The sequence below is a fragment of the Halomonas ventosae genome, from assembly GCF_004363555.1.
Taxonomy (GTDB): Bacteria; Pseudomonadota; Gammaproteobacteria; order Pseudomonadales; family Halomonadaceae; genus Halomonas; species Halomonas ventosae.
The window spans coordinates 1-57,671 of sequence record NZ_SNZJ01000021.1; the positions used below are offsets into that span (position 1 = coordinate 1).

Annotated in this window: 48 protein-coding genes (1 of these 48 running past the window's edge); 15 read left to right on the forward strand and 33 right to left on the reverse strand. The window is 69.0% G+C overall.

The window, feature by feature from the left end; genetic code table 11:
* Positions 1-245: 245 nt before the first annotated feature.
* The 4 genes from pepN to DFP85_RS15670 form a co-directional block, all read right to left on the reverse strand.
* Positions 246-2,879, reverse strand: a complete 2,634-nt coding sequence (gene pepN / locus DFP85_RS15655; protein WP_133637369.1) for an aminopeptidase N — start codon at positions 2,877-2,879, stop codon at positions 246-248.
* 83 nt (positions 2,880-2,962) lie between these two features.
* On the reverse strand, positions 2,963-3,340 hold the full coding sequence (locus DFP85_RS15660; RefSeq protein ID WP_106229924.1) for a YbaN family protein: 378 nt from the start codon (positions 3,338-3,340) through the stop codon (positions 2,963-2,965).
* 122 nt (positions 3,341-3,462) lie between these two features.
* On the reverse strand, positions 3,463-3,948 hold the full coding sequence (locus DFP85_RS15665; RefSeq protein WP_133637370.1) for a YajQ family cyclic di-GMP-binding protein: 486 nt from the start codon (positions 3,946-3,948) through the stop codon (positions 3,463-3,465).
* A 55-nt stretch (positions 3,949-4,003) separates the two neighbouring features.
* The gene (locus DFP85_RS15670; RefSeq protein WP_133637371.1) at positions 4,004-4,504 is read right to left on the reverse strand and encodes a GNAT family N-acetyltransferase; all 501 of its coding nucleotides are present in this window, start codon (positions 4,502-4,504) and stop codon (positions 4,004-4,006) included.
* A 168-nt stretch (positions 4,505-4,672) separates the two neighbouring features.
* On the opposite strand from DFP85_RS15670, the gene DFP85_RS15675 reads away from it, so the two are divergent.
* The 8 genes from DFP85_RS15675 (at position 4,673) to DFP85_RS15710 (ending at position 16,912) form a co-directional block, all read left to right on the forward strand.
* Positions 4,673-6,169, forward strand: coding sequence for a RimK family protein (locus DFP85_RS15675; protein ID WP_133637372.1), 1,497 nt, complete (start codon positions 4,673-4,675; stop codon positions 6,167-6,169).
* 81 nt (positions 6,170-6,250) lie between these two features.
* A complete protein-coding gene (cobO, locus tag DFP85_RS15680) occupies positions 6,251-6,850 on the forward strand; it encodes a cob(I)yrinic acid a,c-diamide adenosyltransferase (protein WP_133637373.1) in 600 nt (199 codons plus the stop codon).
* A 306-nt stretch (positions 6,851-7,156) separates the two neighbouring features.
* Entirely contained in the window at positions 7,157-8,503 is a 1,347-nt protein-coding gene (locus DFP85_RS15685; RefSeq protein WP_133637374.1) for a UDP-glucose dehydrogenase family protein, read from the forward strand.
* An 11-nt stretch (positions 8,504-8,514) separates the two neighbouring features.
* Positions 8,515-10,476, forward strand: coding sequence for a glycosyltransferase (locus tag DFP85_RS15690; RefSeq protein WP_133637375.1), 1,962 nt, complete (start codon positions 8,515-8,517; stop codon positions 10,474-10,476).
* Positions 10,469-12,016 carry a PilZ domain-containing protein gene (locus DFP85_RS15695; RefSeq protein WP_133637376.1) on the forward strand — a complete coding sequence of 516 codons (1,548 nt, stop codon included), beginning with the start codon at positions 10,469-10,471 and terminating at the stop codon, positions 12,014-12,016. The genes DFP85_RS15690 and DFP85_RS15695 overlap by 8 nt, the downstream gene beginning before the upstream one ends.
* Positions 12,017-12,074: 58 nt before the next feature.
* The gene (locus DFP85_RS15700; protein ID WP_133637377.1) at positions 12,075-12,962 is read left to right on the forward strand and encodes a polysaccharide lyase; all 888 of its coding nucleotides are present in this window, start codon (positions 12,075-12,077) and stop codon (positions 12,960-12,962) included.
* Positions 12,963-12,999: 37 nt separating this feature from the next.
* Complete coding sequence (locus DFP85_RS15705) at positions 13,000-14,253, forward strand: alginate lyase family protein (RefSeq protein WP_133637378.1); 1,254 nt, start codon at positions 13,000-13,002, stop codon at positions 14,251-14,253.
* A gap of 49 nt (positions 14,254-14,302) precedes the next feature.
* Positions 14,303-16,912: a tetratricopeptide repeat protein gene (locus tag DFP85_RS15710; RefSeq protein ID WP_133637379.1), complete on the forward strand. Its 2,610-nt coding sequence runs from the start codon at positions 14,303-14,305 to the stop codon at positions 16,910-16,912.
* An 81-nt stretch (positions 16,913-16,993) separates the two neighbouring features.
* Here DFP85_RS15710 and DFP85_RS15715 read toward each other — a convergent pair whose 3' ends face one another.
* The 11 genes from DFP85_RS15715 to DFP85_RS15765 form a co-directional block, all read right to left on the reverse strand.
* Complete coding sequence (locus tag DFP85_RS15715) at positions 16,994-18,289, reverse strand: adenylosuccinate synthase (protein ID WP_133637380.1); 1,296 nt, start codon at positions 18,287-18,289, stop codon at positions 16,994-16,996.
* Positions 18,290-18,361: 72 nt separating this feature from the next.
* Positions 18,362-19,558, reverse strand: coding sequence for an ATP phosphoribosyltransferase regulatory subunit (locus DFP85_RS15720; RefSeq protein WP_133637381.1), 1,197 nt, complete (start codon positions 19,556-19,558; stop codon positions 18,362-18,364).
* A 188-nt stretch (positions 19,559-19,746) separates the two neighbouring features.
* Positions 19,747-20,628 carry a protease modulator HflC gene (hflC, locus tag DFP85_RS15725; protein ID WP_133637382.1) on the reverse strand — a complete coding sequence of 294 codons (882 nt, stop codon included), beginning with the start codon at positions 20,626-20,628 and terminating at the stop codon, positions 19,747-19,749.
* Positions 20,629-21,849: an FtsH protease activity modulator HflK gene (gene hflK / locus DFP85_RS15730; RefSeq protein ID WP_133637383.1), complete on the reverse strand. Its 1,221-nt coding sequence runs from the start codon at positions 21,847-21,849 to the stop codon at positions 20,629-20,631. It lies immediately after the preceding gene.
* Positions 21,850-22,005: 156 nt separating this feature from the next.
* Entirely contained in the window at positions 22,006-23,322 is a 1,317-nt protein-coding gene (gene hflX / locus DFP85_RS15735; RefSeq protein ID WP_133637384.1) for a ribosome rescue GTPase HflX, read from the reverse strand.
* Positions 23,323-23,330: 8 nt separating this feature from the next.
* Positions 23,331-23,576, reverse strand: coding sequence for an RNA chaperone Hfq (gene hfq, locus DFP85_RS15740; protein WP_106229908.1), 246 nt, complete (start codon positions 23,574-23,576; stop codon positions 23,331-23,333).
* A 123-nt stretch (positions 23,577-23,699) separates the two neighbouring features.
* Positions 23,700-24,638, reverse strand: coding sequence for a tRNA (adenosine(37)-N6)-dimethylallyltransferase MiaA (miaA, locus tag DFP85_RS15745; RefSeq protein WP_133637385.1), 939 nt, complete (start codon positions 24,636-24,638; stop codon positions 23,700-23,702).
* A 4-nt stretch (positions 24,639-24,642) separates the two neighbouring features.
* Positions 24,643-26,577, reverse strand: a complete 1,935-nt coding sequence (mutL, locus tag DFP85_RS15750; protein ID WP_133637386.1) for a DNA mismatch repair endonuclease MutL — start codon at positions 26,575-26,577, stop codon at positions 24,643-24,645.
* 41 nt (positions 26,578-26,618) lie between these two features.
* A complete protein-coding gene (locus tag DFP85_RS15755; RefSeq protein ID WP_243737324.1) occupies positions 26,619-28,049 on the reverse strand; it encodes an N-acetylmuramoyl-L-alanine amidase in 1,431 nt (476 codons plus the stop codon).
* 26 nt (positions 28,050-28,075) lie between these two features.
* Complete coding sequence (gene tsaE, locus DFP85_RS15760; protein WP_133637388.1) at positions 28,076-28,579, reverse strand: tRNA (adenosine(37)-N6)-threonylcarbamoyltransferase complex ATPase subunit type 1 TsaE; 504 nt, start codon at positions 28,577-28,579, stop codon at positions 28,076-28,078.
* Positions 28,560-30,098, reverse strand: coding sequence for an NAD(P)H-hydrate dehydratase (locus tag DFP85_RS15765; RefSeq protein ID WP_133637389.1), 1,539 nt, complete (start codon positions 30,096-30,098; stop codon positions 28,560-28,562). Before DFP85_RS15765 ends, tsaE begins: the two co-directional genes overlap by 20 nt.
* A 135-nt stretch (positions 30,099-30,233) precedes the next feature.
* Between DFP85_RS15765 and queG the strand changes: the two genes are divergently transcribed.
* Complete coding sequence (gene queG, locus DFP85_RS15770) at positions 30,234-31,340, forward strand: tRNA epoxyqueuosine(34) reductase QueG (RefSeq protein WP_133637390.1); 1,107 nt, start codon at positions 30,234-30,236, stop codon at positions 31,338-31,340.
* A 148-nt stretch (positions 31,341-31,488) separates the two neighbouring features.
* Here queG and orn read toward each other — a convergent pair whose 3' ends face one another.
* Entirely contained in the window at positions 31,489-32,109 is a 621-nt protein-coding gene (orn, locus tag DFP85_RS15775) for an oligoribonuclease (protein WP_133637391.1), read from the reverse strand.
* Positions 32,110-32,194: 85 nt separating this feature from the next.
* Here orn and rsgA point away from each other — a divergent pair, with 85 nt between their 5' ends.
* The 3 genes from rsgA to asd all read left to right on the forward strand — a co-directional run bounded on the left by rsgA (position 32,195) and on the right by asd (position 35,005).
* Complete coding sequence (rsgA, locus tag DFP85_RS15780; RefSeq protein ID WP_133637392.1) at positions 32,195-33,232, forward strand: small ribosomal subunit biogenesis GTPase RsgA; 1,038 nt, start codon at positions 32,195-32,197, stop codon at positions 33,230-33,232.
* Between the two features lie 75 nt (positions 33,233-33,307).
* Positions 33,308-34,150: a sulfurtransferase gene (locus tag DFP85_RS15785; RefSeq protein WP_133637393.1), complete on the forward strand. Its 843-nt coding sequence runs from the start codon at positions 33,308-33,310 to the stop codon at positions 34,148-34,150.
* A 9-nt stretch (positions 34,151-34,159) separates the two neighbouring features.
* Complete coding sequence (gene asd / locus DFP85_RS15790; RefSeq protein WP_133637394.1) at positions 34,160-35,005, forward strand: archaetidylserine decarboxylase; 846 nt, start codon at positions 34,160-34,162, stop codon at positions 35,003-35,005.
* 165 nt (positions 35,006-35,170) lie between these two features.
* Here the strand turns inward: asd and epmA are convergent, their stop codons facing one another.
* Together epmA and efp are read right to left on the reverse strand one after the other, a co-directional pair.
* Entirely contained in the window at positions 35,171-36,157 is a 987-nt protein-coding gene (gene epmA, locus DFP85_RS15795; RefSeq protein WP_133637395.1) for an EF-P lysine aminoacylase EpmA, read from the reverse strand.
* Positions 36,158-36,351: 194 nt separating this feature from the next.
* A complete protein-coding gene (gene efp / locus DFP85_RS15800; RefSeq protein ID WP_133637396.1) occupies positions 36,352-36,918 on the reverse strand; it encodes an elongation factor P in 567 nt (188 codons plus the stop codon).
* Positions 36,919-37,026: 108 nt separating this feature from the next.
* On the opposite strand from efp, the gene epmB reads away from it, so the two are divergent.
* Positions 37,027-38,064, forward strand: a complete 1,038-nt coding sequence (gene epmB, locus DFP85_RS15805; RefSeq protein WP_133637397.1) for an EF-P beta-lysylation protein EpmB — start codon at positions 37,027-37,029, stop codon at positions 38,062-38,064.
* A 154-nt stretch (positions 38,065-38,218) separates the two neighbouring features.
* Here epmB and leuA read toward each other — a convergent pair whose 3' ends face one another.
* From leuA to pgi, 7 genes are all read right to left on the reverse strand, one after another.
* Complete coding sequence (gene leuA, locus DFP85_RS15810) at positions 38,219-39,925, reverse strand: 2-isopropylmalate synthase (protein ID WP_133637398.1); 1,707 nt, start codon at positions 39,923-39,925, stop codon at positions 38,219-38,221.
* 354 nt (positions 39,926-40,279) lie between these two features.
* The gene (locus DFP85_RS15815; protein WP_133637399.1) at positions 40,280-41,104 is read right to left on the reverse strand and encodes an ion transporter; all 825 of its coding nucleotides are present in this window, start codon (positions 41,102-41,104) and stop codon (positions 40,280-40,282) included.
* On the reverse strand, positions 41,101-42,315 hold the full coding sequence (gene serB / locus DFP85_RS15820) for a phosphoserine phosphatase SerB (RefSeq protein WP_133637400.1): 1,215 nt from the start codon (positions 42,313-42,315) through the stop codon (positions 41,101-41,103). The genes DFP85_RS15815 and serB overlap by 4 nt, the downstream gene beginning before the upstream one ends.
* Positions 42,312-44,564: a DNA topoisomerase IV subunit A gene (gene parC, locus DFP85_RS15825; RefSeq protein ID WP_133637401.1), complete on the reverse strand. Its 2,253-nt coding sequence runs from the start codon at positions 44,562-44,564 to the stop codon at positions 42,312-42,314. Before parC ends, serB begins: the two co-directional genes overlap by 4 nt.
* 221 nt (positions 44,565-44,785) lie before the next feature.
* Positions 44,786-46,666, reverse strand: coding sequence for a DNA topoisomerase IV subunit B (parE, locus tag DFP85_RS15830; protein WP_133637402.1), 1,881 nt, complete (start codon positions 46,664-46,666; stop codon positions 44,786-44,788).
* 3 nt (positions 46,667-46,669) lie between these two features.
* Entirely contained in the window at positions 46,670-47,353 is a 684-nt protein-coding gene (locus DFP85_RS15835; protein ID WP_133637403.1) for a YqiA/YcfP family alpha/beta fold hydrolase, read from the reverse strand.
* A gap of 28 nt (positions 47,354-47,381) precedes the next feature.
* A complete protein-coding gene (pgi, locus tag DFP85_RS15840) occupies positions 47,382-49,064 on the reverse strand; it encodes a glucose-6-phosphate isomerase (protein ID WP_133637404.1) in 1,683 nt (560 codons plus the stop codon).
* Positions 49,065-49,149: 85 nt separating this feature from the next.
* Between pgi and cmoA the strand changes: the two genes are divergently transcribed.
* Both cmoA and cmoB read left to right on the forward strand, forming a co-directional pair.
* Positions 49,150-49,893, forward strand: coding sequence for a carboxy-S-adenosyl-L-methionine synthase CmoA (gene cmoA, locus DFP85_RS15845; protein ID WP_133637405.1), 744 nt, complete (start codon positions 49,150-49,152; stop codon positions 49,891-49,893).
* Position 49,894: 1 nt separating this feature from the next.
* Positions 49,895-50,887, forward strand: a complete 993-nt coding sequence (gene cmoB / locus DFP85_RS15850) for a tRNA 5-methoxyuridine(34)/uridine 5-oxyacetic acid(34) synthase CmoB (protein ID WP_133637406.1) — start codon at positions 49,895-49,897, stop codon at positions 50,885-50,887.
* Between the two features lie 14 nt (positions 50,888-50,901).
* Here cmoB and DFP85_RS15855 read toward each other — a convergent pair whose 3' ends face one another.
* From DFP85_RS15855 to DFP85_RS15890, 8 genes are all read right to left on the reverse strand, one after another.
* Positions 50,902-51,957: an App1 family protein gene (locus DFP85_RS15855; protein ID WP_133637430.1), complete on the reverse strand. Its 1,056-nt coding sequence runs from the start codon at positions 51,955-51,957 to the stop codon at positions 50,902-50,904.
* 240 nt (positions 51,958-52,197) lie between these two features.
* Entirely contained in the window at positions 52,198-52,872 is a 675-nt protein-coding gene (locus DFP85_RS15860) for a zinc metallopeptidase (RefSeq protein WP_133637431.1), read from the reverse strand.
* 145 nt (positions 52,873-53,017) lie between these two features.
* Entirely contained in the window at positions 53,018-54,457 is a 1,440-nt protein-coding gene (gene cysN, locus DFP85_RS15865; RefSeq protein WP_133637407.1) for a sulfate adenylyltransferase subunit CysN, read from the reverse strand.
* Entirely contained in the window at positions 54,457-55,425 is a 969-nt protein-coding gene (gene cysD, locus DFP85_RS15870; RefSeq protein ID WP_133637408.1) for a sulfate adenylyltransferase subunit CysD, read from the reverse strand. The genes cysN and cysD overlap by 1 nt, the downstream gene beginning before the upstream one ends.
* Before the next feature lie 122 nt (positions 55,426-55,547).
* Entirely contained in the window at positions 55,548-56,282 is a 735-nt protein-coding gene (locus DFP85_RS15875) for a phosphodiesterase (protein ID WP_133637409.1), read from the reverse strand.
* 16 nt (positions 56,283-56,298) lie between these two features.
* The gene (locus DFP85_RS15880; RefSeq protein WP_133637410.1) at positions 56,299-56,745 is read right to left on the reverse strand and encodes a DUF1249 domain-containing protein; all 447 of its coding nucleotides are present in this window, start codon (positions 56,743-56,745) and stop codon (positions 56,299-56,301) included.
* 1 nt (position 56,746) lies between these two features.
* Positions 56,747-57,397 (reverse strand): NUDIX domain-containing protein, encoded by a 651-nt coding sequence (locus DFP85_RS15885; protein ID WP_243737323.1) that lies wholly within the window; start codon positions 57,395-57,397, stop codon positions 56,747-56,749.
* A 79-nt stretch (positions 57,398-57,476) separates the two neighbouring features.
* A protein-coding gene (locus DFP85_RS15890) for a TRAP transporter TatT component family protein (RefSeq protein WP_133637412.1) crosses the window boundary here: on the reverse strand, positions 57,477-57,671 show its 3' portion. It continues 453 nt past the right edge of the window; 195 of the gene's 648 nt are visible here — the last part of the coding sequence; its start codon lies off the right edge, out of view; it ends in the stop codon at positions 57,477-57,479.

Here is a 57,671-nt window from a genome sequence, read left to right on the forward strand (position 1 = left end):
ATGGGTGTTCATCCGGGCCTCCTGGAGAGGTTGGTTGGTTCGCATCTCCAGTCTTCCGGGTAGGCTCCGGATGAACAACCTACCGAGAGATCACACCTAGCCATCTTGGCCGCCGGCGGTGCCGGCGCGCCGGTCCGATCGGAATCCTCATGTAGCAAGCTACACTCCGGTTCCTGCGCTCCGGCGGCGACCAGCCTCTCATCGCTCGCGACGCAAATCACTCTCGCCCAAAAGCCTAAAAGACCCTAGGCCAGGGCCTTCTCCACCACCTCATAGACGTTCGGCGAGAGCTCCTCGGCGCGGATACGCTCGAGCTCGCCCTTCATCAGCTCCTGGCGGGCCTCGTCGAAGCGCGCCCAGCGCGTCAGGGGGGTGACCAGGCGGGCGGCGATCTCCGGATTGAGACGGTTGAGCGCGATCACGGTGTCGGCCAGCAGCCGGTAGCCTGCCCCGTCGGCGCGGTGGAAGTTCACCGGGTTCTGGTTGGCGAAGGTGCCGATCAGCGCCCGCACCTTGTTGGGGTTCTTCAGCGAGAAGGCCGGGTGCTCCATCAGGAAGGTGACGCGGTCGAGCACGTCCGGCTGCGGGCGGGTCACCTGGATGGCGAACCACTGGTCCATCACCAGGGGGTCGTGGGCCCAGGCCTCGCCGAAGGCCTTGAGGGCCGGGTCGGCGATGTCGCCGCGGGAGCTGTGCACCAGCAGGGTCAGGGCATGGCGCACGTCGGTCATGTTGTGGTCCGCCTCGAACTGCTCGCGGGCGAGTTCCAGTCCCGTCTCGTCCTCGATGGCCATGAGGTAGGAGAGCGCCACGTTCTTCAGGCTGCGCGCGGCGATCTGCTCGGGCTCCGGCGCATAGGGGGCGTCGTCCTGGTTCTCGCGATAGACGCGCAGGAAGTCGTCACGCAGCGCCAGGGCAAGGCTCTGCTTGACGAAGGTGCGGGCGGCATGGATGGCATCCACGTCGACCAGCGGCTGCTGCTCGGCGATGTAGGCCTCGCTGGGCAGGGTCAGCATCTGGGCCAGCACCGCCTTGTCGTCGCTCTCCGCTGCCAGCAGCACGCGGAAGGCCTCGGTGACCCGCGGGTCCATCACCTTCTCGACGCCATTGCGATGGGCTGCAATCAGGTCGTCCAGGGCCAGCAGGGCCAGGCGCTGGCCGGCATCCCAGCGGTTGAAGCCGTCGGAGTCGTGGGCCTGCAGGAACGCCAGGTCCTCGCGACCGTAGGGGAAGTGCAGCTTCACCGGCGCCGAGAAGCCGCGCAGCAGCGAGGGCACCGGGGCCTCGCTGACATCGGTGAAGAGGAACTCCTGCTCCTCCTCGCGCAGGTGGATCACCGTATCGGTGCCAAGCGTTTCGCCCTCCAGGGTCAGCGGCAGGTCGCGGCCGGACTTGGTGCCCACCAGGCCCAGGCGGACCGGGATATGCAGGGCCTGCTTGTCCGGCTGGCCCGGGGTCGCCGGGGTGCGCTGGCGCAGGATGAGGCGGTACTCGGCGTTGGCGTAGTCGTACTCGCCGTGGGCATCGATCTCGGGGGTCCCCGCCTGGGAGTACCAGAGCATGAACTGGTCGAGGTCCTGGCCCGAGGCCTCGGCCATGCAATCCACGAAGTCCTCGATGGTCACGGCCTGGCCGTCGAAGCGTTCGAAGTAGAGGTCGCTGCCGCGGCGGAAGGCCTCCTTCCCTACCAGGTTCGAGAGCATGCGCACGATCTCCGCGCCCTTCTCGTAGATGGTCAGGGTGTAGAAGTTGCCGATCTCGATGTAGTGGTCGGGGCGCACCGGGTGAGCGGTGGGACCGGCGTCTTCGGCGAACTGGGCGGTGCGGAAGAAGCAGACGTCCTCGATGCGCTTGACCGGCGCCGAGTTGGTATCCGCCGAGAAGCACTGGTCACGGAAGACCGTGAAGCCCTCCTTCAGGGAGAGCTGGAACCAGTCGCGACAGGTGACCCGGTTGCCGGACCAGTTGTGGAAGTACTCGTGAGCGACGATGCCCTCGACGCGCTGGAAGGCCGCATCGGTGGCGGTGTGGGGATGGGTCAGCACCGCGGCCGAGTTGAAGATGTTGAGCCCCTTGTTCTCCATGGCGCCCATGTTGAAGTCGTTGACCGCCACGATCATGAAGAGGTCCAGGTCGTACTCGCGCCCGTAGGCCTCCTCGTCCCAGCGCATGGCGCGCTTCAGCGAGGCCATGGCGTGGTCGGTCTTGTCGAGGTTCTCCTCCTCGACCCAGATCTGCAGGGTGACGTCACGCCCGCTCATCGTGGTGAAGGTATCCTCGACCTTGCGAAGGTCGCCGGCCACCAGGGCGAACAGGTAGCTGGGCTTGGGGTGCGGGTCTTCCCAGGTGACGAAGTGGCGACCGCCGGGCAGCGTGCCGCGCTCCACCGGGTTGCCGTTGGAGAGCAGCACCGGCTCGCGCTCGGCGTCACCGATCACCGTGGTGGAGAAGGTCGCCATGACGTCGGGGCGGTCCGGGTAGAAGGTGATGCGGCGAAAGCCCTCGGCCTCGCACTGGGTGCAGAACATGCCGCTCGAGCGATAGAGCCCGGACAGCGCCGTGTTGCCGTCGGGGGCGATCTCGACCTCGGTGTAAAGCAGGAAGGCCTCCGGCACCCGGTGCACGACCAGCCCCGCCTCGCCGACCTCATACTCGTCCTGCTCCAGGGGCTGACCGTCGATGGCGATGGCCTTGAGCGCCAGCTGCTCGCCGTCAAGCACCAGAGGGGCTCCGGACTCGCGCTCCGGATGGCGCTCGAGGTGCAGGCGCGCCTTGACCCGGGTGGCATCCGGGTCAAGGTCGAAGGTCAGTTCGGTACGGGTCACACGGTAGGCAGGCGGACGGTAGTCACTCAGGTGGATCGGTTGCGGTTCTGACATCGAGGATGGCTCCTGTCGGTGATTGCCATCCATTGTACGGCGCCCCGCACCCGGAGCTCAAAGCAATGCGACGCCCGTCGCGATCATCGCACGGCGACCGGCTCCGGGCGCGACAGGACCCAGGCGCCCACCAGGCAAAGCCCGGCGATCAGCGACAGCTTGAGCCACCAGAGGCTCACGGTGAGGGCCAGCACCAGCATCGAGATGCCCAGCATGGCGGTGGCGAGCCGCTTGGCATGGCGGGGAATCGCCCGCTCGCACTCCCAGGCCACCACGGCGGGGCCGAAGCGCGGATGCTCGCGGATCCAGGCGGCAAAGCGCGGTGAGCCCTTCGAGGCCGCCCAGACCGCCAGCAGCATGAAGCAGGTGGTCGGCAGCAGCGGCAGGAAGGCCCCCACCACGCCCAGCCCGAAACTGACCCAGGCCAGGGCCATGAAGGCGACACGACGAACGACGGGCATCGAACGCTCACTCCCGATAGTCAGGTATCTCCCCCATTGAAGAGCATTCTGCCCTTCCGTGCCAATCGCCAGCGCCTATGGCCGCCATCGGCGTGACCTGGGTCAAGGCGCCAAGGCGGCCGTCAGTCGCGGAAGTTGTCGAACTGCAGCGGCAGGTCCGGGCCGCCCTCCCCACGCAGCAGGGCCATGACGGCCTGGAGATCATCGCGCTTCTTGCCGGTGACCCGGACCTTCTCGCCCTGGATCTGGGCCTGGACCTTAAGCTTGCTCTCCTTGATGCGCTTGACGACATCCTTGGCCTCCTTCTGGTCGAGCCCCTGCTTGAGGGTCACCTCCTGACGGGCGCGGACCCCGGAGAGCACCGGCTCCTGGACGTCCATGCAGCGGGCGTCGATGCCGCGCGCGATGAGCCTGTTGCGCAGCACGTCGAGCATCTGCTTGAGCTGGAAGTCGACCTCGGCCTCCAGTGCGACCGTCTCGCCGCTGAGCTCGAAACTCGCGGTGACCCCCTTGAAGTCGAAGCGGGCCTGGATCTCACGGTTGGCCTGATCCACGGCGTTGCTGGCTTCGTGCTTGTCGAACTCGGAAACGATGTCGAAGGAGGGCATGGGCATGTCCTGGTGGATGGGTGGTCGGTGGTGAAGGGGGGATGGCGAGATTCTATCAGCCCTCGCGAACCCGCGCGGCCCCCGGTTCGGCCTGCAGCGGCTTCGCCATCTGCCAGCCCGCACAGCCGTCCTCGTAGTAGTCACCGAGCCAGCGCTCCGGGCGGAAGCCCATGCGCCGGTAGAGGCCCAGCGCCACCTGGTTGTCCGCGCGCACCTCGAGCCCCAGCACCTCGGCCTCACGCGCCAGCGCCTCGGCCTCCAGCGCCTCCAGCAGCCGCCGGCCCAGGCCACTCCCGCGCACATCGGGATGCACGCAGAAGGAGTAGAGCCGGGCACGGCGGGTGCCACGACGAAACAGCAGGGTGCCATAGCCCAGCAGCCTCGGGGGCCCGCCCTCGGGAGAGCGCTGCTCGGCGACCAGCGTCAGGGCATGCGCGCGGTTGAGCAGGTGCCAGAGCTGGCGGCGACTGAAGCGGTCGCCGGTGAAGGCCACCTGCTCCAGGCGGTAGAGGGCAGCCAGGTCGCGCCCCAGGGCCGGGCGCAGGGTGACGGTCATCTCGGTTCTCCGGAAATCTCGGGACGATTGTGATCATGGCCAATATCGCTGTCACCGGCGTTGACCATGAAATCTTTTCACTCGAAAGCCGTCTTGTCGGGGAGCGGGCTCAGGAGCATGCTGGCCGCATTCCGGCGGCACCCCGCCGCCCAGCCCGGAAGCCCCACCATGTGTCCGCTTCGCATCGTCGTCGACCGACTGGAAGACTGGCGGCCCTACTATCCCTCCGAGGACCTGATCACCGCCGACGACTTCCTCGCCCAGGACCGGCAACACCGCATCGGCGACGACCAGGACCGCACCACCCACGTGATCAACCTGTGCAGCGAGCTCGACTACCTGGGCACGGGCTACTATGTCTCGCTGCTGGCCCAGGCGCGGGGACAGCGGGTACTGCCCGCGGTCGAGACCCTCAACGCCCTCGGCCGCAAGGCGCTGGTCGACCTCCAGCTCGACGGCCTGGCGCCGCTGCTCGGTGACCTGGCCCGCCAGGGGTCGCTGCCGGGTGACCAGCTGACCCTGCGAGTGCTGTTCGGCGAATGCCGGGAGCCCGGCCTGGCGCGGCTGGCGCGCCGGCTCTTCGAACGGCTGCCCTGCCCGCTGCTCGAGGCGCGCCTGGTGCGTCGCCACGACGCCTGGCACCTGTCGCGCCTGAGGCCGCTGCGCCTGCGCGACCTGGCGCCCGAGGAGCAGGACCTGTTCGCCACGGCCCTCAACCGCCACTCCCGCAAGGTCTGGCGCACGCCCAAGGCGCGGCGCCGCTACCGCTTCGACCTGGCGATCCTGGTCGACCCGCAGGAGGCCCTGCCCCCCAGCAACCGCGGCGCGCTGAAGGCCTTCATCCGCGCCGGACGCCGCCTGGGCATCGATGTCTCGCTGGTCACCCGCAAGGATGCCGGCCGGCTCGCCGAGTTCGACGGCCTCTTCATCCGCGAGACGACCGCCCTCGACCACCACACCTATCGCATGGCCCGGCGGGCGGAGCACGAGGGGCTGGTGGTGATCGATGCCCCCCGCGACATCCTGCGCTGCACCAACAAGGTCTACCTGCACGCCCTGCTGCGGGCCCGGGGCGTTCCGGCCCCGGAGGGCATCCTGCTCAAGCGTGGCGACCGCCGAGCGCTGGAGCAACGGGTCGCCGGTCTCGGCTTCCCGATGGTGCTCAAGATTCCCGACGGCGCCTTCTCCCGGGGCATCGTCAAGGTCGAGTCGCTGCAGCAGCTCGAGCGCGAGGCCAGCCGACTGTTCGCCACCTCGGCCCTGCTGCTGCTCCAGGAGTGGCTGCCCACCGAGTACGACTGGCGAATCGGCGTGCTCGATGGCCAGGTGCTGTTCGCCAGCCGCTACTACATGGCCCGCGGCCACTGGCAGATCTACGACCATTCCGGCGCCCGGGTGAAGAGCGGCGGCTTCACCACCCATGACCCCGCCGAGGTCCCGGCGGCGGTGATCCGGGCGGCGCTCAAGGCCACCCGGCTCATCGGTGACGGCTTCTATGGCGTGGATCTCAAGCAGACCGGCGACCGGGTGGTGGTGATCGAGGTCAACGACAACCCCAACGTGGACGCCGGCATCGAGGATGCCGTGCTCGGCCGCGCGCTCTACGAGCGCATCATGGGGGTCTTCCTGGCCCGCATGGAGGCCCGGGTGCGCGAGCGGGCGTGACCTCGAGTGGCTGACGCCGCCCCGGTTGTGGCGTATGCTGTCGCTTTCCTGGACAAGCCTTGTACAACCTACGGAGCCCCGATGAACGATCGCGATACCCGCCACCAGCAGGCCATGCAGAGACTCAAGTCCCGCGTCGACGAGAAGGTCGCCGAGGCCACCGAGCAGCGCGGCCTGCTGCTGGTCTTCACCGGCAACGGCAAGGGCAAGACCACCGCCGCCTGGGGCACTGTGACCCGCGCCCTGGGCTACGGCTACCGGGTCGGCGTGGTGCAGTTCATCAAGGGACTCTGGGAGTGCGGCGAGCGCGAGCGGCTGGTGGAGGACTCCAACCTGGAAGTGGCCATCATGGCCACCGGCTTCACCTGGGACACCCAGAACCGCGAGGCCGACACCCGGGCGTGCCGCGAGGTATGGGCAAAGGCCGAGCGGATGCTCGCCGACCCGGACGTCTACCTGGTGGTACTCGACGAGATCACCTACATGCTCAAGTTCGGCTACCTGGATATCGAGACGGTGAAGCGCGCGCTGGAGAACCGTCCCGCCGAACAGACGGTGATCATCACCGGCCGAAACGCCCACCGGGAACTCACCGCCATGGCCGATACCGTCACCGAGATGCAGGAGGTGCGCCACGCCTTCAACAGCGGTGTCCAGGCCCGCCGCGGCATCGACTATTGACCCCATGATTTTCAATCACTTGACGATACATGACGCCCGCGCGTCGTCGTCAGGCAACACTTAACTGTTTGATTTTAAAGACTTGCCTTCACCTCCCCGATAACCGTCTCTTCATGGCGACGGTTATCTCCTTCCCTGATGTGTCCAGCCCCCGCCAACTGGCTTCCCCCTTCCCCAACCAATTGATAATGCCGTCTTTTATGAAGATGGCATGCGCCTTGCTTACTGACTGGATCGAAAAGCAGAGGATGCGTGACCGCCCGCAGAGGGCGGCCATCCCGGTCATCGAGCAAGGAGACAGCGATCATGAGAATCACCATCTTCGGTTCCGGCTATGTGGGCCTGGTCACCGGCGCCTGCCTGGCCGATGTCGGCCATGACGTGATGTGCGTCGACGTGGATGCGGACAAGGTGGCCCGGCTCGAGGCCGGCGAAGTGCCGATCTACGAGCCCGGGCTGGAGAGCCTGATCCGCCAGAACCGGGCGGCCGGTCGCCTGCAGTTCACCACCGATGCCGAGCAGGCGGTGGCCTTCGGCCTGCTGCAGTTCATCGCCGTGGGGACCCCCTCGGACGAGGATGGCAGCGCCGACCTTCGCCATGTGCTCAAGGTCGCCGAGACCATCGGCCGTCACATGGATGACTACCGCATCATCGTCGACAAGTCGACGGTGCCGGTCGGCACCGCCAGCCGGGTAGAGCGCGCCATCGCCGCCGAACTCGACCGCCGCGGGGTCGCGCTGGACTTCGATGTCTGCTCCAACCCCGAATTCCTCAAGGAGGGCGCGGCCATCGAGGACTTCTCCAAGGGTGCGCGGATCGTGGTCGGCACCGACTCGGAGCGGGTCAGGAGCGCCATGCGCGAATGCTATGCCCCCTATAGCCGCCAGAAGGACAAGCTGATGTTCATGGGGGTGCGCAGCGCCGAGCTGACCAAGTACGCCGCCAACGCCATGCTCGCCACCAAGATCAGCTTCATCAACGAGATCGCCAACCTCTCCGAGCGGCTGGGTGCCGATATCGAGGAGGTGCGCCACGGCATCGGCAGCGACCCGCGCATCGGCTACCACTTCATCTACCCCGGCTGCGGCTACGGTGGCTCCTGCTTCCCCAAGGACGTCAAGGCGCTGGCGCATACCGCCGAGGAGGTCGGCCACCCCGCCGAGATGATCGCCGCCGTGGAGCGCGTCAACGCGCGTCAGAAGAGCCGCCTGTTCGAGATGCTCTGCCAGGCCTTCAACGGTCAGCTGGCCGGCAAGACCATCGCGCTGTGGGGCCTGGCCTTCAAGCCCAACACCGACGACATGCGCGAGGCCCCCAGCCGGGCCCTGATGGAGGCCCTGTGGGAGGCCGGCGCCCGGGTCCAGGCGTTTGACCCCGAGGCCGCCGGGGAGTGTCGCCGGATCTATGGCGAGCGCGACGACCTGAGGCTCGCCAGCCAGCGCAACGAGGCCCTGGAAGGTGCCGATGCCCTGGTGATCTGCACCGAGTGGAAGGCCTTTCGCACCGTGGATTTCGCCGAGCTGCGCGAGTCGCTCGCCTCGCCGGTGCTGGTCGACGGCCGCAACCTCTTCCAGCCCGAGACCGTCAAGGCCGCGGGCCTCGCCTACTACGCCATCGGCCGGGGTGACTCCGTACGTCCCGTGCTCGCCTGAGGGGAGTCGAGATGTCGAACAGACCTGACGATCGCTCCGTCGCCAGCAAGGCGACGGAGGTCGCGACCTTCATCCTCGGGATCGCCCTGCTGATCGTGGTGATCGACGGGCTGCCGCTGGATGTCTTCTCCCCCGAGTCGAAGAGCTTCTTCTTCGCCGTCGGGGCCGTGGGCATCTGGCGCTACAGCTGGTGGCTGATCCAGGCGCTGCGCTCGGTATGGTACAACCGCCGGATCTTCCCGCGCCTGCGGGCCGAGGCCGATGCCGCGGGGGAGCAGGCGCTCCCCCCTGAGCTCTATGTGCTCTGCACCTCCTTTCGCATCGAGCCCGAGGTCAGTTTCCAGGTCTACGATGCCCTGGTGCGCGAGGTCGCCGACTACGGCGTGCCCACCACCATCTTCGCCTCGCTGTCGGACCGCACCGACGTGGACGTCATCACCCACGTCATGGAGGACAACGGCTGGCCCGAGAACATCGAGCTGCGCTACATGTTCCAGAAGGGCGACGGCAAGCGCTCGGCCATGGCCGAGGTGCTGCGCGCCATCTCGCGGCGCATGCCGGCACCGGGCGCCCTGCTGGTCTCCATGGACGGGGACATCCGGCTGGAACCGGGCACCCTGTCGCGCTCGCTGTCGTTCTTCAGCGTCCAGGAGGACCTGGGCGCCCTGACCACCAACAACAGCGCCATCGTCACCGGCGGGGATGCCACCAAGGAGTGGTACGACATCCGCTATGCCCAGCGCCACCTGGTGATGAGCTCGATGTCGGTCTCCCGGCGCCTGCTGGTGCTGACCGGGCGCTACAGTGCCTTCCGGGCCGACCTGGCGACCCAGCCCGACTTCATCGAGCTGGTGGAGAACGACCACGTCGACCACTGGCGCTTCGGCACCTTCAAGTTCCTCTCCGGCGACGACAAGTCGACCTGGTACTGGCTGCTGAAGAACGGCTGGCGGATGCTCTACATCCCGGACGTGCACGTCTCGGGCTTCGAGGAGCTGCCCGATCGCAAGCGCTTCTTCAAGTCGACCACCGACCTGATGCGTCGCTGGTACGGCAACATGCTGCGCACCAGCAACCGGGCCATCGCCCTCGGGCCGCGGCCCATGGGCCTTTTCACCTGGTGGAGCCTGGTCGACCAGCGGCTCTCCATGTGGACCACCCTGATCGGCCCCACGGTGGCCATCCTGGTGACGCTGTTCATCCGCCCCTCGTTCATCTTCGCCTATGCCCTGTGGATCCTCTTCACCCGCGGCATCGTGACGCTGATCCTGGCCTGGCAGCACGGCCGCTACAGCCTGCTGTGGGTGCCCCTGATCTACTACAACCAGGTATGGGGTGCCCTGCTCAAGACCTATGTCAGCTTCCGCTTCAACCGCCAGAAGTGGTCGCGCCAGGGCATCTCCGCCGGGGAACCCAACGACCCGGTCGCCGTGACGCGCCAGCGGCGCATGGGCCATGTGCTGCACGGCTTCGCCTACGGGGTACTGCTCTACGTGCTGATAATCGCCACCGGCGTCCTGCAGCCCCCGGACCGAACCTCGCTGTCCATCCTGACCGGCGGCGGCAGCACGGAGGCGCAGTCACGGGTGGATGACCGCTGGCTGTCGCTGGCCATCGCCGATGCCCCGGAGGGGGGCAGCGTTCAGCTGCCGGCCGGTGACTTCCACCTCGACGACGACCTGCTGGACGCACTCGAGGGGCTCGACCGTCCCCGGGCCGGCCACCTGCTGGGCGCCGCCGAGGAGACAACACGCCTGATCGTCACGCCCGAGCTGGCCCGTCACCTGAGCGATCCCAGCGGGCGCCCCATCGCCGAGACCGCGGCCTGCCCGCAGCCCGACGGCTGCACCCTGGAGCTGGAGCACCACTCGATGCGCTTCAAGGACCTGCAGATCCGCGTGGAAGCCGGCCGTTCCGGCGACGCCGTGGCGTCGGCCCAACAACAGATCAAGGAGAACGCAAAGGATGTCTGACCATCATTCCGACATGAACGGCATCGAGCGCAACGAGCCGACCCTCGGCCCGGGCGCCCCCCGCGGCGAGGGTCCTGCCGGCAGCCCGTCGGGCCGCCACGAGGCGCCGGGTGAGCGGATCCACCACGAGCGGCGCGACGAGCGCCGGTTCATCCGCGTCTCGCCCCCCTTCCGGGTCCGCTTCGAGGATGGCCAGGAACTCCCCGGCGCCGATGTCTCGGTGGGCGGCTTCGCCGTTCGCACCTCGCGTCCGCTGCGCCCGGGCGAGCGCCTCTCGGCCTCGCTGCTGCTGACCGTCGGGGCGACGGAGCTGATCGTGCCCGTGCGGGCCGAGTGCCGCCATGCCACCGCCGACGCCGACGGGCGCCATCACGTCAACGGCTTCGAGATCACGGATATCGACCCGCCCCACCGCGAGCTGCTGCGCCAGGTGGTCCGCAGCTGCCTGACCGGACGCCAGGCCAGCATCGAGTCGCTGATGGAGGGCGAGGACCCGCAGACCCCGCGCAAGCGCAAGGCGGCCCCGTCCACGCCGCAGTCACCCTCGCGCCCGCCCAAGCCGCGGGGACGCTATGTGCTGCTGTTCAGCGCCATCGCGATCCTCGCCCTCGCGGCCGCGGCCACGGCCTATCGCAACTTCATGCTGATCGAGCCGAGCTTCGCCGCGGTCACCGCGCCACGGATCGACATCCGTGCCCCCGGCCCGGGCATCCTCGAGGCCCACGACCTGCAGGCCGGCGACCGGGTCGAGCGTGACCAGGAGCTGACCAGCATCACCAACAGTGACCTGGAGTCGGAACTGATCCTCTCCGAGGCCTCGCTGAAGTATAACGAGCAGCTGATCGCGAACCTGCAGGAGCATCTCCAGTCGGCCGGCGGCGGCCAGGTCAGCATCGCCAGCTCCGCCCGCCCCGAGAGCGGCGATGCCATGAACTTCGAGACGGTATCGCCCGAAATTGCCCAGGCGCGCATCGAGCAGTTCGAGACGGCACGCGACCTGGAGAGCTCGCGCATCACCGCCCTGGAGGCCCGCCAGGCCAGCAACGACATCTACAGCCCGTGTGACTGCCTGGTGGCCTGGGCCCTGAGCAGCGCCGACGGCACCTACATCAACGAGAGCGAGCGGATCATGACCCTGATCCGCACCGGCGAGAACGATGTCATGGTCGAGGCACTGGTCCACATGGACGACATCGATCGCATCGAGCCCAACCAGACGGCCTACGTCTCGTTGCCCAACGCCTCGACCCCGATCCGCGCCCGGGTGCGCAACGTGGCACTCGACATCGAGCGTCAGCCGCGTGCCGGCTTCCCGAGCTGGGTCCGTCAGCAGCAGAACGTGGCCAGCGTGCTGCTGGTACCCGAGAAGACCCTGCCGGCCGAGAGCGTCGGCAAGCCGGCGGACGTGCGCTTCACCGAGGCTCCGGTGCTGGGCGCCACCGCCGAGTGGATCTGGCAGGGCATGCGTGCCGTCGGCCAGTTCGGTGAGCGCGTCTATCGTGCCGTCACCCAGGAGGACGAGCAACGCGAGGCGGGGTAATCCTCGCCCGCCTTCGCCGCGACGCCTCGGCGCCGCGGCCCTTCGTCAAGGAGACACCATGAGCATGGAACACCCCCGTAACCACCGCCACGCCCTTGCCCTCACGGCCCTGATGACGGGCCTCGCCTCGACGAGTGCCCCGGCGCAGGAGGGCAAGGAGCCGACCCTCTCCTATCCGCGGGTCGAGCCCTGCTCGGAGCGCTACCCGCCGGTGGCAACGCCGCAGCCGGACCTCGCCGCCAAGGATGCCCAGGCGGGGGTCCGCCAGGGCTTCGGCACCACCCGTGACTGGGGCGTCGACGACAATGTCGAACTGCTCGACGCCGGCGCCACGGGCCTCGAGGAGCCCGGCCTGCGTGTCCACTACCCCGAGGGCACCTCCTCCCCCGGAGACACGAAGGAGGGAGGTGCCGGCTTCTACGCCGACCCGGCAGGCCTGGCCGGCGCCGAGCGGGCCTGCCTGACCTACCAGGTGCGCTTCGAACCGGGGTTCGACTTCGTCAAGGGCGGCAAGCTGCCGGGCCTCTACGGCGGCGAGGCTCCCAGCGGCGGCGACGAGGTCGACGGCGAGAGCGGCTTCTCGATGCGCTTCATGTGGCGCGAGGCCGGCCAGGGCGAGCTCTACGAGTACGTGGCCAGCCAGGACGAGAAGTTCGGCGCCTCCGTGGGCCGGGGGCTGTGGAGCTTCCCCACCGGCGAGTGGGTCACCATCGAACAGGAAGTGGTGCTCAACACGCCGGGGGAGGCCGACGGCCTGGCCCGGGTGTGGATCAACGGTGTCCCGGTGCTCGAGCAGAGCGAGATCGTCTACCGCACCACCGAGGAGGTGACCATCGACGGCCTGATGTTCTCGACCTTCTTCGGCGGCAACGGCAAGGAGTGGCGCACCCCCGTCGACCAGCATGCCGATTTCGCCGCCTTTCGCTTCTACGCCCCCTCGAGCTGAGCGGGGCGCGTCCCGTATCACAAGGAGTCACCCTGCCATGCCCCATGCCCGTCCCAGACTGCCCCATCGGCCGCTCACGGCTGCCCTGGCCCTGCTGCTCGCCGGGCTGTCGAGCAGCGCAGGCGCCCAGGAGATGGACATCCTCACCATCGAGGAGCGCGAGGCACTGGACCTCTCGGACTATCGCGTCACCGCCCCCGATGCCGGTTACTTCGACGTGGCGGCACGCATGGAGGAACTTGCCGACACCGACAACGCCATCCTGCTCCAGGAGATCGACGACCTCTCCCGGGGGCCAAGCTGCCAGCAACTCATGGAGTATGAGCCCATCACCACCCACCTGCGGGTTCCCGGCTACTATCCCAGCCCCGAGGCGTGGGAACTCGCGTCGGAGCCGCTGTTCCAGTTCGAGGACAACGTCTCGATGCTGGCCGGCAGCTTCGTCGCCAGCGGCGACGACTACTATGCCGAGTGCCTGGTGCGCTTCCTGGATCACTGGGCGCAGCAGGAGGCCCTGACCGACTTCTACTACGACTCCCTCGAGCCCCAGGCCTGGTTCGCCACCGAATCGATGATCTTCGCCGCGGCCATGGCCTATGCCAACGTGCGCCCCTTCGTCGAGGGCATGGAGGAGGAGCGTGAGCGCGTCGAGGCGTGGCTCAACGGCCTGGCCCACCAGCATGCCGACATCCCCGGCGGCGAGGGCAACAGCTGCTGCAACAACCACTTCTACCGCCGGGCGCTCTACGCCAGCATGGTCGGCGTGCTGACCGAGGACAACGAGCTTTTCCGCTTCGGGGTCAGCGCCATCCATGCCGCCCTGCATGACATGACCGAGGAAGGCGCCTTCCCGCTGGAGGTCTCCCGGGGACGTCGCGCCACCCACTACCAGAACTATGGCCTGCTCTACCTGATCACCAACATGCAGGTCATCGCCCGGCAGGGCTACGACATCTTCGAACTCGAGGTCGACGGCCACACCATTCATGACGCCATCGACTTCCTGTTCGCGATCCTCGACGACCCGGCCGCCCTGGGCGACTACGCCCCCCTCGAGCAGTACACCGGCTTTCTCAAGGATCCCCAGTACTTCACCTGGATGGAGATCTATCTCGAGCGCTTCGACGACCCCCGCGTCGAGGACTTCATCCGCCGGATACGCCCCCTCTACAACCGCAGTGCCGGCGGCTACATGACCCTCTATTTCATGGATCCCGAGGCACAGCAGCATGTCGTCCTCGACGAGGAGAAGCAGGAGACCACCGCCTTCAAGGGGCTGGGTCAGGAGTGATGCCCCGCTGTCAGCCGTCATCCACCGATCACCGCGAGGACCGAACACCATGAATACGACCCCTACCGACATCACCGTCCTCCCGCATGCCCGGGGCCTGCGCCTGATGGCCTCGGCCAGCCTGCTGGTGCTGCTCGCGGGATGCGCCGTCACCGACAGCGCCCCCCAGGCCACCGCCCCCCTGCCCGAGCGCTACCAGGCCTGGTTCGAGGATGGCCAGCCGCACAACCTCGAGTGGATGCACAAGCAGACCGTCAATAAGGCCGACGAGGCGGCCGCCGCCGGCAACCCGCGTGAGGCGATCCGGCTGCTCACCTCGCTGGCCGACCAGGGCTTTCCCCAGGCGCACTACGAGCTGGGCAAGCTCTACGACCAGGGCGAGGCCATGCCACGCGACCCTGCCCGGGCGGCCGAGCACTATGCCCGGGCGGTGCGCACCCCCTCCTACGTTCGCGGCCATGCCGCCCTCAACCTGGCGAAGCTCTATCGCGAGGGCGATGGGGTCGAGCGCAACGACCTGCTCGCCTACCACCTGTTGCGCCTGGCCGTGGAAGAGGAGGTGGGCCGCGACGAGCGGGTGATGCTGGCAGAACTGCTGCGGGAAGGCGGCGACGGGGTATCGGCAAACCCCGAACGGGCGGCCAGGCTCTATGCCATCGAGGCCGAGCAGGGCCAGGAGGAGGCGCTCAGGGCACTGGCCGAGGCCCATGCCCCCGGCGGCTGGCTCGACGAGAAGCCCGAACGCGCCATGGACTACGCCCAGCGTTACGCCGAGGCGCTGCAGAAGCGCGCCACTGCCGGCGAGACCGATGCCATGCAACGCCTGGCGGGCCTGCATGCCCCCGACGGCCTGCTCGGCGACCAGCCCGAACAGCGCCTGCACTGGCTGCGCCAGGCGGCCGAGGCCGGTGACGAGGATGCGCTGGGCAATGCCGGGAGCGCCATGCTGGACGCCGGGGAGACCCGGCAGGGCATCGCCATGCTCGAGGAGGCGGCCAGCAACGGCGATGTCGATGCCATGACCAAGCTCGGCGGGTTCCTGGTCGACCGCCGCCCCGGCGAGGCGCGCCAGTGGCTGACCCGTGCCGCGGAGCAGGGCTCCACGGATGCCCGGGTGCACCTGGGGCGCCTGCTGATCGAGGGCGAGGATCCCCGCCGCGGCGTGGCCCAGCTCGAGGAAGCGGCGGCACAGGATCATCCCCTGGCCCTTGCCGCGCTGGGCGACTTCTACATGAACGACGAGCTCTCCCCCAGCCAGCCCTTCATCGCCGTCGACTACCTGGAACGCGCCCATGAACTGGGCCATCCCTGGGCCACCCAGCAGCTGGGCGATGCGTACCTCAATGGCCGCGGCGTGACCGCCGATCCCCAGCAGGCCGAGGCGCTGCTGCGCCAGGCGGCCGACCAGGGACAGAGCGGTGCCCTGGCGCTGCTCGGCCAGGCCTACCTGGAAGGCGAGACACTGCCCCTCCATCCCAGCCGTGGCGAGCAGCTGCTGCAGGCGGCGGCTGACGCCGGCGAGACCTCCGCCATGACCGCGCTCGGCGAGGCCTACCTGGAGGGCCCGCTGGAGCCCCGGCCGGAGCGCGGCCTGCAACTGCTGCAGCAGGCCGCACAGCAGGGCGACGGCTACGCCATGGTGGTGCTGGGCCGCGCCTACCGCAAGGGCGAGGGCGGCCTCCCCCGGGACCTGGACAAGGCCACCCAATGGCTGACCCGCGCCCGGGAGGCAGGCCACGCCTCCGCCGACGACGCGATGACCCGCGTCAACCGCGACCTTGGCGCCCAGGGCGACATCCGGGCCCTGATCGAGGCCGCCGAGGATGGCCACCCCGGCGCCATGGCCGACCTGGGGCGCGCCTTCCTCGAGGGCCAGGGCGTGCAGCAGAACCGCGAGCACGCCCGGACCTGGCTCACCCGCGCCGCCAATGCCGGCCACAACGGGGCGCGGGCGGAGCTCGGCGAGATGCTCCTCGACAGCGACCCCGAGCGGGCCATGACGCTGCTGCGCACCGCCGCCGACGCCGGCAACCAGGGGGCCCGGCTGACCCTGGGGCGCGCCTACCTGGAGGGCGAGCACGTCGCCGCCGACCCCGAGCAGGGCATCGCCTACCTGCGCCCCTCGGCCGAGGCCGGCAATCCCTATGCGGCCCAGCTGCTGGGCCAGGCCTACCTGGCCGGCAATGGCGTGGAGGCCGACCCGCAGAAGGCGGAGGAGTGGCTGAACCGCGCCGTGGAGAGCGGCGACCTCTCCGCCCGCGCCAACCTCGGCCGTGTGCTGCTGCGCGGCGAGAACGGCGTCCCCCGCGACGGTGAACGCGGCCGGCGCCTGCTCGAGGAGGCCGCCGACCAGGGTCACCCCGGTGCCATGGCCACCCTGGGACGGGAGTACATCCGCGGCGAGAACCTCGAGCAGGACGTTCGCCAGGGGGCCGACTACCTGCTGAAGGCGGCCGAGCAGGGCCACCCCAGCGCCCGCCTGGCGCTGGCCAAGGCCTACCTGGCGGCCAACGGGCTGGAGAATGCCAGCCGCGAGCAGGCCCTGGTGTGGCTCGATGGCGTCATGGAGGGCGACAGCGGCATGGCGCTGCAGACCCTCCACGAGCTGCTCTCCGACGAGAGTGCCGCCGAGGCCCTGAAGGTGGCCACGGCGGAGTGACCCGCTGTCGCCCCCGCAACGCGAAGGCCGGCCCCCGAGGGGGCCGGCCTTCGCGTTTCAGCAGGGCTTTCGAGGCGGCGCTCAGCCCTCGAAGGGATTGCGCAGCACGATGGTTTCGTTGCGATCCGGCCCGGTGGAGATGATGTCGATGGAGGTCCCCACCTTCTCTTCCAGGAAGCTGATGTAGGAGCGCGCATTGGTCGGCAGGTCCTCGACGCGACGCGCCCCCAGGGTGGACTCGCTCCAGCCCGGCAGGTCCTCGTAGAGCGGCTCGATGGCTTCATAGCCCTCGGAGTCCACCGGGGTGTCGAGCACCTCGCCGTCCTTGCTGCGATAGCCCACGCAGACGCGGATGTTCTCCAGGCCGTCCAGCACGTCGAGCTTGGTCAGGCAGATACCCGAGACGGAGTTGATCTGCACGGCGTGACGCAGGGCCACGGCGTCGAACCAGCCGCAGCGGCGCGCGCGACCGGTGGTGGCCCCGAACTCGTGGCCCTTCTCGGCCAGGTGGCGGCCGTGGTCGTCGAACAGCTCGGTGGGGAAGGGCCCGGAGCCGACCCGGGTGGTGTAGGCCTTGGTGATGCCCAGCACGTAGTCCAGGTAGAGGGGCCCGACGCCGGAGCCGGTGGCGGTGCCGCCGGCCGTGGTGTTGGAGCTGGTCACGAAGGGGTAGGTGCCGTGGTCGATGTCCAGCAGCGAGCCCTGGGCCCCCTCGAAGAGGATGTTCTCGCCGGCGCGACGCATCTCGTGGACCAGGCTCACGGTATCGCAGACCATGGGCCGCAGCTCCTCGGCCATGCCCATCGCCTGGTCGAGCACCTGCTGGAAGTCCACCGGCTTCTCGCCGTGGTACTGGGTCAGCACGAAGTTGTGGTAATCCAGCACCTCGCCGAGCTTGGAGGCGAAACGCTCGCGGTGGAGCAGGTCGCCCAGGCGCAGGCCACGGCGCGCCACCTTGTCCTCGTAGGCCGGGCCGATGCCGCGGCCGGTGGTGCCGATCTTGGCGATGCCGCGGGCCTTCTCGCGGGCCTGGTCCAGGCGCACGTGGTACGGCAGGATCAGCGGGCAGGCCGGCGACAGGCGCAGGCGCTCGCGCACCGGCACGCCCTTGCTCTCCAGCTCGCGGATCTCCTCCATCAACGCCTCGGGCGACAGCACCACGCCGTTGCCGATCACGCAGATCTTGTCGTTGCGCAGGATGCCCGAGGGGATCAGGTGCAGGACGGTCTTCTCGCCGTCGATGACCAGGGTATGGCCGGCGTTGTGCCCGCCCTGGAAGCGCACCACCGCCGACGCGGATTCGGTGAGCAGGTCGACGACCTTGCCCTTGCCTTCGTCACCCCACTGGGTGCCCAGTACGACTACATTCTTGCCCATTGTGCTCTCGTCTCTCGTTGCGGCACCGCGCCCGTGGAAAGGCCCAGGGCCGAGGTCATTGACCGCGGGCCCTCAGGCCCGGTCCTGTGAAGTCTCCAGGAGGCGCGGCTCCCAGCGACCGTCGATACGTTCCAGCCGGCGATCGCAGCGGTGCTCCGCCGGCCCGGTGCGCTGCCCGGGCAGCGCCTGGACGACCCGCTCGCCCTGCTGGCGAAGCGCCTGCAGGGCCTCCGCCAGCCCCTCGCCCTCGGCCGGCGCCCAGATGCCGTCCGGCTCCGGCTCCTCGGGTGCCAGGGTGGCCAGCAGCTTGAGGTCCATGGAGAAGCCGGTGGCGGGCCGAGCACGGCCGAAGGCGCGGCCGGTGTCGTCGTAGCGCCCCCCCTTGGCCAGCGCCTGGCCGTAGTGCGGCACGTAGGCGGCGAACATCATGCCGGTGTGGTACTGATAGCCCCGCAGCTCGGCCAGGTCGAAGTAGGGTTCGACCCCGGGGTACTCGGCGAGTACGCCGTCGACCAGGGCACGCAGCTGGTCCAGCGCCGCGCCCACGGCCTGGGGCGCCTCCTCGAAGGCCTCGCGGGCCGCCTCCAGCACCTCGAGCCCACCGTGCAGGTCGCCCAGGGCGCGGAACATCGCCGCCAGCCCCGGATCTCGGACGCTCTCCTCCACGCGTGACGCCAGCTCGCCCGGCGACTTGAGGGCCAGGGCGTCGAACAGGGCACGCTCCTGGTCGGCATCCAGCCCCGCGGCCTGCACCAGGCTACGGTAGATGCCGATATGACCCAGCGCCAGGTGGATCTCCGTCGCCCCGGCGGTCTCGAGGCTGGCCAGCGCCAGGCGCAGGATCTCCAGGTCGGCCTCCAGGCCGGCATGGCCGAACAGCTCCACGCCGACCTGCACCGGACTGCGACCGCCCTGGTGCTGGTCGGCCTTGGCACGCAGCACGTTGGTGCAGTAGCAGAGCCGCACCGGCCCCTGGCGGCGCAGGGAGTGGGCATCCATGCGCGCCACCTGGGGGGTGACATCGGCGCTCACGCCCATCATGCGGCCGGTCATCTGGTCGGTCAGCTTGAAGGTCTGCAGATCGAGGTCGGTACCGGTGCCGGTGAGCAGGGAGTCCAGGAACTCCACCGGCGGGGGCATCACCTGGTCATAGCCCCAGCGGTGATAGAGGTCGAGCAGCGCGCGGCGCAGCTCCTCCATGCGACTGGCCTGAGGCGGCAGTACCTCGTCCATGCCGTCGGGGAGCAGCCAGCGGTCAGCGATGGTCATGTCGTTCATCCTGCGAGACGATGGTTGGCCTGCGACGAGCCCGAGTCGCGCGAGGCGTGCTGGCGAACGGGAGCGCCGGGAGTGGAGAGGCCACAAAAAAACCGGGCCACGCCCGGTTCAAGGATTCTACCACGTTTGCGGGCCGGTTGAACCCCGGCCGGCGGGCGGCGCACCGCCCGCCGGGTCCGTCACTCGGCCCCGCCCTGGGGGCTCTTGAGGTACTGGAAGAAGTCGCTGGAGGGGTCCAGCACCAGCATGTTGTCGTCACCGGCGAAGCTGTCGCGGTAGGCGTTGAGGCTGCGCCAGAAGCTGAAGAACTCCTCGTCCTTGCCGTAGGCATCGGCGAAGATGGCCGCCGCCTCGGCGTCGCCCTCACCACGCAGGGTCTCGGCACGCTCGTTGGCCTGGGCCAGCAGCACCTGACGGCGGCGGTCGGCATTGGCGCGGATCCGCTCGGCCTCCTCCTGGCCCTGGGCCCGCCACTCGCGGGCCTCGCGCTCACGCTCGGAGCGCATGCGCTCATAGACCGCCGAGGAGACATCCTCGGGCAGGTCGATGCGCTTGACGCGGATGTCGCGGATCGCCACGCCCAGCTCGTCGCGCATGAGCTCGTCGAGGTCCTCGGTAGGCCCGGTCATCAGGTCATCGCGACGCTCGGCGATGATCTGCTGCAGGTCGAGGCGGCCGAACTCGTTACGCAGGCTCTCGTCGACCCGCGGCTGGATCAGCCGGCTGGCCATCAGCTCGTCGCCGGCCGTGGCCTCGTAGTACTGGGTCGGGTCGACCACCTGCCACTTGACGTAGGAGTCGACGATCACCGCCTTCTGCTCCAGGGTCAGGTAGCGACTGGGGTCGGTATCCAGCGTCAGCAGCCGGGTGTCGAAGGTGCGCACCGTCTGGGTGATCGGCACCTTGAAGTGCAGGCCGGGCTGGATGTTCTCCTCGATGATCTCGCCGAAGCGCAGCTTCACGGCACGCTCGGTCTCGTCGACCACGTAGAGACTGTTGCTGGCCAGCCACGCCACGGCGGCCAGGCCACCGACGATGAGCAGGGATCGATTGTTGATCATTTAGCGGCCCTCCCTGCGGATTCCACTGTTGCTGCTGTTGCTGCTGTTGCTGCTCGACGACTGGCCGGAGCGCATGCGCTCCAGCACGCGGGGGTCCAGTTCGCCCTGCTCGCCCTGGCTGGCATTGCTGCCGGCACTGCCGCCGCCGGGGCGCTGGTCCAGGGGCAGGTACATCAGCGGGCTGTCCTCGGCCACGTCGACCATCACCTTCGAGGTATTGGAGAACACCTCGCTGAGGGCATCGAGGTAGAGGCGCTCACGCATGATCGACGGCGCGTTCTCGTACTGGCCGAGCAGCGCATTGAAGCGGCTGGCCTGACCACGCGCCTCGGCGACCACGGATTCGCGGTAGCCCTGGCCCTGCTCGACGATGCGCTGCGCCTGGCCCTGGGCCTCGGGGATGATGGCATTGGCGTAGGCCATGCCCTGGTTGATGGTGCGCTGACGATCCTCGCGGGCCCGGATGACGTCGTCGAAGGCATCGATGACCTGGTCAGGCGCCGAGGTGGACTCGATGTTGATGGTCTGCAGGCGGATCCCGGTGCCGTAGTTGTCCTGGTAGGACTGCAGGCGACTGGCCACCGAGCTGCCGAGGATCTCGCGCCCGGAGGTCAGGATATCGATCATGTCGGTACCGCCGACCACGTGGCGCAGCGCACTGTCCAGGGCGTTCTCGATGGAGAGCTGCGGGTTGCGCACGTTGAGCACGAAGTCGCGCGGGTCGGCGACCTGGTACTGGGCCGAGATCTCGACCTCGACGATGTTCTCGTCGCGGGTCAGCATCGACTGGGTCTGGGTCAGCGAGCGCACGCGGGTCACGTTGACCATGCGCACGTCGTCGATCAGCGGCGGGTTCCACTGCAGGCCGGGCGTGACGACCTCCTGGAACTTGCCGAAGCGCAGCACCACACCGCGCTCGGACTGGTCGACCAGATAGAAGCCGGAGGCCGCCCAGATGGCCAGGGCGACCACGATCAGCAGGCCCGGCAGGGTGAAGGCATTGCGCGGCTTGCCACCGCCGCCCTTGCCGCCGGAACCGCCCTTCTTGCCCCCGCGGCCGCCCAGCATGCTGTTGAGCTTGTCCTGAAACTTCTTCAGGGCCTCGTCGAGGTCGGGCGGCCCCTGATTGCCGCCGCCCTTGCCCCCGCCGCCACTGCCACCGCGGCCACCCCCGCTCCAGGGGTCGTGCTGGTTGCCACCACCAGGCTCATTCCAGGCCATACGTCGTCTCCACTATGCGTTGCATTCCGCCACCGGCAGTGCCGGCGACGGACGTCGGTTGCGAACCTGCGGGTATCGCCCGGCGCAGCCCGGCGTCCCTGTCGTCGTGTTGTGGCTGCTGGCCTGCCCGCCAGCGGACCGACCGGCCCCGTCGCGTCACGCCTCCCACACCGGCGGCGCCTGCAGCGCGGCCGGCAGGTAGTCGTCGGCACGCTCGCCCAGTCGCGCCATCAGCTGCAGGAAGTCACGCCGTGGCAGGCGCACTTCCAGCAGGGTGTGACCCGCGTCATCGAAGCGCTCCCCGCGCACCGCGCCGAGGTCGTGCAGCCCGGCCCGCAGCCTGCCCTGCTCCGGGGCCAGGCTAAGCTCGAAGTCGATGATGTCATCGGCCAGGCACTCCGAGAGCGCCTGCTCCAGCAGCTCGAGCCCCTTGCCCTCGCGGGCCGAGAGCCAGACCACCTCGGGCCGGCCCTCGCCGTCGCGCTCGATGCGCGGTGCGCTGTCGAGCAGGTCGATCTTGTTCATCACCTTGAGGGTCGGCACCTCCAGGGCGCCGATCTCGTCGAGCACCGCCTCGACCTGGGCGACGTTGAGTTCGCGGTCAGGGTCGGCGGCGTCGATCACGTGCACCAGCAGCGAGGCCTCGGCGGCCTCCTGCAGGGTGGCGCGGAAGGCCTCGACCAGCTTGTGGGGCAGGTGACGGATGAAGCCCACGGTATCGGCGAGCACCACCGGCCCCACGTCCTCGATCTCCAGGCGACGCAGCGTAGGGTCGAGGGTAGCGAAGAGCTTGTCGGCCGCATAGACCCGGGCGGACGTCAGGGCGTTGAAGAGCGTGGACTTGCCGGCGTTGGTGTAGCCCACCAGCGAGACGCTGGGGATCTCCGCCCGGGAACGGGCCCGACGATTCTGGCTGCGCTGGCTGCGCACCTTGTCGAGCCGCTTGTGGATCGCCTTGATGCGCGCCCGCAGCAGGCGACGGTCGGTCTCGAGCTGGGTCTCGCCCGGCCCCCGCAGGCCGATACCGCCCTTCTGGCGCTCCAGGTGGGTCCAGCCGCGCACCAGGCGGGTCGACATGTACTCGAGCTGGGCGAGCTCCACCTGCAGCTTGCCCTCATGGGTCCGGGCACGCTGGGCGAAGATGTCGAGGATCAGGCCGGTGCGGTCGATCACCCGGCACTTGAGCTCGCGCTCCAGGTTACGCTCCTGGGAGGGGCTCAGGCCATGGTTGAAGATCACCAGCTCGGCGTGATGCACCGCCTTCGCCTCGCGCAGCTCCTCGAGCTTGCCCGAGCCCACGAAGGTGCGGGAATCGGGGCGCTTGCGACTGCCGGTGATCAGGGTGGCCGGCTCCGCGCCGGCCGAGCGCACGAGCTCGAGGAACTCGCCCGCATCCTCGCGCTCCTGCTCGTCCTGGAAATCCACATGGACAAGGATCGCCGTCTCGCCGGCGTCGGGACGTTCAAAAAACAATCAATACCTCACGCATCAGGGTCCGGCTGCGCGTCCGGGGCCGGCAAGCGCACGTTGCGCGACGGCACCACGGTGGAGATGGCGTGCTTGTAGACCATCTGGCTGACGGTGTTGCGCAGCAGGATGACGAACTGGTCGAAGGACTCGATCTGGCCCTGCAGCTTGATGCCGTTGACCAGGAAAATCGAAACCGGAATGCGCTCCTTGCGCAGGATGTTCAGGTACGGGTCTTGAAGGGACTGCCCTTTGGACATGTTGCTCTCCCTGAAGTGTCTCTGGGGGTTGATGTTATGTCGGTCGTCGTCGCTCCCGCCAGGGGGCAACGCTGGATACCCGGAGGGGCCTGTTCACCCGGCCACCGAAAGGCCCATCTTACGCTAAGTGCCGAATTCGCGCACGAGTTTCAATACCTCGCCCAGGGGATCGGGGCCCAGGCTGTCGACCCAGTGGAGCCCCGGCCAGCTGCGCATCCAGGTCAGCTGGCGCTTGGCCAGCTGGCGGGTCGCGATGATCCCGCGCCGCTCGAGCTCGTCACGCTCGAACTCGCCCTCCAGGCAGGCCCATGCCTGACGGTAGCCCACGCTCTTCATGGCGGGCAGTGAGGCAGCGAGGTCGCCGCGCGCCTTCAGGGCCGCCACCTCGTCGATGAACCCGGCGTCGAGCATCGCCCTGAAGCGCTGGGCAATGCGCGCATGGAGCACGCCACGGTCGGCCGGCGCAAGGCCTATCGACAGCGTGCGCCAGGGAAAGGTTTCACGGCGCTGCTCGGCCCACAGCTCGGTGAGCGTGCGGCCACTGACGCGCTGGACTTCCAGCGCCCGCATCAGCCGCTGGGGATCATTGGGATGGATGCGCGCCGCCGAGACCGGATCGACCCGGGCCAGCTCCGCATGCAGCGCCGCCAGGCCGAGACGCGCCACCCTGCCCTCCAGCTCGGCGCGCACCGCCGGGTCCGAGGCAGGCAGGTTGGCCACCCCCTCGAGCAGGCGCTTGAAGTACATCATGGTGCCGCCTACCAGCAGCGGGACCCGGCCGGCGTCGCCGATCGCGCGCATCTCGCGAAGGGCGTCCTGGCGGAATTCGGCGGCGGAATAGGGCTCGGCCGGGTCGCGGATATCGATCAGCCGGTGCGGCGCCCGGGCCAGCTCCTCGGGCGAGGGCTTGGCACTGCCGATGTCCATGTCGCGGTAGACCATGGCGGAGTCGACGCTGATCAGCTCGCAGCCCAGCCGCTCGTGGAGCGCAATGGCCAGGTCGGTCTTGCCGGCCGCGGTGGGCCCCATCAGCAGGATGGCGGGGGGGCGCGAATCGCTCATGGGTCTACTGCCCGCGCAGGAAGAGGCGGTCCAGCTCCTTCATGCTCATCTCGGTCCAGGTGGGACGGCCGTGGTTGCACTGGCCGCTGCGCTCGGTGCGCTCCATGTCGCGCAGCAGGGCATTCATCTCCTCGAGCCCCAGCTGGCGGTTGGCCCGCACGCTGCCGTGGCAGGCCATGGTCGCCAGCAGCTCGTTGATGCGCGCCTCGAGACGGTCGGAGCGACCGTAGCGCTCCAGGTCGGCGAGCATGTCCCGCACCAGCGGCTCCACGTCGGCCTCGGCGAGCAGCACCGGAACCTGGCGCACCAGCAGGGTCTCGGGGCCGGCCACGTCGAGCTCCACGCCGAGGCGCGCGAAGGCGTCATGCTCGGCTTCGGCGGTGGCCACCTCGGCGGGGCTCGCCGCCAGCGACACCGGCACCAGCAGCGGCTGGGCCTGGAGGGCCCCCCCGTGGACCTGGGTCTTCATGCGCTCGTAGACGATGCGCTCGTGGGCGGCATGCATGTCCACCACCACCAGGCCGCGCTCGGTCTGGGCGAGGATATAGACCCCGTGCAACTGGGCCACGGCATAGCCCAGCGGCGGCGCGCGGGTCGCGTCCTCCTCGGGCATCGCCGGCCGCGGGGCACGGGCCGCCTGCGCGGCGCGACGCTCCTCGAGGGCCACGCCCGCGGCGCTGCCGCCGGGGGCCGGGGCGGCCGGCTGGGGCGTCAGCAGGCGCTCCTCATGGTCGGGGTGCAGCGCCCGGTAGCCCTCCATAAAGGCCCGCACCCGGTCGGGCGTCACGCTATCACGGGCCCCCTCACGCTCCGCGTGCCCCGGCAGCGCCATCGGCTGCTGCTGCCAGGCCGGCGCCGCCTCGCGCACGCCGTCCGCCGCCTCCGGCGTTTCGCGCGCCTCGTCGCGTTCGCCTCCCTCGCCGGGCCGGGCCTCGCCCAGGGCGCGGTGCAGGCTCGAGAACAGGAAGTCGTGGACCATTCGCCCGTCGCGGAAGCGCACCTCGTGCTTGGTGGGATGGACGTTGACGTCCACCACCCTGGGGTCGACCTCGAGGTAGAGCACGAACACCGGGTGGCGGCCGTGGAAGAGCACGTCGCGGTAGGCCTGGCGGATGGCATGGGCGACCAGGCGGTCGCGCACCACGCGGCCGTTGACGAAGAAGTACTGCTGGTCGGCCTGGGCGCGGGAGTGGGTCGGCAGCCCGACCCAGCCCCACAGTCGCAGCCCCCCAACCTCCAGGTCCAGGTGCAGGGCGTTCTCCAGGAAGGCCTTGCCGAGCAGGGACTGGAGGCGACGCTCCCGGGCCACCGGGTCATCGCCTGCCGGCAGCTGGTGGAGGGTCTTGTGGTTATGGCGCAGCACCCAGCCGATGTCGAAGCGCGACAGCGCCTGGCGCCGGAAGGCCTCCTCGACGTGGCCGAACTCGGTCTTCTCGGTGCGCAGGAACTTGCGCCGCGCCGGGGTGTTGAAGAAGAGGTCACGCACCGTCACCGAGGTGCCGCGAGGATGCGGGGCCGGGGTCACGCGCGGCTCCATGCGCCGACCCTCGGCCACCACGCGCCAGCCGCTGCGCGGGTCCTCGTCGGTATTGGAGGTCAGCTCGAGGCGCGCCACCGAGCTGATCGAGGCCAGGGCCTCGCCGCGAAAGCCCAGGCTGGCCACGCCCTCGAGCTCCTCCAGGGAGACGATCTTGCTGGTGGCGTGGCGCGACAGCGCCAGCGGCAGGTCGGTCTCGCCGATGCCGCTGCCGTCGTCCCGCACGCGGATCAGCCGGGCCCCGCCGTTCTCCAGCTCGACCTCGATGCGCCCGCTGCCGGCATCGATGGCGTTCTCCACCAGCTCCTTGACCACCGACGCCGGCCGCTCGACCACCTCGCCGGCGGCGATCTGGTTGGCCAGGCGGGGATCGAGGATCTGGATGTGTCGCTTCTCTGACATGTCGCTCCGAGGGGTCCGGGTCTGAAGAGGGGGCACCGGCCTCACGTCCGGGGGATGCGCAGCACCTGGCCGACCCTGATCACGTCGCCGTTGAGCTCGTTGGCCTGCTTGAGCTGGGCCACCGGCACGCCGTGACGGGCCGCGATCTCCGAGAGGGTGTCGCCGGGCTGGATGCGATACTCGTTGCCCTCGGCGCTGCGATTACGGTCACGCTGCCAGGCCAGCAGGCTCGCCGGTGGCGGGTTGCGCTGGAAGTGGCCGCGGATGCCGCCGAACAGCGCCTCGACCATCTTCTGCTGGTAGCCGCCGTCGCGCAGCCGACGCTCCTCCTCGGGATTGGAGATGAAGCCGGTCTCGACCAGCAGCGAGGGGATGTCCGGCGACTTCAGCACCATGAAGCCGGCCTGCTCGACCCGCGACTTGTGCAGCCGGTTGACCCGCCCGAGCTGGTCGAGCACCTGGCCGCCGATGGTCAGGGAGTCGTTGAGGGTTGCCGTCATGGTCAGGTCAAGCAGCACGCCACGCAGCACCTCATCCTTGTCGTCCAGCGACAGGCTGCCGTCGACCCCGCCGATCAGGTCGGCCTGATTCTCGTTGGCGGCCAGCCACTGGGCGGTCTCCGAGGTGGCCCCCCGCTGGGACAGCGCATAGACCGAGCTGCCGTTGGGTCTGGGGCTGTTGAAGGCATCGGCATGGATCGACACGAAGAAGTCGGCCTTCTGCTCCCGGGCGATGCGGGTCCGCTGGCGCAGCCCGATGTAGTAGTCGCCGTCGCGGATCATCACCGCCCGGAACCCCTCCGCGGCGTTGACCAGCTTCGCCATGCGCTGGGCCATCTCCAGCACGACATCCTTCTCGCGGGTGCCGGCGGGGCCGATCGCCCCCGGGTCCTCGCCGCCATGGCCGGCATCGATGGCGATGATGATGTCGCGCCTGGGGTGTGGCTTGGCCGGCTCCAGTACCTGGGCGGCGGCGATATCGGCGGGGTTACGCCCCTCAGCCACCGCCTCGCTGCGGGCACGGTCGGCGGCGATCTCCTGCTCGCGGATCATCGCCTCGATGGGATCGATGGGGTCCTCCACGGCGCTCTCGCCGGGGTACTCCAGGTCCACCACCAGGCGATGGCCGTACTGGTCGTTGGGGGCAAGGGTGAAGTGGCGGGGCTCGATCTCACGCTCGAGTTCCAGCACCACCCGCAGGCCATTGCCGTCGCGCACCCCGGTGCGCAGGGTGCTGATCGCACTCCCCTCCAGGTCCAGCCGGTCGACGTCGGCATTGAGCTGGCTGTCGTCGAGATCGATCACCAGGCGGCGCGGGTTGTCGAGGCTGAAGACATTGGCCCGCGCCGGGGAGGAGAGGTCGAAGACCAGGCGCGCATGGTCCGGCGCCGCCCAGAGGCGCAGGTTGTCGACACTGGCGGCATCGGCCAGGCCGCTGGCGAGCAACAGCAGCAGCCCTCCCAGCCCGGCCATCAGGCGCCCTAGCGGTCTGATGCGTGTCATCGCGCTGCTTCACCTTCCCTGTCCAGGATCCAGCCGGCCAGCGCCGGCATCGCCGCCAGGCGCGCCAGCACCGCCCGGCCAAGCTCGCTTCCGGCCACCAGGGTCGCCTCGCGCCCGCTGTCGGCCAGCCGCAGGATGACCTCCAGGTCCGGGGCCGGCAGCCAGCCCTCGCCCCGCTCCGGCCACTCGATAACGCAGAGCGCCTCCTCGGCGAGCAGGTCGCGGCCGCCGATGAACTCCAGCTCCTCGGGGTCGCCCAGGCGATAGAGGTCGAAGTGGTACACCCGGACCCCGTCCAGCTCGTAGGGCTCCACCAGGGTGTAAGTGGGGCTCTTGACCGCCCCCCGGTGGCCGCAGGCCCGCAGGATGCCCCGTGTCAGGGTGGTCTTGCCGGCCCCGAGCTCGCCGGTCAGGTGCACGCGACCATGGCCCTCCAGGGCCCGCCCCAGGCACTCGCCGAAGGCGACCTGGCGGTCTTCGTCATCGAGTCGCAGCTGCATCGTCCTCGCCCATCGTCGGGTTGACCAGAATTCGTGCACAGGATGCCAGATCGCCGGCCAGCAGGCCACGCTCTCCCCCCTGCCGGGCCGCCATGTCGGCGGCCAGGGCATGCACCAGCACGCCGAGCCGGGCCGCCGCCTCGAGGGGCAGCCCCTGGGCCAGCAACGCGCCCAGGATGCCGGAGAGCGCATCGCCCATGCCGCCACTGGCCATGCCCGGATTGCCGTGGGGGCAGACGGCGAGCCCTCCGGGGCCGGCCACCAGGCTGCCGGCGCCCTTGAGCACCACCACCCCGCCGTAGCGCCGCTGCAGGGCCAGGGCCGCCGCGGGCCGGTCGGCCTCGACCTCGCCGGCGGAGAGCCCTAGCAGGCGGGCGGCCTCGCCGGGGTGCGGCGTCAACACCCACTCCTCGCGATGCTGGCCGGTGAAGCGGGTCGCCAGCAGGTTGAGGGCGTCGGCGTCCACCACCAGCGGCCTCTCGGCCGAGAGAGCGGCCTGCAGCACGCCCTGCCCCCAGCTGCCCTGGCCAAGCCCCGGCCCCACCACCAGCACGCCGGCGCGATCCATCAGCCCGTCGAGCTCCCCGGCACCGCGAATGCCGTGGACCATCACCTCGGGGCGGCGCACCAGGCTTGCGGTCACGTGCTCGGGAGCGGTGGCCAGGCTCACCTTGCCGGCTCCCAGCCGCGCGCAGGCCTCGGCGGCGAGCAGCGCCGCCCCACCGAAGCCCGGCGCCCCGCCCAGCACCAGCGCATGGCCGAAGTCGCCCTTGTGGGCACTGCGCTGCCGCGGCGGCAGCCAGGCCGGGATCAGTCCGGCATCCAGCAGGCGGGCCGCGGGCACGAGGTCCGCCTCGGCCTCGGCCTCCACCCCCAGGGCTCGGAAGTCGACCTCCCCTACCCTGGCCGGTGCCGCCCCGGTATGCAGCCCCAGCTTGTCGCCGATAAAGGTCACCGTCCTCGTGGCCTGCACCGCGACACCCAGCACTGTGCCGGTATCGGCATGCAGCCCCGAGGGAATGTCGATGGCCAGCACCGGCAGGCCGCTGGCGTTGATGGCCTCGATCGCCTCGCGGACCTCGCCGCGCACCTCGCCGCCGAGGCCGGTGCCCAGCAGGGCATCGACGACCAGCTCGCCCTCGAGAACGAGGCCCGAGCGCCAGGGTTCCGCCTCTACCCCGGCCGCCGTCGCCATGTCGGCGGCGCGCCCGGCATCGCCGGACAGGGCGTCGCGTGGCTTGAGCAGGATGCGCTGCACGGCGAACCCCTCGGCGGCGGCCATCGCCGCCAGCACGTGTCCATCGCCGCCGTTGTTGCCGCCGCCGCAGAGCACGCTGAGCGAGCGCACCCCGGGCCAGCGGGCCTTGAGGCTCTGCCAGGCGGCCGCGGCCGCGCGCTGCATCAGGGCGAAGCCCTCGATGCCGGCGGCGATGGTGCGCCGGTCCAGCTCGCGCACCTGGTCGGCGCAATAGAGCGGCCGCCCGTGACGCTGCCAGTGTTCGAACGACTCGACGGACATCCGGTGTCTCCCTTGAACGTGATGCTTTACCATGGAGTGTAAGTGCTTCACGCCACGCGCCAAGCCCCCCGGCGGCAGAATCAGCGCCGGCACCCCTTCTTGCTCATTCTTTTCAACAATGACGGTTTATCGCTCATGAGCGCCCCGGCGCCGATTCCCGACACCCCGTCCGACCTCCAGGCCCTGGCCGACCGGATCAGGACCTGGGGCCGCGAGCTCGGCTTCCAGCAGCTGGGCATCACCGACGTCGACCTGGCCGAGGACGAGCAGCGCCTGGCGCGCTGGCTCGGGGCCGGCCACCACGGCGAGATGGCCTTCATGGCCAAGCACGGTACCAAGCGCACCCGACCGGCGGAGCTGGTCCCCGGCACCGTGCGGGTGATCAGCGTGCGCCTCGACTACCTGCCCGCCGAGGTGGAAACGGCCAAGGTGCTCGGTCGGCCGCAGACCGCCTACGTCTCCCGCTACGCCACGGGGCGCGACTACCACAAGCTGATGCGCAAGCGGCTGGCCACCCTGGCGAAATGGATCGAGGCCGAGGTCGGCTCCTTCGGCTACCGCGCCTTCGTCGACTCCGCGCCGGTGATGGAACGGGCCCTGGCCCGCAAGGCGGGGCTGGGCTGGTTCGGCAAGAACGCCATGCTGCTCAACCCCAGGGCCGGCTCGCTGTTCTTCCTGGGCGAGCTCTATACCGACCTGCCGCTGCCGGTGGACGCCCCCTTCGAGGGCGACCACTGCGGCAGTTGCAGCGCCTGTCGCACCGCCTGCCCCACCGGCGCCATCGTCGAGGACCGGGTAGTGGATGCCCGGGCCTGCATCTCCTACCTGACCATCGAGCTTCACGGTGCCATTCCCGAGCGTTTCCGTGCGGCCATGGGCAACCGGGTGTTCGGCTGCGACGACTGTCAGCTGGTCTGCCCCTTCACCCGCTTTACCCGGGTCTCCCGCGAGGCCGACTTCGCTCCCCGCCACGACCTGGACCGCGCGAGCCTGGTCTCGCTGTTCGCCTGGGGCGAGGAGGAGTTCCTGGAGAAGACCGCCGGCAGCCCGATCCGCCGCATCGGCTACGAGCGCTGGCTGCGCAACCTCGCCGTGGGGCTCGGCAACGCCCCCTGGAGCGAGGCCGTGGAGGCCGCCCTGTGGGCGCGCCTGCCCTACCCCTCCGCCCTGGTACGCGAACACGTGCGCTGGGCACTGGCCCGCCAGCGGGAGAAGCGCCAGCGGCTTATCGCCGCCGGCTAAGCGGCCAAGCGGCCAAGCGGCCAAGCGGCCAAGCGGCCAAGCGGCCAAGCGGCCAAGCGGCCAACACGGTGAGTTGCTCTCGAGCAATAGCCAACCCCACGGCAATGGCCTCGGGGTTGGCTTGTAGCTCGGCGCTTGCAACTCGGCGCTACTCTTCCTCGTCGCTCTCGTCCTCCGCCAGACGCAGGAAGGTGCGGCGATAGTGCGCCAGCTCGGCGATGGACTCCTTGATGTCGTCCATGGCGAGGTGCACGTTGCGCTTCTGGAAGCCGACCAGCGCCCCCGGATTCCAGCGCTTGGCCAGCTCCTTCAGGGTCGAGACGTCCAGGTTGCGGTAGTGGAAGAAGGCCAGCAGCTCGGGCATCTCCCGCTCCAGGAAGCGGCGGTCCTGGTGGATGCTGTTGCCGCACATGGGCGAGGTCCCGGGGACGACATGCGCCTCGAGGAAGGCAAGCGTCTGCCGTTCGGCCTCGGCGGTATCGACCGGGCTCTCCTTCACCCGCTTCACCAGGCCGGAGGCGCCGTGGGTCCGGGTGTTCCACTCGTCCATCGCCGCCAGCAGCGCATCGGGCTGATGCACCGCGATCACCGGCCCCTCGGCGACGACATTGAGCTCGCTGTCGGTGACCAGGGTCGCCACCTCGATGATCCGCTCGCGGTTCGGGTCGAGTCCGGTCATCTCCAGGTCGATCCAGACCAGGCGCTGACGACGCGGGTCCCGGGTGTCGGAGGAGGTGTCGGAGGCCTCGGAGGAAGGGTGGTCTGCCATAGGAGTTCCTTGCGTGGGCCCGCTGACGACAGCGGACACCTTGGGTGAGTACAATGAGGCCCATTGTAGCGAGCCTTAGGCCCCCATGAGCAAACGCAAGTTGAGCCGCCAGCAGCGCTGGCGCATCGAGAAGGTCCAGGCAGAGCGCGCCCGACGCGCAGACCGGCGCGACTCCCGGGACGGGGAGAAGCTGGCCGCCGGCGAGTACGGGCCCGAGCAGGGCGGCCGGGTGATCGCCCACTTCGGCCGCACCCTGGACGTGCGGCCCGACCAGGACGGTGAGACCGTGCGTTGCCACCTGCGCGCCAACCTCGAGGGACTGGTGACCGGCGACCGGGTGATCTGGCGCGCCGCCCATGACGCCAGTGACGGCGTGGTGGTGGCCCGGGGCGAGCGCGACAACGTCCTGGAGCGCCCCGATGCCCGCGGCCAGCTCAAGCCCGTGGCCGCCAACATCGACCAGATCCTGATCGTCTTCGCGGTGGAGCCGGCGCCCCATGCCAACCTGATCGACCGCTACCTGGTGGCCGCCGAGGCCACCGGCATCGCCCCGGTACTGGTGCTCAACAAGGTCGACCTGCTGCCGGCACACGGCGGTGAACTGCGCGACCTGCTGGGGCGCTACGAGGGCCTGGGCTACCCGGTGGTCACCACCACCATCGAGCGCGAGGGCGGACTCTCGGCCCTGCATGCGCGGCTGGCCGGACGCACTTCGGTCTTCGTGGGTCAGAGCGGCGTGGGCAAGTCCTCGCTGATCGACCGCCTGCTGCCGGACGAGGAACTCCGCATCGGGGCGCTGTCAAAGGACACGCGCAAGGGCACCCATACCACTACCACCGCGCGCCTCTACGCCCTGCCGAGCCCCGCCTCGGGCGAAACCAGCGAGGGCGAGCTGATCGACTCGCCGGGGATCCGCGAGTTCGGCCTGGGCCATCTGGACGAGGAGCAGGTCACCGAGGGCTTCATCGAGTTCCGCGACTTCCTGGGTCACTGCCGCTTCCGCGACTGCCGCCACCGCCATGAGCCGGGCTGCGCGCTGCTCGCCGCCGTGGAGCGGGGCGATATCCATCCCGAACGCTTTGCCAGCTACCGACGCATCCTCGAGAGTCTCGGGGAGGCCTGACGCCAGGTGCCTGCCTCTAAAGGCACCTGAATCAAGGAGTCGATTTTACGGAGCTGAATTTAAGGAGAATGTGCCATGAGTTCCGAAGACAACCTGCTCCCGCTGATCATCGAGCCCGACCAGCTCGCCGAGCACCTGGACGAGCCGTCGCTGCTGGTCATCGACGTGCCGCTCAGGGCCGAGAGCTACGGCGAGGGGCATGTCCCGGGCGCCGTCTTCCTGGATCATCGCCTGCTGATGCGCGGCGAGGACCCGGCTGGCAATAGCGTGCCCAACGAGGTGCCCACGGTCCAGGCGCTCTCCCGGCTGTTCTCGTCGCTCGGCCTGACCCGGGACACCCATGTGGTCGCCTACGACGACGAGGGGGGCGGCTGGGCCGGGCGCCTGCTGTGGACCCTGGAGCTGATCGGCCACACCCGCTACTCCTATCTCAATGGCGGCATCCATGCCTGGCGGGAGGCCGCCCGGCCCGTCTCCACCGAGCCAAGCGCTCCCCGTCCCAGCGACTACGAGGCGGAGATCCTGCACCCCGAGGTCGCCATCGATCGTCTCGAGCTCCAGGAGCGCCTGGGCGAGAAGGGGTTCGCCGTCTGGGATGCCCGCTCGCGGGCCGAGTACGACGGCGAGAAGGGTAACAACACGCGCCTCGGCCATATCCCGGGGGCGGTGAACATGGAGTGGACCGACGCCATGGACCGCGAGCATGGCCTGCGGATCCGCGACTATGCGGAGCTCGTCACCGAGCTCGAGGCGCTGGGCCTGACCCCTGACATGGAAGTGGTCACCCACTGCCAGAGTCACCACCGCAGCGGCTTCACCTGGCTGGTGGGCAAGGCGCTGGGCTTCGAGAAGATCCGCGGCTATGCCGGCTCCTGGAAGGAGTGGGGCAACCGCGACGATACGCCGATCGAGACATAGGACACCCCCTTGCCACTCTCCCGACTGTTTGCCCTGATCCAGTACCCGCTGCCCCACCACCTGCTCTCGCGGCTGGTGGGTGCGCTCGCCGACTGCCGACTGCCGTGGCTGAAGAATGCGCTTATCCGCGCCTTCATCCGGCAGTTCCGCGTCGACATGGACGAGGCCGCCGAGCCCGACCCGACGGCCTATGCCACCTTCAACGACTTCTTCACCCGCGCCCTGGAGGAGGACGCCCGCCCCCTCGGCGAAGGCCTGGTCTCCCCCGCCGACGGCACCCTCTCGCAGTTCGGTGCCGTCGAGGCCGGCCAGCTGCTCCAGGCCAAGGGCCACCGCTTCTCGATGATGGAGCTGCTCGGCGACGACGGCGAGGCGGCGCGCCGCTACCTCGACGGCAGCTTTGCCACCGTCTACCTCTCGCCGAGCGACTACCACCGGGTCCACATGCCCGCCAGCGGCACCCTCACCGAGATGGTCTACGTGCCGGGCCGGCTGTTCTCGGTGAATGCCGCCACCACCGAGCATGTGCCCAACCTCTTCGCCCGCAACGAGCGGCTGGTGTGCCACTTCGACACCGAGCACGGCCCCATGGTGGTGGTGCTGGTCGGGGCGATGATCGTCGCCGCCATCGAGACGGTCTGGGCCGGCCAGATCACCCCGCTCTCCGGCGAGGTGCAGCGCGTGCGCTTCGACACCCCGGTGCGCCTCGAGAAGGGCGAGGAGATGGGCCGCTTCAAGCTCGGCTCCACGGTGGTGATGGCGTTCAGCGAGCCGGTCACCTTCACCGGCGACCTCGCGCCGGCCACCAAGGTGCGGATGGGGCAGTCACTGGGAGCATTACGGCAGGACAGTTAGCGAGGGGCGCCGGGGACAGGTCGTAGAGGGGGTCCGGAGACCAGGGATGGCGGAGGTAGCGTACAAGGATGTATTCACAGCGCCCCATCGACGGTCCGGCGCTCCGGGGCCTGTCCCCGGGTCAGCCCCGAGCGGCGAAGTCTGGATAACGCAATTGGCTTGCCACTAACAGCGCGGGGTAGCGAAGGCGATGACCTCCGCCACGCTCGCCTTGCCCAGCGCCAGCTGGATCAGCCGGTCGAGGCCCAGCGCCACGCCGCTGCCCTCGGGCATCCCATGCGCCAGGGCGGCCAGCAGGCGCTGGTCCACGTCCACCTCCGGCAGGCCCGCGGCAAGGCGGTCGGCGTTGTCCTGCTCGAAGCGCGCCGCCTGCTCCTCGGCGTCGGTGAGCTCGTCGTAGCCGTTGGCGAGCTCCAGCCCTTCCAGATAGAGCTCGAAGCGCGAGGCCACCCGGGCGCCGTCCTCGGGGTCGCGATGGTGGCGCGCCAGGGCGGCCTGACTGGCCGGATAGTCCACGACCACCTCGAGCCCCTCTCGCCCGAGATGGGGCTCGATCGCAAGGCTCATCAGCAGGTCGAGGCAGCCGTCGCGGTCGCTGTCGGCCATGTCCAGGCCGCCCACCTCGCCGGCCCGACGCCGCAGCTCGGCAAGCGGGGCGGTGAAGGGGTCGATGGCCAGGTGCTCGCGGAACAGCTCGCGGTAGCGGCGTCGCCGCAGCGGGCCCGGCTTATCCCCCCGTTCTCGGCCAAGCACGGTGCGGACCAGGGCAGCGGTCTCCTCGATGAGGGCATCGAGCGCAAGCCCGGGGCGATACCACTCCAGCATGGTGAACTCGAGATTGTGGCGCCGCCCCACCTCACCATCGCGAAAGCTCCTGGCCAGTTGGAAGATCGGCCCCGAGCCGGCGGCCAGCAGCCGCTTCATGGCGAACTCCGGGGAGGTCTGCAGCCAGAGCCGCTCGCGCCCGGCCGGCGTGGTCGCCTCCGCGGACAAGGAGGCCAGGTGCACCTCGGTGCTGCCGCCGTGGCCCAGCACCGGCGTCTCCACCTCCAGCACGCCGCGCTCGGCGAAGAAGACACGCACCTCGGCCAGCAGGCGGGCCCGCTCGTGCAGGGTCTCGATCGTCGCCGTGGGGCGCCAGTCGTCCGTCATCTTCCGACCTCCAGAACCGCCAAGGCCACGCCGTTAGCGTGGCCTTGAGAGCTTTATCAACAAAGCTATCGCCCTCTCCGAGCGATGCTCAGACTAGGCGAATCCCGAGTAAGGCGGCGGAGTTTAGCAGCGCTAAATGAGCAAGCCGTCTCGGGATTCAACGACGTATGAGCGAGCGCAGGAAGGGCCGCACCTCAGGCGCGGGAGACGTACTCGCCGGACCGCGTATCCACCTTCAGCACCTCGCCCTCGTTGATGAACAGCGGCACGCGAACCACGGCGCCGGAGGAGAGGGTCGCCGGCTTGGAGCCGCCCTGGGCGGTGTCACCCTTGAGGCCCGGGTCGGTCTCGGTCACTTCCAGCTCGATGAAGTTCGGCGGGGTGACGTTGATCACGTTGTCGTTCCACAGGGTCACGGTGTAGGGGACCTGCTCCTTGAGCCACTTCTCGGTATCCCCCAGGGCCTTCTTCTCCACGGCGTACTGCTCGAAGGAACCGTCGGTCTTCATGAAGTACCACATGTCACCGTCGGTGTAGAGGTACTCCATCTCCAGCTCGAGGACGTCGGCAGCCTCCAGGGAGTCGCCGGACTTGAAGGTGCGCTCCCAGACGCGGCCGGTCATCAGGTTGCGCAGCTTGACGCGGTTGAAGGCCTGCCCCTTGCCGGGCTTGACCAGCTCGTTCTCGACGATGCTGCACGGGTCGCCGTCCAGCATCACCTTCAGACCGCCCTTGAATTCGTTGGTAGAATAGTTGGCCATGATGTCTAACCCATATTCGAGCGCGCCACCGGCACTGGCCGGGGGCGCGCGCAAGCAGATGAAAGTCGACGGGGAACTCGCCCCCGTCCGCATTGACTGGTGTGTCGCATGATAACCCGAAGCAGCGCCCTTTTGCAGCGTCCCGACCGGGAGGCGCGCCCCCTCTCCCTCCAGGCACGCTGGCAGACCCAGCTGGCCAGGGCGATCCGCGACCCCCGCGAGCTGTGCCGCCGCCTGAGGCTCGACGAGACCTTCTGGCCCGGCGCCGAACGTGGCCATGACCTCTTCGAGGTGCGGGTTCCCGAAGCCTACCTGGCGCGCATCCGCCCCGGCGACCCGTCCGACCCCCTGTTGCGCCAGGTGCTGCCGCTGGCCGAGGAGGCGCTGGCCACGCCCGGCTATGTGGCCGACCCCCTCGAGGAGGCAGAACATGCGCCTGCGCCGGGGCTGATCCACAAGTATGCCGGCCGGGTCCTGCTGATCGCGAGCCCGGCCTGCGCGGTGAACTGCCGCTACTGCTTCCGCCGTCACTTCCCCTACGAGGAGAATGCGCCTTCGCGGGCGCAGTGGGACGAAAGCCTTGAGCACATCCGCCGCGATACCACGATCCACGAGGCCATCCTCTCCGGGGGCGACCCGCTGGCCGCCAGCGACCGCCAGCTGGCCTGGCTGGTCGAGCGCCTGGACGCCATTCCCCACCTCAAGCGCCTGCGCATCCACACCCGGCTGCCGGTGGTGATCCCCGAGCGCATCGACGATGCCCTGCTGGGCTGGCTATCCGCCACCCGGCTGCAGAAGGTGATGGTGCTGCACATCAACCATGCCAACGAGATCGACGAGGCCGTCATCGCCGCATGCCGCCGGCTGAGCGACGCCGGGGTGACCCTGCTCAACCAGAGCGTGCTGCTGCGGGGGGTCAACGACTCGGTGGAGGCCCTGGCCGCACTCTCCGAGCGGCTGTTCGAGGCTGGCATACTGCCCTACTACCTCCACGTGCTCGACCCGGTCGCCGGGGCGGCGCACTTCGACGTGGCCGACCTTGATGCCCGCGAACTGGTCGCGGGCCTGCGGGAAGTCTTACCGGGCTTCCTGATGCCCCGGCTGGTGCGCGAGATCCCCGGCGAGAGGAGCAAGACGCCGCTGTAACCACAAGCTGCAAGCTGCAAGCTGCAAGCTGCAAGCTGCAAGCTGCAAGCTGCAAGCTGCAAGTCAGAAGCGTGTGATTGCTCCAATCAAGAGAAAACCCGAAGGTCTCAGCCTTCGGGTTTTCTTGTAGCTCGGCGCTTGTAGCTCGGCGCTGTTAAGCCAGTGACGCTGCGGTCACATTGGGTGCCGGCGCTTCGGTGGAGAGCTTGCGGTTGATGGCGCTCATCACCCCCTTGATGGAGGCACTGGTGATGCTCTCGTCGGTGCCCACGCCGAACACCGCCTCACCGCCGACGCGCACCTCCACGTAGGCGATTGCCTCGGCGTCGGCGCCCTGGCCGCGGGAGTGCTCGTGGTAGTCGATGATCTCCACGTCGTGGCCTTCGGCGGCCAGCGCCTTGACGAAGGCCGCCAGCGGGCCGTTGCCCTGGCCCTGGATGGTGCGCCGCACGCCGTGCTCCTCGATGGTCGCCTCGAGGCTCACGGTCGGGCTATCCGGCTCGGAGGACATGCGGTGGCTGATCAGGGCGAAGGGTTCGTGCTGCTCCAGGTACTCGTCGACGAAGGCCTGGTAGATCATCTGCGAGGTGATCTCCTTGCCCAGCCGGTCGGCGACCTCCTGCACCACCTGGCTGAACTCGATGGAGAGCCGGCGCGGCAGCTCGATGCCGTGCTCCTGTTCGAGCAGGTAGGAGATGCCCCCCTTGCCGGACTGGCTGTTGACGCGGATCACCGCCTCGTAGCTGCGGCCGACGTCCAGGGGATCGATGGGCAGGTAGGGAACCTCCCAGAAGTCGTTCTCTGCCTCGCGGCGCGCGGCCATGCCCTTCTTGATGGCGTCCTGATGGGAGCCCGAGAAGGCGGTGAACACCAGGTCGCCCACGTAGGGGTGGCGCGGATGCACCGGCAGCTGGTTGCAGTATTCCACCTCGCGCATGATCGGCGTGATGTTGGAGAAGTCGAGCCCCGGGTGCACGCCCTGGGTGTAGAGGTTCATGGCCAGGGTGACGAGGTCGACGTTGCCGGTGCGCTCGCCGTTGCCGAACAGACACCCCTCGACCCGGTCGGCACCGCCCATCACGGCGAGCTCGGCCGCGGCCACGCCGGTGCCGCGATCGTTGTGCGGGTGCACGCTGACGATCAGGTGGTCGCGCTTGGCGACGTGGCGGCAGAACCACTCCACCTGGTCGGCATAGTTATTGGGCGTCGCGCACTCCACGGTGGCCGGCAGGTTGACGATCATTTTCTTCTCGACGCTGGCGCCGAAGGCCGCCTCCACGGCGTCGACGATCTCCACGGCGAAGTCCATCTCGGTGGTGGAGAAGAGCTCCGGGGAGTACTGGAAGGTCCAGTTGGTCTCCGGCGCCGCCGCCATGTGCTCGCGGATGCGGGTGGTGGCGTCCACGGCGATCTGGATGCACTCGGGCTTGTCGACGTTGAACACCACGCGGCGGAATACCGGGTCGGTGGCGTTGTAGACATGGACGATGGCGTTCTTCGCCCCCTTCAGCGACTCGAAGGTGCGATCGATCAGGTGCGGGCGGGCCTGGGTGAGCACCTGGATGGTGACGTCATCGGGCACCTTGTCCTCCTCGATCAGGGCGCGCACGAAGTCGAAGTCGGTCTGGGAGGCCGAGGGGAAGCCCACCTCGATCTGCTTGAAGCCGATCTTGACCAGCAGGTCGAAGAGGCGCTGCTTGCGCTCCTGGTCCATGGGGTCGATCAGCGCCTGGTTGCCATCGCGCAGGTCGACGGCGCACCACTGGGGCGGCGTCTCGATGCGGCGGTTCGGCCACTGGCGGTCGGGCAGGTCGACGGCCACGAAGGGGCGGTACTTGGAGGCGGGGTTGTCGAGCATCATGGTGGCGTTCTCCCTGGACTGGCGATGCGGCACTCTTGCGAATACGGCTCAGAAACGGCGACGCCCCGACGGCCGGGGGCCTGTCGGGGCGTCAAGCGAGGTATCGGACACTACCGCACCAGAAATACGAACGTCATGGCGTTCGCGGCGACTCGGCACGGCATGGGCTTTCATGGAACGGCTGGGTACGGTGGCTGACATGATACGACCTCGTTTCGACCGGGACCTTCTGGCGAAGGACAGTGGCGATGCAGGCGGCATCGCCCACGCTCTCAGGAGCGGGCTAGTAGTCGTAGGTCGAGGTCGTACGCCGTCATGTTCATGCCACTAGAAAATCAGGATCGGGAGGCCTTGTCAACTCCGGCGTTCAAGCAGCGCCTCCATCCGGGAGAGCTGGTCACGCAGTTCCCGCACGTCACTGCGCAGGCCATGCAGCTCGGCGGCCTCGCCCTCGCCGCTCTCGATCTCCATCTGCACGCTCTCCTTCTGCATGACGTCGAGCACGATGCCGATCATCATGTTGAGGAAGATGAAGGCGGTGAGGAAGATGAAGGTCAGGTAGTAGACCCAGCTCCAGGCATGGAGCTCCTGGGTGGCGTACATCACGTCGGTCCAGTCCTCGAAGGTGGCCACCCGGAACAGGGTCAGCATGGCGGTCGAGATATTGCCCCACAGGAAGTCGTCCACCTCGGCAAAGAGGAAGCTGCCCAGGGCCGCGTAGATGTAGAAGATGATGAACATCAGCAGGGCCACGTAACCCATGCGCGGGATCGACTTGACCAGCGCCGCCATCAGCAGGCGCAGCTCGGGAATCATCGAGACCAGGCGCAGTACCCGGAAGATGCGCAGCAGTCGTGCCAGCAGCACCATCTCCGAGTCGTCCAGGGGGATCAGGCTGGCGGTGACGATCAGGAAATCGAAGACGTTCCAGCCACGCCGAAAGAAGTCGCGCAGGCGCTTCTCCGCCGCCATGCGGATCAGGATCTCCACCAGGAAGAACACCGTCACCGCCACGTCCATGGCCAGTAGCCATTGCTGGAAGCGGTTGGTCTCCTCGTAGGTCTTGGCACCGATCAGCAGCGCCGAGACCACGATGATGGTGATCACCGTCAGCTCGAAGGCCTTGTGCGCACGCAGCCGCTCGAAGCGGTCGCGCCAGATCTCGAAGGTCGTGCTCACTGCCGCGGCTCCTCCAGGTCCCCCTGGCGATACCCGATCAGGTAAAGCACGGCGTCGAGCCCCAGGGTGGAGATCGACTGGCGCGCCTGGGCCCGCACCAGGGGCTTGGCCCGGAAGGCGATGCCGAGCCCGGCGGCGGCCAGCATCTTGAGGTCGTTGGCGCCGTCGCCCACGGCGATGGTCTGCTCCATGGCCAAGCCCTCGCGGCGGGCGATCTCGTGGAGCAGCTCGGCCTTGCGGTCGGCATCGAGGATCGGCTCGCGCACCTCGCCGGTGACCCTGCCGTCCTCGATCAGCAGCTCGTTGGCATGGACCTCGTCGAAGCCGAGCTTCTCCTGCAGGTGGCGGGCGAAGTAGGTGAAGCCCCCGGAGAGGATCGCCGTACGATAGCCCAGCCGCTTGAGGTGGTGCATCAGCCGCTCGAGACCGTCCATCAGCGGCAGCTCCTCGGCGATCTCGGCGAGTACCGACTCGTCCAGCCCTCTGAGCTTCGCCATGCGCTCGCGGAAGCTCTGCTGGAAGTCCAGCTCGCCGCGCATGGCTCGCTCGGTGACCGCCGCCACCTCGTCACCCACGCCGTGACGGCGGGCCAGCTCGTCGATCACCTCGGTCTGGATCAGGGTGGAGTCCATGTCGAAGCAGACCAGGCGGCGATGCCGACGCCAGATGGAATCCTCCTGGAGGGCGATGTCCACGCCGTGCATGGCACCCAGCGCCAGGGCCTTCTCGCGCAGAGCGTCGAGGTCGACCTCCTCGCCGCGCAGCCAGCACTCGACGCAGGCGCCGTGCTCGGGCATGCCGCCATCCAGTGGTTCGCGGCCGGAGAGGCGGTGGATCAGCTCCACGGTCAGGCCGTGCTCGGCGGTCAGCGCCCCCACCTCGGCGAGGATCCCGGCCGGCAGGTGGGGCGCCAGCAGGGTCAGGATCAGCCGCGGCTGGCTCGCCTGCACGCTCCAGCGCTGGTAGTCCTCGGCGCTCACCTGGATCGCCTGGATGTCCAGGCCCAGGGCGTCTCCCGTGGCGGCCAGGGCGCCTTCCAGGTCGCTCTCCCGGGCGAGCCCCACCAGGGCCTCCAGGGAGAGGATGCCGAAGGTCACGCTCTGGTTGATGTCCAGCAGCCGGGCGCCGCTGGCTGCCAGCGCCTTGCCGAGGCCGGCCAGCTGGCCGGGGCGTGCCACACCGGTGGCACGGATCAGTACGCGTCGTGTCATTCGGCAATCTCCAGGCGGTCCACCTTCTGCAGGCCGCGGGGCAGCTTGCTGCCGCGCCGGCCACGTTCGCCACGATAGTAGTCCAGATCGGCGGCCTTGAGGGTCAGGTGACGCTTGCCGGCATGCACCACCAGTGCGGCGCCGGCGGGCAATACCACCAGGTCGCGCACGAACTCCTCGCGACGGGCGGCCCGGGCGCCGGGGATGTCGATCATCTTGTTGCCCTTGCCCTTGGCCATCTCGGGCAGCTGCGAGAGCTCGAAGACCAGCAGCCGCCCCTCGTTGGAGATCGCCGCCACGCAGGCCCCCTCCCCGGCCGGCACCTCCAGCGGCGGCAGCACGTTGCAGCCCTTGGGCACGCTCAAGATCGCCTTGCCCGACTTGTTCTTGCCGATCAGCGCCTCGAGGGGCGCAATGAAGCCGTAGCCGCCGTCGGAGGCGAGCAGGAAGCGCCTGTCCGGCGGTGCCAGCATCAGGCCGGCCATGTGGGCCCCGGCCGCCACGTTGACCCGCCCCGTGACCGGCTCGCCCTGGCCCCGGGCGCTGGGCAGGTTATGGGCCGACAGGGTGTAGGCCCGCCCGGAATCGTCCAGCAGCACCAGCGGCTGGTTGGTCTTGCCTCGCGCGGCCAGCGCAAACCGGTCGCCGGCCTTGTAGGAGAGGCCGGCGGGGTCGATCTCGTGCCCCTTGGCACTGCGGATCCAGCCCTTCTCGGAGAGCACCACGGTGACCGGGTCGGCGCCGACCAGCTCCACCTCGGAGAGCGCCCGGGCCTCCTCGCGCTCGACCAGCGGCGAGCGGCGGGCATCGCCGTGCGCCTCGGCGGCGTCGCGCAGCTCCTCCTCGATCAGGTCGGTGAGCTTGGCCTCGCTACCCAGCAGCTCCTGCAGCCGCTTGCGCTCGGCGTCGAGCTCGTCCTGCTCGCCGCGGATCTTCATCTCCTCGAGCCTGGCCAGGTGGCGCAGGCGCAGCTCGAGGATCGCCTCGGCCTGGCGGTCGGAGAGCCCGAAGGCCTCCATCAGCGCGGCCTTGGGCTCGTCCTCCTCGCGGATGATGCGGATCACCTCGTCGATGTTGAGGTAGGCGGCCAGCAGGCCCTCGAGGATATGCAGGCGGTCCTCGACCTTGCCCAGGCGGTGCTCGAGGCGCCGGCGCACCGTGGCGCGGCGGAAGCGCAGCCACTCGCCGAGCAGGTCGGGCAGCGCCATGACCCGCGGCCGGCCGTCCAGGCCGATCACGTTCATGTTGACGCGGATGTTCTTCTCGAGGTCGGTGGTGGCGAAGAGGTGCGCCATCAGCGCCTCGATATCGACGCGGTTGGAGCGCGGCTCGATCACCAGCCGCGTGGGCTCCTCGTGGGTCGACTCGTCACGCAGGTCGGCGACCATGGGCAGCTTCTTGGCCTGCATCTGGGCGGCGATCTGCTCGAGCACCTTGGCCCCGCTTACCTGGTAGGGCAGCGCGGTGACCACCACGTTGCCCTCCTCGCGCACGTAGCGGCCACGCAGCTTCACCGAGCCGCGCCCGCTCTCGTAGAGCTTTCGCAGGTCGCTGCGCGGGGTGATGATCTCCGCCTCGGTGGGGAAATCCGGCGCCGGCATGTGCGCGAGCAGATCCGTGGTGGTGGCCTGGGGGTGGCGCAGCAGGTGACAGGTGGCCTCGACCACCTCGTTCACGTTGTGGGGCGGGATGTCGGTGGCCATGCCCACGGCGATGCCGGTGCCACCGTTGAGCAGCACGTGGGGCAGGCGCGCCGGCAATACCACCGGCTCGTTCATGGTGCCGTCGAAGTTGGGGGTCCAGTCCACGGTGCCCTGGCCCAGTTCGGCGAGCAGCACCTCGGCGAACTTCGACAGCCGTGCCTCGGTGTAGCGCATGGCGGCGAAGGACTTGGGGTCGTCGGGGCTGCCCCAGTTGCCCTGGCCGTCCACCAGCGGGTAGCGGTAGCTGAAAGGCTGGGCCATCAGCACCATCGCCTCGTAGCAGGCGCTGTCCCCGTGGGGATGGAACTTGCCCAGCACGTCGCCGACGGTACGCGCCGACTTCTTGTACTTGGCACTGGCAGAGAGCGCCAGCTCGCGCATGGCGTAGATGATGCGCCGCTGCACCGGCTTCATGCCGTCGCCGATATGCGGCAGCGCCCGGTCGAGGATGACGTACATCGAGTAGTCGAGGTACGCCTTCTCGGTATACTCGCGCAGCGAGAGGCGCTCGACGTCGCCCTCCGCCACCTGGATATCCATGGTCATAGCACGTTGACCTTATTCGCGATCGTGGAATCGTCGAGGGCTCACCCCTCTGCAACTAGGTGCCAGTGGCTTCGAATCGCGGCTGTTCCGGGGTCAGCTCTTCGGGGAGGCGCTGTGACCCCCTCCCTGGGCGCTACCGATGCCATCCCTGGCATAGGACCTCCCCTCCGACCTGCCCCCGGCGCCGCTCGCCCTTGGCGCTTTTGGCTTGTGGCTTGGCGCTATACCTCGATATCGGCGAGGTTGCCGTAGTCCTCGAGCCAGCTCTTGCGGTCGCCGGCACGCTTCTTGGCCAGCAGCATGTCCATCATCTCCATGGTGCCGTCGCCGACCTCGCGGGTGAGCTGCACCAGGCGACGGGTCTCCGGCGCCATGGTGGTCTCGCGCAGCTGCAGCGGGCTCATCTCGCCCAGCCCCTTGAAGCGCTGGACGTTCACCGTGCCGCGCCTGCCCTCAAGCTTGCGCAGGATGGCCGCCTTCTCGCTCTCGTCCAGGGCATAGTGCACCTCCTTGCCCAGGTCGATGCGGTAGAGCGGCGGCATGGCCACGAAGACATGGCCGGCATCCACCAGCGCCGGGAAGTGGCGCACGAAGAGCGCGCACAGCAGCGTGGCGATATGCAGGCCGTCGGAGTCGGCATCGGCGAGGATGCAGATCTTGTGGTAGCGCAGCTTGGTGAGGTCGTCGCTGCCCGGATCCATGCCCACGGCCACGGCGATGTCGTGGACCTCCTGGGAGCCATAGATGTCATGGGACTCCACCTCCCAGGTATTCAGTATCTTGCCGCGAAGCGGCAGGATCGCCTGGGTCTCTCGGTTGCGAGCCTGCTTGGCGCTGCCGCCGGCGCTGTCGCCCTCCACCAGGAAGAGCTCGCTGCCGGCCGGGTCCTGGCCCGAGCAGTCGGCGAGCTTGCCGGGCAGTGCAGGGCCCGAGGTGACCTTCTTGCGCGCCACCTTCCTGGAGCTCTTCTGTCGGCGCTGGGCGGCACTGATCACCAGTTCGGCCAGCGCCTCGGCCTGGTCGACATGGTGGTTGAGCCATAGCGAGAAGGCATCCTTGACCACCCCGGAGACGAAGCCCGCCACGGTGCGCGAGGAGAGCCGCTCCTTGGTCTGGCCGGCGAACTGCGGGTCGAGCATCTTCACCGAGAGCACGTAGGAGACCCGCTCCCAGAGGTCCTCGGCGGTGAGCTTGACGCCCCGGGGCAGCAGGCTCCGGTATTCGCAGAACTCGCGCAGCGCCTCGAGCAGGCCGGACCGCAGGCCGTTGACATGGGTGCCGCCCTGGGTCGTGGGGATCAGGTTGACGTAGCTCTCGAGCAGCGGCTCACCGCCCTCGGGCAGCCACTGGATCGCCCAGTCGACGCCGTGCTCGTCATCGGCGAAATGGCCGATGAAGGGAGACTGGGGCAGCACCTCATAGCCGTCGGTGGCCTGGGCCAGGTAGTCGCGCAGGCCATCCGCGTACTGCCAGACGCTCTCGTTGCCGTCGGGCTCGACCAGGGTGACCTTGAGACCGGGGCAGAGCACCGCCTTGGCGCGCAGCAGGTGCTTGAGCCGCGAGAGCGAGAGCCGCGGGCTGTCGAAGTAGCTCTCCTCGGGCCAGAAGCGCACCACCGTGCCGCGGGCCCGCTTGGGGGCGCTGCCGATCACCTGCAGGGGGGACGCCTTGTCGCCATGCTCGAAGGCCATGCCGTGGCGGCTGCCATCACGCAGCACCTCGATCTCCAGGCGCTTCGACAGGGCGTTGACCACCGAGACCCCGACCCCATGCAGGCCGCCGGAGAAGCGGTAGCTCGACTGGGAGAACTTACCCCCGGCGTGCAGCCGGGTCATGATCAGCTCGACCCCGGAGACGCCATGCTCGGGATGGATGTCGATGGGCATGCCGCGGCCATCGTCGGAGACCTCGACGCCGCCATCCTCGAACAGCCGTACGGTGATCTCCCCGGCATGGCCGGCCAGTGCCTCGTCCACGCTGTTGTCGATGACCTCCTGGACCAGGTGGTTGGGCCGGGAGGTGTCGGTATACATGCCGGGGCGCTTGCGCACCGGCTCGAGGCCGGAGAGGACCTCGATGGAGCTGGCACTGTATTGCGTCATGCATCACCCAAAGTGGTTGCGATCGTTCGTGTCGCCCGGGATGCCGGCGCCCTCTGTCCCGGGGGCCCTGCTGCCGGACCAGCCTGGCGGCAGGCTGTGGCCACCGTGGGCAAGGAGCGCCGGCAGGTAGTCTGCCAGCGCCGCGAGCCCATGATCCCCCTGCGGGTGCAGGATCGTCCTGGCGCCGCGATACAGGGCGAAGGCCTCGGCCGGGTCCAGGGTCTCGTCGGCGGTCCCCAGCAGCAGCAGGTAGCGCTCGCCCGTGACCCGCTCGGGCGTCAGCGCCTCGAGCTCCTCGAGGTGCGCGGCGTCGATGGCGAAGCGCTCGCCGGTGTAGGCATTGTCGAAGCGCTCGCCGACCCAGTCCGCCACCAGCCCCGCCGGGGCCACCGCCGGGTTGATCAGCACCCCCGCCAGGTCGTACCGCTCGGCCACCAGGGTCGCCAGGAAGCCCCCCATGGAGCTGCCCGCCACCAGCGGCCGCGGCCCCAGCCTGGCCAGCCGCGACTCGGCCAGCGCCAGGGCCGCTGCCGGGCGGTGCGGCAGCTGCGGCGTCGCGCAGGCCAGGCCAAGCCACGCGCAGGCCTGGCGCACCAGCGCCGCCTTGGGCGAGGCGCTGCCGCTGTTGAAGCCATGGAGGTAGAGGACCCCGCTGGCGGCCGGCAGGTGCCAGGCGGCACTCAGCATACCGCAACCCCTGTACATGCAGCCAGTGTCATCGCGAGCCGCGCTCCGCCGCCCACACGGCCTCGATCAGGCCCCGGGTGGAGTCGTCCATGTCGGCGATGTCCGCCTGGTGCTCGAGGATCCGCTGGGTCTCGCCGGCGATCTTCTTGCCCAGCTCCACGCCCCACTGGTCGAAGGGATTGATGTCCCAGATGGTCGCCTGGACGAACACCTTGTGCTCGTAGAGGGCAACCAGCGCCCCGAGGGTGGCTGGCGTCAGCCGGTCGAGCAGCAGGGTGCTGGAAGGCTGGTTGCCCCGGTAGCGCTTGTGCACCGGACGCGGGCCGTCCTCCTCGATGGCCTCGTCGCCGAGCATCAGCACCCGCGACTGGGCGAAGCAGTTGGCGAGCGTCAGGCGGTGCTGTCCCATCAGGTGGTCGCGGGTGGCGGGATCCTCCACGTCGTCGTAGCGCACCTTGGGGGCAATGAAGTCGCACTCCACGGCCTGGGTGCCCTGGTGGAGCAGCTGGTAGAAGGCATGCTGGGCATTGGGTCCCAGCTGGCCCCACAGCACCGGGCAGGTGGAATAGCCGACCTCGTCCCCGTCATGGGTCACCGACTTGCCGTTGGATTCCATCTCCAGCTGCTCGAGGTAGGCGGCGAAGAACTCCAGGCGGCCGTCGTAGGGCAGGATCGAGTGGGCGCGGATGTCGAGGAAGTTGACGTTCCAGATCCCCGCCAGGGCCAGCAGCACCGGCAGGTTGTCGGAAAGCGGCGCCTCGCTGAAGTGGCGATCCATGGCATGGGCCCCGGCGAGCAGCTCGCGGAAGTGGTCCATGCCCACCACCAGGGCGATGGGCAGGCCGATGGCACCCCACAGCGAGTAGCGGCCCCCCACCCACTCCCAGAACTCCAGCTGGTGCTCCTCGGCGATGCCCCACTCGTTCATCTTCTCGGGGCTCGCCGAGACGCCGATGAAGTGCTGGCGCATCACCAGCTCGGCGTCGACGCCCTCCTCGCGGTGCTCGCCCATCAGCCGAGCCATCAGCCAGTCCCGCGCGGTGCGCGCATTGGAGAGGGTATCGATGGTGGTGAAGGACTTCGACGAGAGCACGAACAGCGTGGTCTCGGGATTGAGCCGTGCCAGGTAGTCGGCCAGCTGGGAGCCGTCCATGGTCGAGGCGAAGTGCACGTCGATGGTGTGCACCCCCTCCGGCCGATAGTCGGCCAGAGCATGGGTGACCATCAGCGGGCCCAGGTCGGAGCCGCCGACCCCCAGGTTGACCACGTCGCGGATCGCCCGGCCGGTGGCGCCCCGCCACTGGCCGGCATGGAAGCGCTCGACCATGGTGGCCATGCGCTCGAGGGTGGCGTGCACCGAGGGCACCAGGTCCTCGCCCTCCACCACCAGGCTGGCCTCCGGCGGCAGCCTCAGCGCGGTATGCAGGGCCGGCCGGTCCTCGCTGCGGTTGACCCGCTCCCCGGCCAGCAGGGCGCGGATCGCCTCGGGAACCTCGGCCTCCCGGGCCAGGTCGAGCAGCCGCTCGAGGGTCTCGTCACGCCAGCGCTGCTTGGAGAGATCCAGGGTCAGCCCCGCCGCCTGGCGGGTGAGGGCCGCGTGGCGCCCCGGCGCGCCGGTGAACAGCTCGCTCAGGTGGGTAGTACGCATCTCGCGGGCGTGCGCGGCCAGGGCCTGCCAGGCATCGCGCTGGTCGATCGTGGGGTGTGTCATGGCTTCCTCCTTGACGTCCTGTCGTGCAGCCGGCGTGGGCGAGGCGTAGAATGACGCCCCTTTCCCACGATATCCGGCCAGATCCATGAGTGACGCATCTTACCGTGACGCGATCTTTTCGACACCCCTGGACAGGGTGGCGCGCTTTTCGTTCGACGAGAAGGTCGTCGCCTGCTTTCCCGACATGATCCGCCGCTCGGTGCCGGGCTACGGCCAGATACTGGGCATGCTGGGACTGATCGCTGCCCGTCACCTGCGTCATGGCGCGCGGGTCTACGACCTGGGCTGCTCGCTGGGCGCCACCGGCCTGGCGCTGGCCGGGACGCTGCCGCCGGACGCCTTCCGCTACACCGGGGTGGATCTCTCCCCGGCCATGGTGACGCGGGCCCGGGAGACCCTGGCCGTGGAGTGCCCCGACCACCTCATGGAGGTGCTCGAGGGCGATATCCGCACCCTGGACTACGCCCCCGCGGGCATGATCGTGCTCAACTTCACCCTGCAGTTCCTTGACCCCGGGGATCGCGACGCGGTGATCCAGCGGCTGTTCCAGGCCCTGGAGCCCGGCGGCGTGCTGGTGCTCTCGGAGAAGGTCAAGGCCGCCGACGAGCAGGAGAACGCCTGGCTGGTGGAGCGCTACCACGACTTCAAGCGCGCCAACGGCTACAGCGAGATGGAGATCAGCCAGAAGCGCACCGCACTCGAGAACGTGCTGGTGCCGGACACCCTGGCGGGCCACCACGAGCGCCTGGCCGGGGCCGGCTTTTCCCGCGCCCACACCTGGTTCCAGTTCCTCAACTTCGCCTCGCTGATCGCCTTCAAGGACGCCTGACATGCCGATCGCGCCCGAGCACCGTGCCCTCTACCGGGCCTTCCTCGACCAGGGGCTGGAGGCCTGGCTGGCCCGCCTCCCCGACCAGCTGGCCCGCGGCCTGGACCGACAGCGCTTCGGCGACCTGCCGGCCTGGGAAAAGGCCGTGGCCAAGCTGCCCGCCCTGCCCGACGACAGGCAGGTATGCCTGGACACCGACACCGTCAGCGTCGAGGTCGACCTCGCCGAGGGCCAGCGCCGCCAGTGCCACAACCTGCTGGCCAAGCTCGCGCCCTGGCGCAAGGGGCCCTACCGGCTCGGTGACATTCACATCGACACCGAGTGGCGCTCGGACTGGAAGTGGCAGCGCGTGGCGTCGCACCTGGCGCCGCTGGCCGGTCGCCGCGTGCTGGACGTCGGCGGCGGCAACGGCTACCACGCCTGGCGCATGGCAGGTCAAGGGGCGGCCTTCGTGCTGGTGATCGACCCCTCGCCGCGCTTCTTCTGGCAGTTCCGGGCGGTACGCCACTTCGTGGGGGACGCCGACGGCGGGCGCACCCACTTCCTGCCGTTGGGCATCGAGGAGGTGCCCGAAGGGCTCGCCTTCTTTGACACGGTCTTCTCCATGGGCGTGCTCTATCACCGCCCCTCACCCCTGGAGCATATCCAGCAGCTCAGGGAGGCCCTGCGCCCCGGCGGCGAACTGGTGCTGGAGACCCTGGTGGTGGAGGGCGACGACACCACGGTGCTGCTCCCCGGAGAGCGCTATGCCGCCATGCCCAACGTCTACTTCCTGCCCTCCTCCGCCGCCCTCTGCGGGTGGCTCGAGCGCTGCGGCCTCACCAACGTGCGGGTGGTGGACGAGGCGGTGACCACCACGGACGAGCAGCGCGCCACCGCGTGGATGACCTTCCAGTCGCTGGCCGACTTCCTCGACCCCGAGGACCCGAGCCGGACCCGCGAGGGCTACCCCGCCCCGCGCCGCGCGGTGGTCATCGCCAACCGACCGGCCTGAGCCCGGCCCTGGCCTCACTCGGTTTCGTCGGCCATGCCGGCCACATCACGGCGCACGGCCGCCAGCCCATGGTCGGAGATGAGCCCGCGCGCCCGGGCATGTTCCGCGATCAGTACGCTGTCGGCTGCCAGCACCAGGTCGCAGCGGGTGTGGCGTATCTGATCGCGCAACTGCTGGATGTCACGCTGGCGCTCCACCCGGCGGTCCACGCGACGGATATAGATCGCCTCGATACGCCCGGGATGGGCCTTGACGATGCGGGTGTAGACTTCGGGGTCGTGTTGCCCGCTATCGCCGACCAGGATGCAGGGCACCCCCTCGTAGAGCGCCAGCATGCGGCTGATCAGTCGCTGCTTGTGGTCCTCGGCCCGACGCGGCCAGGGATGACGCGCCGAGATGCCCCACTCGCGCAGGAAGAGGAGCGGCCCGACCGGGATGCGATTGAGCTGGAAGAAGGTCTCCAGCATCTCGTAGATCGCCCAGGGCCCCCGGGAGACGTAGAGGATAGGCCGTTCGCCCCGATCATCCGCGCCGCGATGCAGGGCCTGGTAGAGCGATGCCACCCCGGGAAAGGCCGTGCGCCGGTGGGGCTTCTCGATGAACAGCCGATAGAGCATCCGCAGCCTGTCGGCCACACCGGTGTACATCACGGTATCGTCGATGTCGCTGATCACCAGCAGGTCGATCTCGGAGGCCGGCACATAGACCTCCACGCTGGCGCGCACCGGCGTCTCGTGACCGGCCGTGACCCACAGCTCGGCACCGTGCCAGGAACGGTCGTTTGGCAGTGATGTGACGAGCGGCAGGTGGGCATCGAAGTAGCCATCGCGGTCGGTGGTCACGGCGACATGGCTGTCGCCCAGATGGATCCTGACAGTGGCATCCGCCACACCACGACGGGCGATGCGACGGACCACGTCGGCCAGGTCGCGCAGGAAGCCGCGGCGCGGCACCAGCCTGCCCAGCGGCGACTGACGAAACACGCGGCCTGTGAGGAAGGCTTCTTGCCGCGAGCCATACCCTCGATAGGGGGTAACCGTCAGGCCGCCGTGACCATGATCGCGCTTCATCGGCCTGGCCACGATGCCCACCAGCCGCTTCACGAACAGGGAGAGGTGCCGAAACGCCTGCTTCACCCTCGTCACCCTGTCCAGTGACCAGGGCGAGACTCGCCATTCATGGATGTACGCTCCTGGCCATGTCGATGATCCCAAGCCTAGTACCGACCCCGTGGTTGCCGCACGCCCTTTGCCTTCGATGACGGTAACTGCCGGCAGGGAAGCCGTAGCGCTGTCACCGATGGCGCAGGCCTACCGCCGCAGGATCACCAGCCAGCGGCCCAGGTTGAGGATGCTGGCAAGCGATGCCGCCACATAGGTGAAGGCGCAGGCGGTGAGCACGTGGCGGGCGCCGGCCAAGTCGCGGGGCGGGATGTACTCCTTGAGCAGCGGCAGGGCGCGCTGGAAGCTGGCATCGAACTCCACCGGCAGGGTCACCAGGTGCACCAGGGCGGCGGTGCCGAAGCTCGCCACCGCGGCGGCCACCACGATGGCCAGGCCGCCCGGCAGGCGGGTCAGCACGAACAGGAAGGGCGCGGCCATCATCAGCAGCGCGCCGACCTTCTCGGCCTTCTGCGCCACCGCCACCAGCCGTGAACGCGCCAGCAGCGGTGCGTAGCCCTGCTGATGCTGGATGGCATGCCCCACCTCGTGGGCCGCCACCGTCACCGCGGTGAGCGAGCGGCCCTCGTAGTGTTCCCGGGAGAGGCGCACCCGTCGTGCCTCGGGGTCGTAGTGGTCGCCCTGGTCGGTCATCTCCACCTTGACCCCCTCTAGGCCCAGCCGCCGGATCAGGTGGTCGGCCAGCTCGCCCCCGGTCCCGGGATACTCGTCGCGCCCGCGTGCATGGCGCGCCAGCACCCACTTCGCCCAGAGGTTGGGCAGCAGGAAGATAGCCAGCAGCAGCACGATTGCCAGGACGATGATCATCGGGGCAGGCTCCGGGGAAGGGTCACGTCATTGGACCTAGCCTACCAGAGCCGGTTTCCTCATCGGTGAACGTCTTGCCCCAAAACAACAACGAGCCCGGCGACGAGGTCGCCGGGCTCGTGGACGGCCTTGTTGAACCGGCCTACTTGAGCAGCTCGCGGATATCCTTCGCCTCCCAGTGGGGGAAGTACTTGCGCACCAGGGCGTTGAGCTCCAGCTCGAAGCCGGCCCAGTCCACCTCGCCTGTCGGCCGGCCACCTGCACGGGCGACGCCGCGGATCATCCCCGCGCCCACGGTGACGTTGGAGAGCCGGTCGATGACGATGAAGCTGCCGGTGCCCGGGCTCGTGCCGTAGTCGTCCAGCGCCACCTCGGCGGTCAGCTCGACCCGGCAGCGGGCGATGGCATTGAGCTCGAGGCGCTCGGCCGGGTGGCGTGCCAGGCTGTTGACGTCCACCTGGTGGAGGATCTCGCCGACCTGTCCCGACACGGAGCGCCCGGCCAGGCGGATGTCGACCTGGCGCCCGGGGGCTAGCGCCTCGTCATGCATCCAGACGATATCGGCTTCGAAGGCATCGGCCATGGCCACCTCGGCGTCGGCGGCGACGATCCAGTCGCCCCGTGAGATGTCGATCTCGTCACTCAGGGTCAAGGTAATCGCCTGCCCCGGGAAGGCTTCCTCCAGGTCGCCGTCGAAGGTGACGATGCGCTCGACCGTCGAGACCCGCCCGGAGGGCAGCACCTTGATCGCCTGGCCCGGGCGCAGGATGCCGGCCTCGAGGGTGCCGGCATAGCCCCGGAAGTCCAGGTCGGGCCGGTTGACGTATTGCACCGGCAGGCGCAGGTCGGTCAGGTTGCGATCGCGGCTGACCTCAATGCCCTCGAGCAGCTCGAGCAGCGGCGGGCCGGGTTCTCCATCGACCGAGTACCAGGGCATGCGCTCGCTGCGGTTGACCACGTTGTCGCCCTCGAGCGCCGAGAGCGGCACGAAGTGGATGTCGGGCGCGGCGAGCTGCCCGGCGAAGTCGCGATAGTCGGCGACGATCTCCTCGAAGCGCGCCTGGTCGAAGCCCACCAGGTCCATCTTGTTGACCGCGATCACCAGGTGCTGGATGCCCAGCAGGTCGGCGATGAAGCTGTGCCGCCTGGTTTGCGTCTGCACGCCGTAGCGGGCATCGATCAGGATGATCGCCAGGCTCGCCGTGGAGGCGCCGGTCGCCATGTTACGGGTGTACTGCTCGTGGCCCGGCGTGTCGGCGATGATGAACTTGCGCTTGTCGGTGGAGAAGAAGCGGTAGGCCACGTCGATGGTGATGCCCTGCTCCCGCTCGGACTGCAGGCCATCGACCAGCAGCGCGAGGTCCACCGCCTCGCCGGTGGTGCCGCTCTTCTTCGAGGCCTGGGTGATCGCCGCCAGCTGGTCATCGAAGATCATCTTGGAGTCGTGCAGCAGACGGCCGATCAGGGTCGACTTGCCGTCGTCGACGCTGCCGCAGGTGATGAAGCGCAGCAGGTCCTTGTTCTCGTGCTCGTGCAGGTACTGGTCGATGTTGTCGGCGATCAGGGTCGATTGGTGTGACATCAGAAATAGCCCTCGCGCTTCTTCTTCTCCATGGAGCCGGCCTGGTCGTGGTCGATGGCGCGGCCGCTGCGCTCGCTGGTGCGGGTCAGCAGCATCTCCTGGATGATCTCGGGCAGGGTGTCCGCTCGCGACTCCACGGCGCCGGTCAGCGGGTAGCAGCCGAGGGTACGGAAGCGCACCCACTTCTCCTCGGGCACCTCGCCCTCGGCCAGCGGCATCCGCTCGTCGTCGACCATGATCAGCATGCCGTCGCGCTCCACCACCGGACGCGGTGCGGCGTAGTAGAGCGGCACGATGGGAATCCCTTCGAGGTGGATGTACTGCCAGATGTCCAGCTCGGTCCAGTTGGAGAGCGGGAAGGCACGGATCGACTCGCCCTTGTTGACCCGCGCGTTATAGAGGTTCCACAGCTCCGGGCGCTGGTTCTTGGGATCCCAGCGGTGGTGACGGTCGCGGAAGGAGAACACCCGCTCCTTGGCGCGGCTGGCCTCCTCGTCGCGACGCGCCCCGCCGAAGGCGGCATCGAAGCCGTACTTGTCCAGCGCCTGCTTCAGGGACTGGGTCTTCATCACGTCGGTATAGCCGCTCGAGCCATGGTCGAAGGGGTTGATGCCGGCGGCACGCCCCTCCTCGTTGATGTGCTCGATCAGCTCCATGCCGGATTCCGCGGCCATGCGATCGCGGAACTCGATCATCTCGCGGAACTTCCAGGTGGTGTTGACGTGCATCAGCGGGAAGGGCGGCGGCCCGGGATAGAAGGCCTTGCGCGCCAGGTGCAGCATCACCGAGGAGTCCTTGCCGATGGAGTAGAGCATCACCGGGTTGGCGAACTCCGCCACCACCTCGCGGATGATGTGGATCGACTCGGCCTCGAGCTGCTGGAGGTGGGTCTGCCGCTGGCGCGACGGGACCAGGTCGGCGGCGGCCTCGACGGCGCTCTCGCGTGACGGTGCGTGAAGACTGCTCATGGCCCGGCTACCTCGCATGACGTTGGGCGGGTGAGATCATGCGAGACAGGGTAACGCCGGGCCAATAATAACCCAAAAGAATTAATAACTATCTTTTTATAGCCAATATGGCTATTTGCCGGTCACGGGTCGACGCGCTCCACCCAGGTCTCCAGCGTGCCGTCCCGAAGCTCGATGAGGCGATAGCCCGGACGCGAGGCCTCGTCGAGGGCGAAGGTCGAGGAGCCGGGCAGGAACTGGTCGGTGGTGGCGGGACAGCCATAGGCCGGTACCTCGCCGTCGCCCAGGGCACGGGCGCCGTGGAAGGCCTGGTGGACATGGCCGAAGAACACCGCGCGGACCTGGGGATGGGGAGCGACGACCCGCCAGAAGGCTTCGCCATCGGCCAGGCCGATCTCGTCGAGCCAGGCCGAGCCGACGGGCAACGGCGGATGATGCATCACCAGCAGCGTCGGCCGGTCGTCGGCCGCGAGACGCTCGTCCAGGGTGACCAGGGCCGCCTCGCCCAGCTCGCCGCCGGGCCGGCCGCTGACATGGGTATCCAGCAGCAGCGCCCGCCAGTGGCCCAGGTCCAGCTCGTCGTGCAGCGCGCGACACTCGGCCATCAGCGCCGGCTGGTCGTGGTTGCCGGGGAGCCAGAACCAGGGCGCGTCGAGCCGTGCCAGCGCCTGCTCCGCCAGCCGATAGGAGGCCGCCGTCTCGTCATCGCTGACGTCGCCGGTGACCAGCACCAGCTCCGGCCGCTCCCGGTTCACCGCCTCGACCACCGCCTCCAGCTGGCGCAGCGGGAAGCCGGCCCGGGCACGGGCCGCGGGGTCGGCCTGCAGATGGCAGTCGGTGAGCTGGACCAGTCGCATCAGTACCGCCTCCTCATCAGGGGAGCTGGGGCAGGTCGAGGGAGTGGCCATGGGCCAGGCCATGGTCGAGCCACTCGCCGAGGAAGCGGTTGAGCTGCAGCTTCTCGTCGGGCTGGTGCATGCGCGAGTTGGGGTAGCGGTAGCGGCCATCGAAGTGACGCTGGCGCTGGAAGTCGGTGACCTCGGCCATGCGCACGTCGTGGTAGAGGTGAACGCGCATGCGCGGGGTATCGATCACCGTATCGAGCACCCCGCGCTGGGAGACGCGCACGATGCTGGTATAGGGCGCACGCTCCTGAAGCTTGAGGCACAGGGCCCCCAGGCGACGGCCATGGTTGTGCAGCTCGACCTCGCGGGTCTCGCCGACCTCCAGGTCGCCCAGCAGCCGGGTCAGCCGGATGAAGTTGGCGGTGCACTCGCCCTGCAGGGTCTTCAGGTCGGTGACATAGGCGTTTCTCGGCACGCTACCTCCTTGCTCGCAACGATGCGCGTTCGCCGGCCAGCCAGTGGAAGGCGATCAGGCACATGGCATTGTCGAGTCGACCGGCCTGCAGGAGTTCCCAGGCCCGGGTAAACGGCAGCACGTGCACGCGGATGTCCTCGTGCTCCTCGTCGAGGCCATGCACCCCGCCGAGGCCACGGCTGTCGACAAGGCCGCAGAACAGGGTGACCCGCTCGTCGCAGGCTCCGGGGCTCGGGTAGTAGGTGTGAAGCGGAATCAGCTCGCCCACCTCGCAGCCGGCCTCCTCCATGGTCTCGCGGCGCGCCACCTCGGCGACACTCTCGCCGCGCTCGACCAGCCCCGCCACCACCTCCAGCTTCCAGGGGGAGTCGGGGTCGTCGAGGGCGCCGGCGCGGAACTGCTCGACCAGCACCACGGTGTCGCGATCCACGTCGTAGAGCAGCACCCCCACGGCATCGTGGCGGTGGTGCACCTCGCGCACCACCCTGCCGCTCCAGCCGCCCTCGAAGAGGCGATGGCGCAGGTGGAGCTCCTCCAGCCGAAAGAAGCCCTGATGCAGGCAGCGACGCTCGGCCAGCTCCACGTCGGCAGCCGTGAAGGGCGCCGCGAGGGACAGGTCCTGCTCGTCTGCGGGCGGGCGGGTCTCGCTCATGCCGGTCTCCGGGTCGCGCAAAGGCCCCATTATCGGGACCCGGGGCAGGAATGCCAACCGCCCTGCCCTTCGGCGAACCTCAGAGACCCCGAAGCAGCGCCCTGGCCTTCTCGCGCAGCACCTCGTCGGAGGCCCGGCGGGCCTCCCGGGCCTGGCCGTCCACGGCGCGGCGGGCATGCTCGCGGGCCTGGCCGCGGCGCTCCTCGTCGTCGAGGAAGGCGGCATAGTAGTAGTTGACGTCGATGCCCTGCGGGCGGATCGCCAGGGCACGGCG

Coding starts and splice junctions, on each gene's coding strand:
- DFP85_RS15855 (WP_133637430.1), bottom strand. CDS start 51,957: ATGAAGCGCGATCATGGTCACGGCGGCCTGACGGTTACCCCCTATCGA.
- DFP85_RS15785 (WP_133637393.1), top strand. CDS start 33,308: ATGAGTTCCGAAGACAACCTGCTCCCGCTGATCATCGAGCCCGACCAG.
- DFP85_RS15765 (WP_133637389.1), bottom strand. CDS start 30,098: ATGTCCGTCGAGTCGTTCGAACACTGGCAGCGTCACGGGCGGCCGCTC.
- epmB (WP_133637397.1), top strand. CDS start 37,027: ATGATAACCCGAAGCAGCGCCCTTTTGCAGCGTCCCGACCGGGAGGCG.
- cobO (WP_133637373.1), top strand. CDS start 6,251: ATGAACGATCGCGATACCCGCCACCAGCAGGCCATGCAGAGACTCAAG.
- DFP85_RS15705 (WP_133637378.1), top strand. CDS start 13,000: ATGCCCCATGCCCGTCCCAGACTGCCCCATCGGCCGCTCACGGCTGCC.
- DFP85_RS15665 (WP_133637370.1), bottom strand. CDS start 3,948: ATGCCCTCCTTCGACATCGTTTCCGAGTTCGACAAGCACGAAGCCAGC.
- rsgA (WP_133637392.1), top strand. CDS start 32,195: ATGAGCAAACGCAAGTTGAGCCGCCAGCAGCGCTGGCGCATCGAGAAG.
- tsaE (WP_133637388.1), bottom strand. CDS start 28,579: ATGCAGCTGCGACTCGATGACGAAGACCGCCAGGTCGCCTTCGGCGAG.
- DFP85_RS15710 (WP_133637379.1), top strand. CDS start 14,303: ATGAATACGACCCCTACCGACATCACCGTCCTCCCGCATGCCCGGGGC.
- cysD (WP_133637408.1), bottom strand. CDS start 55,425: ATGAGCAGTCTTCACGCACCGTCACGCGAGAGCGCCGTCGAGGCCGCC.
- DFP85_RS15720 (WP_133637381.1), bottom strand. CDS start 19,558: ATGACCATCGCTGACCGCTGGCTGCTCCCCGACGGCATGGACGAGGTA.
- DFP85_RS15715 (WP_133637380.1), bottom strand. CDS start 18,289: ATGGGCAAGAATGTAGTCGTACTGGGCACCCAGTGGGGTGACGAAGGC.
- parE (WP_133637402.1), bottom strand. CDS start 46,666: ATGACGCAATACAGTGCCAGCTCCATCGAGGTCCTCTCCGGCCTCGAG.
- parC (WP_133637401.1), bottom strand. CDS start 44,564: ATGACCATGGATATCCAGGTGGCGGAGGGCGACGTCGAGCGCCTCTCG.
- epmA (WP_133637395.1), bottom strand. CDS start 36,157: ATGACGGACGACTGGCGCCCCACGGCGACGATCGAGACCCTGCACGAG.
- hflK (WP_133637383.1), bottom strand. CDS start 21,849: ATGGCCTGGAATGAGCCTGGTGGTGGCAACCAGCACGACCCCTGGAGC.
- orn (WP_133637391.1), bottom strand. CDS start 32,109: ATGGCAGACCACCCTTCCTCCGAGGCCTCCGACACCTCCTCCGACACC.
- DFP85_RS15835 (WP_133637403.1), bottom strand. CDS start 47,353: ATGCTGAGTGCCGCCTGGCACCTGCCGGCCGCCAGCGGGGTCCTCTAC.
- mutL (WP_133637386.1), bottom strand. CDS start 26,577: ATGTCAGAGAAGCGACACATCCAGATCCTCGATCCCCGCCTGGCCAAC.
- cysN (WP_133637407.1), bottom strand. CDS start 54,457: ATGTCACACCAATCGACCCTGATCGCCGACAACATCGACCAGTACCTG.
- efp (WP_133637396.1), bottom strand. CDS start 36,918: ATGGCCAACTATTCTACCAACGAATTCAAGGGCGGTCTGAAGGTGATG.
- pepN (WP_133637369.1), bottom strand. CDS start 2,879: ATGTCAGAACCGCAACCGATCCACCTGAGTGACTACCGTCCGCCTGCC.
- leuA (WP_133637398.1), bottom strand. CDS start 39,925: ATGATGCTCGACAACCCCGCCTCCAAGTACCGCCCCTTCGTGGCCGTC.
- cmoB (WP_133637406.1), top strand. CDS start 49,895: ATGCCGATCGCGCCCGAGCACCGTGCCCTCTACCGGGCCTTCCTCGAC.
- pgi (WP_133637404.1), bottom strand. CDS start 49,064: ATGACACACCCCACGATCGACCAGCGCGATGCCTGGCAGGCCCTGGCC.
- DFP85_RS15695 (WP_133637376.1), top strand. CDS start 10,469: ATGTCTGACCATCATTCCGACATGAACGGCATCGAGCGCAACGAGCCG.
- DFP85_RS15660 (WP_106229924.1), bottom strand. CDS start 3,340: ATGCCCGTCGTTCGTCGTGTCGCCTTCATGGCCCTGGCCTGGGTCAGT.
- hflC (WP_133637382.1), bottom strand. CDS start 20,628: ATGATCAACAATCGATCCCTGCTCATCGTCGGTGGCCTGGCCGCCGTG.
- DFP85_RS15685 (WP_133637374.1), top strand. CDS start 7,157: ATGAGAATCACCATCTTCGGTTCCGGCTATGTGGGCCTGGTCACCGGC.
- DFP85_RS15670 (WP_133637371.1), bottom strand. CDS start 4,504: ATGACCGTCACCCTGCGCCCGGCCCTGGGGCGCGACCTGGCTGCCCTC.
- DFP85_RS15885 (WP_243737323.1), bottom strand. CDS start 57,397: ATGAGCGAGACCCGCCCGCCCGCAGACGAGCAGGACCTGTCCCTCGCG.
- serB (WP_133637400.1), bottom strand. CDS start 42,315: ATGACACGACGCGTACTGATCCGTGCCACCGGTGTGGCACGCCCCGGC.
- DFP85_RS15675 (WP_133637372.1), top strand. CDS start 4,673: ATGTGTCCGCTTCGCATCGTCGTCGACCGACTGGAAGACTGGCGGCCC.
- hfq (WP_106229908.1), bottom strand. CDS start 23,576: ATGTCCAAAGGGCAGTCCCTTCAAGACCCGTACCTGAACATCCTGCGC.
- queG (WP_133637390.1), top strand. CDS start 30,234: ATGAGCGCCCCGGCGCCGATTCCCGACACCCCGTCCGACCTCCAGGCC.
- miaA (WP_133637385.1), bottom strand. CDS start 24,638: ATGAGCGATTCGCGCCCCCCCGCCATCCTGCTGATGGGGCCCACCGCG.
- cmoA (WP_133637405.1), top strand. CDS start 49,150: ATGAGTGACGCATCTTACCGTGACGCGATCTTTTCGACACCCCTGGAC.
- DFP85_RS15875 (WP_133637409.1), bottom strand. CDS start 56,282: ATGCGACTGGTCCAGCTCACCGACTGCCATCTGCAGGCCGACCCCGCG.
- DFP85_RS15700 (WP_133637377.1), top strand. CDS start 12,075: ATGAGCATGGAACACCCCCGTAACCACCGCCACGCCCTTGCCCTCACG.
- DFP85_RS15690 (WP_133637375.1), top strand. CDS start 8,515: ATGTCGAACAGACCTGACGATCGCTCCGTCGCCAGCAAGGCGACGGAG.
- DFP85_RS15755 (WP_243737324.1), bottom strand. CDS start 28,049: ATGGCCGGGCTGGGAGGGCTGCTGCTGTTGCTCGCCAGCGGCCTGGCC.